This window comes from Sporichthyaceae bacterium, from assembly GCA_036269075.1.
Taxonomy (GTDB): domain Bacteria; phylum Actinomycetota; class Actinomycetes; order Sporichthyales; family Sporichthyaceae; genus DASQPJ01.
This window is the reverse complement of the sequence record DATASX010000073.1, coordinates 1-56,175: the sequence shown is the minus strand read 5'-3', so window position 1 is coordinate 56,175 and position 56,175 is coordinate 1. Positions and strand designations below refer to the sequence as shown.

57 protein-coding genes and 1 tRNA gene (1 of these 58 only partly in view) are annotated in these 56,175 nt (G+C 70.5%); 14 read left to right on the top strand and 44 right to left on the bottom strand.

Translation table 11 applies throughout. The features are described 5' to 3' along the window. The 7 genes from VHU88_12650 to VHU88_12620 all read right to left on the bottom strand — a co-directional run. On the bottom strand, positions 1-670 hold the 5' portion of the coding sequence (locus VHU88_12650; protein ID HEX3612528.1) for an isoamylase early set domain-containing protein. 26 nt of this gene lie to the left of the window's left edge; only the first 670 of its 696 coding nucleotides appear in the window; it begins with the start codon at positions 668-670; the stop codon falls past the left edge of the window. Positions 671-1,156: 486 nt separating this feature from the next. After that, complete coding sequence (locus VHU88_12645) at positions 1,157-2,470, bottom strand: hypothetical protein (protein HEX3612527.1); 1,314 nt, start codon at positions 2,468-2,470, stop codon at positions 1,157-1,159. Between the two features lie 307 nt (positions 2,471-2,777). Beyond that, positions 2,778-3,257 (bottom strand): DUF4265 domain-containing protein, encoded by a 480-nt coding sequence (locus tag VHU88_12640; protein HEX3612526.1) that lies wholly within the window; start codon positions 3,255-3,257, stop codon positions 2,778-2,780. A gap of 190 nt (positions 3,258-3,447) precedes the next feature. Beyond that, positions 3,448-3,885 carry a cupredoxin domain-containing protein gene (locus VHU88_12635; protein HEX3612525.1) on the bottom strand — a complete coding sequence of 146 codons (438 nt, stop codon included), beginning with the start codon at positions 3,883-3,885 and terminating at the stop codon, positions 3,448-3,450. Between the two features lie 164 nt (positions 3,886-4,049). After that, positions 4,050-4,883, bottom strand: coding sequence for a hypothetical protein (locus tag VHU88_12630; GenBank protein HEX3612524.1), 834 nt, complete (start codon positions 4,881-4,883; stop codon positions 4,050-4,052). Positions 4,884-4,956: 73 nt separating this feature from the next. Further along, the gene (locus VHU88_12625; protein HEX3612523.1) at positions 4,957-6,117 is read right to left on the bottom strand and encodes a multicopper oxidase domain-containing protein; all 1,161 of its coding nucleotides are present in this window, start codon (positions 6,115-6,117) and stop codon (positions 4,957-4,959) included. 134 nt (positions 6,118-6,251) lie between these two features. Further along, positions 6,252-8,600 (bottom strand): copper oxidase, encoded by a 2,349-nt coding sequence (locus VHU88_12620; GenBank protein ID HEX3612522.1) that lies wholly within the window; start codon positions 8,598-8,600, stop codon positions 6,252-6,254. A 611-nt stretch (positions 8,601-9,211) separates the two neighbouring features. Here VHU88_12620 and VHU88_12615 point away from each other — a divergent pair. After that, complete coding sequence (locus tag VHU88_12615; protein HEX3612521.1) at positions 9,212-9,682, top strand: MmpS family transport accessory protein; 471 nt, start codon at positions 9,212-9,214, stop codon at positions 9,680-9,682. Between the two features lie 111 nt (positions 9,683-9,793). Here the strand turns inward: VHU88_12615 and VHU88_12610 are convergent, their stop codons facing one another. The 7 genes from VHU88_12610 to VHU88_12580 form a co-directional block, all read right to left on the bottom strand. Next, positions 9,794-10,342, bottom strand: coding sequence for a plastocyanin/azurin family copper-binding protein (locus tag VHU88_12610; GenBank protein ID HEX3612520.1), 549 nt, complete (start codon positions 10,340-10,342; stop codon positions 9,794-9,796). Positions 10,343-10,625: 283 nt separating this feature from the next. Further along, complete coding sequence (locus VHU88_12605) at positions 10,626-12,593, bottom strand: ABC transporter transmembrane domain-containing protein (protein HEX3612519.1); 1,968 nt, start codon at positions 12,591-12,593, stop codon at positions 10,626-10,628. Positions 12,594-12,873: 280 nt separating this feature from the next. Beyond that, entirely contained in the window at positions 12,874-13,005 is a 132-nt protein-coding gene (locus VHU88_12600; protein HEX3612518.1) for a hypothetical protein, read from the bottom strand. A 210-nt stretch (positions 13,006-13,215) separates the two neighbouring features. Then, complete coding sequence (locus VHU88_12595) at positions 13,216-13,635, bottom strand: VOC family protein (protein ID HEX3612517.1); 420 nt, start codon at positions 13,633-13,635, stop codon at positions 13,216-13,218. A 69-nt stretch (positions 13,636-13,704) separates the two neighbouring features. Further along, positions 13,705-14,241, bottom strand: a complete 537-nt coding sequence (locus VHU88_12590; protein ID HEX3612516.1) for a DinB family protein — start codon at positions 14,239-14,241, stop codon at positions 13,705-13,707. A 74-nt stretch (positions 14,242-14,315) separates the two neighbouring features. Then, positions 14,316-15,065: a DsbA family protein gene (locus VHU88_12585; GenBank protein HEX3612515.1), complete on the bottom strand. Its 750-nt coding sequence runs from the start codon at positions 15,063-15,065 to the stop codon at positions 14,316-14,318. 91 nt (positions 15,066-15,156) lie between these two features. Then, on the bottom strand, positions 15,157-15,345 hold the full coding sequence (locus VHU88_12580) for a hypothetical protein (protein HEX3612514.1): 189 nt from the start codon (positions 15,343-15,345) through the stop codon (positions 15,157-15,159). A 491-nt stretch (positions 15,346-15,836) separates the two neighbouring features. On the opposite strand from VHU88_12580, the gene VHU88_12575 reads away from it, so the two are divergent. Next, positions 15,837-16,238 carry a hypothetical protein gene (locus VHU88_12575; GenBank protein HEX3612513.1) on the top strand — a complete coding sequence of 134 codons (402 nt, stop codon included), beginning with the start codon at positions 15,837-15,839 and terminating at the stop codon, positions 16,236-16,238. A gap of 3 nt (positions 16,239-16,241) precedes the next feature. Here VHU88_12575 and VHU88_12570 read toward each other — a convergent pair whose 3' ends face one another. Next, positions 16,242-17,096: a class I SAM-dependent methyltransferase gene (locus VHU88_12570; protein HEX3612512.1), complete on the bottom strand. Its 855-nt coding sequence runs from the start codon at positions 17,094-17,096 to the stop codon at positions 16,242-16,244. Positions 17,097-17,280: 184 nt separating this feature from the next. On the opposite strand from VHU88_12570, the gene VHU88_12565 reads away from it, so the two are divergent. Then, positions 17,281-17,805 (top strand): hypothetical protein, encoded by a 525-nt coding sequence (locus VHU88_12565; GenBank protein ID HEX3612511.1) that lies wholly within the window; start codon positions 17,281-17,283, stop codon positions 17,803-17,805. A 165-nt stretch (positions 17,806-17,970) separates the two neighbouring features. Next, on the top strand, positions 17,971-18,522 hold the full coding sequence (locus tag VHU88_12560) for a hypothetical protein (protein ID HEX3612510.1): 552 nt from the start codon (positions 17,971-17,973) through the stop codon (positions 18,520-18,522). Between the two features lie 18 nt (positions 18,523-18,540). Here VHU88_12560 and VHU88_12555 read toward each other — a convergent pair whose 3' ends face one another. Next, complete coding sequence (locus VHU88_12555) at positions 18,541-19,323, bottom strand: crotonase/enoyl-CoA hydratase family protein (GenBank protein ID HEX3612509.1); 783 nt, start codon at positions 19,321-19,323, stop codon at positions 18,541-18,543. A 118-nt stretch (positions 19,324-19,441) separates the two neighbouring features. On the opposite strand from VHU88_12555, the gene VHU88_12550 reads away from it, so the two are divergent. The 3 genes from VHU88_12550 to VHU88_12540 all read left to right on the top strand — a co-directional run bounded on the left by VHU88_12550 (position 19,442) and on the right by VHU88_12540 (position 23,432). Beyond that, positions 19,442-20,263 carry a hypothetical protein gene (locus VHU88_12550; protein ID HEX3612508.1) on the top strand — a complete coding sequence of 274 codons (822 nt, stop codon included), beginning with the start codon at positions 19,442-19,444 and terminating at the stop codon, positions 20,261-20,263. After that, positions 20,260-22,416, top strand: a complete 2,157-nt coding sequence (locus tag VHU88_12545; GenBank protein ID HEX3612507.1) for a DHA2 family efflux MFS transporter permease subunit — start codon at positions 20,260-20,262, stop codon at positions 22,414-22,416. The genes VHU88_12550 and VHU88_12545 overlap by 4 nt, the downstream gene beginning before the upstream one ends. 452 nt (positions 22,417-22,868) lie before the next feature. Continuing rightward, positions 22,869-23,432: a DUF4337 family protein gene (locus tag VHU88_12540; protein HEX3612506.1), complete on the top strand. Its 564-nt coding sequence runs from the start codon at positions 22,869-22,871 to the stop codon at positions 23,430-23,432. 61 nt (positions 23,433-23,493) lie between these two features. Here VHU88_12540 and VHU88_12535 read toward each other — a convergent pair whose 3' ends face one another. From VHU88_12535 to VHU88_12490, 10 genes are all read right to left on the bottom strand, one after another. Further along, complete coding sequence (locus VHU88_12535) at positions 23,494-23,664, bottom strand: hypothetical protein (protein ID HEX3612505.1); 171 nt, start codon at positions 23,662-23,664, stop codon at positions 23,494-23,496. A gap of 283 nt (positions 23,665-23,947) precedes the next feature. After that, the gene (locus tag VHU88_12530; GenBank protein HEX3612504.1) at positions 23,948-24,133 is read right to left on the bottom strand and encodes a hypothetical protein; all 186 of its coding nucleotides are present in this window, start codon (positions 24,131-24,133) and stop codon (positions 23,948-23,950) included. Positions 24,134-24,294: 161 nt separating this feature from the next. After that, positions 24,295-25,383 carry an ABC transporter ATP-binding protein gene (locus tag VHU88_12525; GenBank protein HEX3612503.1) on the bottom strand — a complete coding sequence of 363 codons (1,089 nt, stop codon included), beginning with the start codon at positions 25,381-25,383 and terminating at the stop codon, positions 24,295-24,297. An 8-nt stretch (positions 25,384-25,391) separates the two neighbouring features. After that, positions 25,392-26,900, bottom strand: coding sequence for an iron ABC transporter permease (locus VHU88_12520; protein HEX3612502.1), 1,509 nt, complete (start codon positions 26,898-26,900; stop codon positions 25,392-25,394). A gap of 101 nt (positions 26,901-27,001) precedes the next feature. Then, positions 27,002-28,120: an extracellular solute-binding protein gene (locus VHU88_12515; protein HEX3612501.1), complete on the bottom strand. Its 1,119-nt coding sequence runs from the start codon at positions 28,118-28,120 to the stop codon at positions 27,002-27,004. Between the two features lie 30 nt (positions 28,121-28,150). Beyond that, positions 28,151-29,485 (bottom strand): Dyp-type peroxidase, encoded by a 1,335-nt coding sequence (locus VHU88_12510; protein HEX3612500.1) that lies wholly within the window; start codon positions 29,483-29,485, stop codon positions 28,151-28,153. Continuing rightward, complete coding sequence (locus tag VHU88_12505) at positions 29,482-30,723, bottom strand: hypothetical protein (protein HEX3612499.1); 1,242 nt, start codon at positions 30,721-30,723, stop codon at positions 29,482-29,484. Before VHU88_12505 ends, VHU88_12510 begins: the two co-directional genes overlap by 4 nt. A 114-nt stretch (positions 30,724-30,837) precedes the next feature. Continuing rightward, positions 30,838-31,347, bottom strand: a complete 510-nt coding sequence (locus tag VHU88_12500) for an FMN-binding protein (GenBank protein HEX3612498.1) — start codon at positions 31,345-31,347, stop codon at positions 30,838-30,840. Beyond that, on the bottom strand, positions 31,341-32,735 hold the full coding sequence (locus tag VHU88_12495) for a ferredoxin reductase family protein (protein ID HEX3612497.1): 1,395 nt from the start codon (positions 32,733-32,735) through the stop codon (positions 31,341-31,343). Before VHU88_12495 ends, VHU88_12500 begins: the two co-directional genes overlap by 7 nt. Before the next feature lie 110 nt (positions 32,736-32,845). After that, entirely contained in the window at positions 32,846-33,619 is a 774-nt protein-coding gene (locus tag VHU88_12490; GenBank protein ID HEX3612496.1) for an FAD:protein FMN transferase, read from the bottom strand. 118 nt (positions 33,620-33,737) lie between these two features. Here VHU88_12490 and VHU88_12485 point away from each other — a divergent pair, with 118 nt between their 5' ends. Further along, on the top strand, positions 33,738-34,157 hold the full coding sequence (locus VHU88_12485) for an STAS domain-containing protein (GenBank protein ID HEX3612495.1): 420 nt from the start codon (positions 33,738-33,740) through the stop codon (positions 34,155-34,157). 87 nt (positions 34,158-34,244) lie between these two features. Here VHU88_12485 and VHU88_12480 read toward each other — a convergent pair whose 3' ends face one another. From VHU88_12480 to VHU88_12470, 3 genes are all read right to left on the bottom strand, one after another. Continuing rightward, positions 34,245-35,003, bottom strand: coding sequence for a SigB/SigF/SigG family RNA polymerase sigma factor (locus tag VHU88_12480; protein ID HEX3612494.1), 759 nt, complete (start codon positions 35,001-35,003; stop codon positions 34,245-34,247). Positions 35,004-35,469: 466 nt separating this feature from the next. After that, positions 35,470-35,814 carry an STAS domain-containing protein gene (locus VHU88_12475; GenBank protein ID HEX3612493.1) on the bottom strand — a complete coding sequence of 115 codons (345 nt, stop codon included), beginning with the start codon at positions 35,812-35,814 and terminating at the stop codon, positions 35,470-35,472. Further along, complete coding sequence (locus tag VHU88_12470) at positions 35,815-36,225, bottom strand: ATP-binding protein (GenBank protein HEX3612492.1); 411 nt, start codon at positions 36,223-36,225, stop codon at positions 35,815-35,817. Positions 36,226-36,441: 216 nt separating this feature from the next. On the opposite strand from VHU88_12470, the gene VHU88_12465 reads away from it, so the two are divergent. The 3 genes from VHU88_12465 to VHU88_12455 are packed head-to-tail and all read left to right on the top strand — an operon-like array spanning position 36,442 to position 39,696. Beyond that, entirely contained in the window at positions 36,442-37,659 is a 1,218-nt protein-coding gene (locus VHU88_12465) for a SpoIIE family protein phosphatase (GenBank protein ID HEX3612491.1), read from the top strand. An 11-nt stretch (positions 37,660-37,670) separates the two neighbouring features. After that, positions 37,671-39,221: an ATP-binding protein gene (locus VHU88_12460; protein HEX3612490.1), complete on the top strand. Its 1,551-nt coding sequence runs from the start codon at positions 37,671-37,673 to the stop codon at positions 39,219-39,221. A gap of 46 nt (positions 39,222-39,267) precedes the next feature. Next, on the top strand, positions 39,268-39,696 hold the full coding sequence (locus VHU88_12455; protein HEX3612489.1) for a response regulator: 429 nt from the start codon (positions 39,268-39,270) through the stop codon (positions 39,694-39,696). A 6-nt stretch (positions 39,697-39,702) separates the two neighbouring features. Here VHU88_12455 and VHU88_12450 read toward each other — a convergent pair whose 3' ends face one another. The 7 genes from VHU88_12450 to VHU88_12420 form a co-directional block, all read right to left on the bottom strand. Further along, positions 39,703-40,065 carry a hypothetical protein gene (locus tag VHU88_12450; GenBank protein ID HEX3612488.1) on the bottom strand — a complete coding sequence of 121 codons (363 nt, stop codon included), beginning with the start codon at positions 40,063-40,065 and terminating at the stop codon, positions 39,703-39,705. Continuing rightward, entirely contained in the window at positions 40,062-40,259 is a 198-nt protein-coding gene (locus VHU88_12445; protein HEX3612487.1) for a hypothetical protein, read from the bottom strand. The genes VHU88_12450 and VHU88_12445 overlap by 4 nt, the downstream gene beginning before the upstream one ends. A 411-nt stretch (positions 40,260-40,670) precedes the next feature. Next, entirely contained in the window at positions 40,671-41,036 is a 366-nt protein-coding gene (locus tag VHU88_12440; protein ID HEX3612486.1) for an STAS domain-containing protein, read from the bottom strand. A gap of 116 nt (positions 41,037-41,152) precedes the next feature. Further along, positions 41,153-42,157 carry a hypothetical protein gene (locus tag VHU88_12435; GenBank protein HEX3612485.1) on the bottom strand — a complete coding sequence of 335 codons (1,005 nt, stop codon included), beginning with the start codon at positions 42,155-42,157 and terminating at the stop codon, positions 41,153-41,155. A 213-nt stretch (positions 42,158-42,370) separates the two neighbouring features. Then, positions 42,371-43,633 carry a diaminopimelate decarboxylase gene (gene lysA / locus VHU88_12430; protein HEX3612484.1) on the bottom strand — a complete coding sequence of 421 codons (1,263 nt, stop codon included), beginning with the start codon at positions 43,631-43,633 and terminating at the stop codon, positions 42,371-42,373. 111 nt (positions 43,634-43,744) lie between these two features. After that, the gene (locus VHU88_12425; protein HEX3612483.1) at positions 43,745-44,107 is read right to left on the bottom strand and encodes an SAV_915 family protein; all 363 of its coding nucleotides are present in this window, start codon (positions 44,105-44,107) and stop codon (positions 43,745-43,747) included. A gap of 146 nt (positions 44,108-44,253) precedes the next feature. Next, a complete protein-coding gene (locus tag VHU88_12420; GenBank protein ID HEX3612482.1) occupies positions 44,254-45,087 on the bottom strand; it encodes a nuclease-related domain-containing protein in 834 nt (277 codons plus the stop codon). Between the two features lie 231 nt (positions 45,088-45,318). Here VHU88_12420 and VHU88_12415 point away from each other — a divergent pair, with 231 nt between their 5' ends. Continuing rightward, positions 45,319-47,010, top strand: a complete 1,692-nt coding sequence (locus VHU88_12415) for a hypothetical protein (GenBank protein HEX3612481.1) — start codon at positions 45,319-45,321, stop codon at positions 47,008-47,010. A 73-nt stretch (positions 47,011-47,083) separates the two neighbouring features. Here the strand turns inward: VHU88_12415 and VHU88_12410 are convergent, their stop codons facing one another. Beyond that, positions 47,084-47,614 (bottom strand): cupredoxin domain-containing protein, encoded by a 531-nt coding sequence (locus tag VHU88_12410; GenBank protein HEX3612480.1) that lies wholly within the window; start codon positions 47,612-47,614, stop codon positions 47,084-47,086. A gap of 472 nt (positions 47,615-48,086) precedes the next feature. Here VHU88_12410 and chrA point away from each other — a divergent pair, with 472 nt between their 5' ends. Continuing rightward, positions 48,087-49,256, top strand: coding sequence for a chromate efflux transporter (gene chrA, locus VHU88_12405; protein ID HEX3612479.1), 1,170 nt, complete (start codon positions 48,087-48,089; stop codon positions 49,254-49,256). Between the two features lie 8 nt (positions 49,257-49,264). Here chrA and VHU88_12400 read toward each other — a convergent pair whose 3' ends face one another. From VHU88_12400 to VHU88_12380, 5 genes are all read right to left on the bottom strand, one after another. Continuing rightward, a complete protein-coding gene (locus VHU88_12400) occupies positions 49,265-49,747 on the bottom strand; it encodes a nucleoside 2-deoxyribosyltransferase (GenBank protein HEX3612478.1) in 483 nt (160 codons plus the stop codon). Positions 49,748-49,998: 251 nt separating this feature from the next. After that, on the bottom strand, positions 49,999-51,264 hold the full coding sequence (locus VHU88_12395) for a hypothetical protein (GenBank protein HEX3612477.1): 1,266 nt from the start codon (positions 51,262-51,264) through the stop codon (positions 49,999-50,001). A 276-nt stretch (positions 51,265-51,540) separates the two neighbouring features. Continuing rightward, complete coding sequence (locus VHU88_12390) at positions 51,541-52,347, bottom strand: ABC transporter permease subunit (GenBank protein HEX3612476.1); 807 nt, start codon at positions 52,345-52,347, stop codon at positions 51,541-51,543. After that, positions 52,344-53,264: an ABC transporter ATP-binding protein gene (locus VHU88_12385; GenBank protein HEX3612475.1), complete on the bottom strand. Its 921-nt coding sequence runs from the start codon at positions 53,262-53,264 to the stop codon at positions 52,344-52,346. The genes VHU88_12390 and VHU88_12385 overlap by 4 nt, the downstream gene beginning before the upstream one ends. A 46-nt stretch (positions 53,265-53,310) precedes the next feature. Continuing rightward, positions 53,311-53,685 (bottom strand): metalloregulator ArsR/SmtB family transcription factor, encoded by a 375-nt coding sequence (locus VHU88_12380; GenBank protein ID HEX3612474.1) that lies wholly within the window; start codon positions 53,683-53,685, stop codon positions 53,311-53,313. 54 nt (positions 53,686-53,739) lie between these two features. Here VHU88_12380 and VHU88_12375 point away from each other — a divergent pair, with 54 nt between their 5' ends. Then, positions 53,740-54,765 carry a cation diffusion facilitator family transporter gene (locus VHU88_12375; protein ID HEX3612473.1) on the top strand — a complete coding sequence of 342 codons (1,026 nt, stop codon included), beginning with the start codon at positions 53,740-53,742 and terminating at the stop codon, positions 54,763-54,765. A gap of 175 nt (positions 54,766-54,940) precedes the next feature. Here VHU88_12375 and VHU88_12370 read toward each other — a convergent pair. Beyond that, positions 54,941-55,014, bottom strand: a tRNA-Pro gene (locus VHU88_12370). Positions 55,015-55,136: 122 nt separating this feature from the next. Further along, on the bottom strand, positions 55,137-56,066 hold the full coding sequence (locus VHU88_12365; GenBank protein ID HEX3612472.1) for a metallophosphoesterase: 930 nt from the start codon (positions 56,064-56,066) through the stop codon (positions 55,137-55,139). Positions 56,067-56,175: the final 109 nt, after the last annotated feature.

Sequence of the window (56,175 nt, the reverse complement as noted above, 5' to 3'; positions counted from 1 at the left end):
CCCGCGCGCCGTCCAGGCCCGAGCGCAGCTGGAAGCGGGCGGGCGCCGGGCTGTCGGCCCCGCGAGCAGGGCGTGAGTGGGCGCCGCGCCCCTCGGGCCGTTCAGCGGTCGGCGGGGCGCCCGTCGTTGCGTCGAGGGCCGCCAGCAACGTGGTGATGTCCGTGCGGGCGTGGGCCACGAACTCGGCGTCTAGGTCGGCCTGCCGGCGCTGAATCGGGTCGCCGTCGCGCCCGCGCAGCACCGGTTGGCCGGCGGCCAGCACGTCGCAGCCGTGGCGTTCCCACGGGCCGGCGGTGGCGGCCTGGACACGTGCGCGGATCGCGTTGAGGTCGAGGCCCGCGGGGCGGGGGGCGGGTTCGGTGGGGCCGGTCAGGTCGAGGATGCAGTCGGCCTGGCCGACGCCGTTGTCCTGATGGCCGTGGGCGTCGGGCTCGTCGAACCAGTGGCCGCTCTCGGTCACGTACCGGAAGGCGTAGTGACGGCCGGTGTGCAGTTCGACGTTGACCCGCCATCGGCCGTCGTCGCCGGGCGCGAACTCGTGGCGACTCGGGTCCCAACCGTTGAAGTCACCGACCACCGCGATCGCACCTCCGGAGTACTCAGGCGCGGGTTCGATGACGAAGCTGACCACCGCGGTGTCCGACCCAACGCCCTGCCGGTACGAGATCAACTCGCCGTCGCCCCCTGTGCGTCCGGCCCCGGCGGCGCCTGGGCCGGGGTCGACCTACCCGGATTGCGGTGCTCGACTCCTCCCGGGCACGGCGGGCCTGCCGGGCCCGATCTGGTAAGTGGCCGCAACTCGGCGGCGGGCCTTCGTCGGCCGTATTTCCGGTGCGGAAATTCTTCGCGAACAAATGCCGACGGAATGGCTGGGAGTCCGTGTGCCCGATCACATCAGAATGGTGGCGCGGCGATTGTTACTTACGGTTATCGTTGTTGCGGAGCGATGCACAACTCTCGTGGCGCCGGGGAGCGCCACAACATTGGCGTCGCGGTGGTTTCTTCGGTCTGGGGGAGACCATTCGCGCGGCGGGCCGGGCCCGATCCGGGTGCACAGTCGGGCGGCCTGCCGGGGTGGGAGCCGGATCCCGGGACGGTCAGGCTCCCACCCCACCACCTCCTGATCTGACGATGCGTCAGGTTGTCGCGAATCCGGTCAGCCGCTGTGCCGCTCGTACTGGTCGCGGGCGTCGGAGAACCGAACCGGCGCAGGCCGCTGCTGCGAGGCGTAGAGGTCTGCGGCATCCGAGGCGCGCACCGTCGGCGGCGCCGCGGAATTCGCCGGCTCGAAGGCCGGATCCGATGCGGCGGGCGCGATCCCCAAGGCGTTCTCGGCGTCCAACGCCACCGGGTCGACGGTGGACAGCAATGCGCCGAGCGATCCGGAGTGCAGATGACTGATCCGGTTGGTCGGATCGTCGCGGGAGTACCGTGCGGCGCCGCTCTCGAACGTCGCGAGCAGGTTCCGGTGGTGCACCGCGATCCCTTCCGGCATCGAAGGCATCCAGATACAACCGATCGGGCGCGGGTGCCCGCCGGGGCTCTCGCGGCGCACCACGACCAGTTCCCCACGGCCGGTGTTGTTGTCGGTGGAGAAGACGAAGTCGTCCGGCGTGATGACCAGGCCCTGCGCCCGGGCCGGCACTGCCCAGGGGCCTTGCTCCGCGCGCAACCAGCCGTTGTCGTCGAGGCTGTAGCGGTACATCACTCCGTCGGCCGGGTTGCCGTGGTTGCCGGCGTACATCGAATCGCCGTCGGTGGCCATGAAGTCTGTCGCGTGCACCGGTTGGCGCGGGCCGTCGCCGCGCAGATACGGCTGCGACCCGTAGGCCGCCGCCTGCAGCATCGTGTTCCGGAGTTCCGCGACGCGGTACCGGCGCACGGTCGGCGAGCCGGGATGCGGCCACGGGTTGTCGCCGGTGAACAACCAGTCGCCGAGGAAAGCCAGACCGCCGAGGTGCGACTCCTCGACCGCGACCGTCGCGACCACCCGGCTCGCGTCCGGATCGATGCCGACGAGGTAGGACGGCGAACCGGCTCGGTACATGCCCAGCAGCAGCAAATCGTGGCCGGCGCCGTCCCAGTCCGGCCAGTCCACCAACGACTGCGGGATGAACGAACTCAGGTTCGGCACCAACGTGTTCGGGCTGAACAGCCGGTCGTACAGGCCCGAGACCGACGGCCCTTGATAGGCCGCGGTGCCGCCGCGCGGTTGTGCGCCGTCGCAGTGCGGGCCGCCGGTTGCCGGTGGGGTGTGTCGGGCCGCGGGCGACAGCGAGTCCGGCGGTGCGATCGCGTCGATCACCGGATGGGCCGGACCGAGCGCACCCGGCAGTCGGCCCGGCCCGTGGGGGGCCTGCGGCCGGGCGGCGGCGTGCAGCATCCCCAGTGGGTTCAGTCCGGCGCCCGGGGCGAGTGCCCCGACCACCAGGGCGCCCACGAAGGTGAGCGCCGAAGTCCTGGCCCGCAAGTTCCGCCCGCCGTCGTGAGTGGTCCTCGACGCCGACCGGCGCCGGCGTTGATGCTGGCAGCCGAAAGTGACCCCCTCCAGGGCCGGCGGGCGAATTCGTTCCGCGGATTACCGAAAAATCGCCACCTGAATCCGTCCGATTGCTCCGGCATTGCCGGGAATGCCCGATTCGCCGGTCGGCGAATTAATTGCCCGATGACCAATATTGCGAATGCGGCACGAGAATTGTTGCGGCACCGCGCAAATGTCCATTGATGCACCAGAAATCGTCCAATACACTTCCGGACGGGGAACACCATGGTGCGGCTCAGGCGCAGGCGTCCTCGTGATGGAGCTGACCGAGCCGCTCGCGCTGGGCGAGGTGGTGGGCGATCAGCTCGGCGTGAGCGGCGTCCTCCGCGTCCACGGCGAGCACGCTGCGCGCGAACCATTCGGTGACCGCGCCGAGTCCGGTCAGCTCCCACTGGATTTCCTCGCGCAGGTGCGGGCAGCGGTCGAACCAGACCCGGAACACCCGACGTCCGCCGCGGTGCGCGACGCAGTCGAGCAGGTGGCGGTCGGCACCGCATGCCGTGGCGACGACGACGTCGCCCAGCGCCACGTTGCGGACGAAGAACGGGATCGCGCAGACCTCGAACAGATTGGTCCGCAGGTGTCGGACCGGGAGTTCCTCCCAGAGAGCCGGAAACCCGGTCGCGGGGAGCTCGGCCAGCACCGTGAGGTCGGCCCGGTCGCGCCAGGCGGGCGCGAGGTGCGCGACCCAGCTGAGGCCGGCGCGGCGCGTCATGCGCGACAGGTCCGGGTGTCGCGGGCCGGTCGGGCAGCGAGCTGGCAGGTGTGGCGCATTCGGCCATCCGGTTCGGGGCCCGGTCTTTCCGGGTCTGCTCTCATGCTGCGCCGGTTCCGGTCCGCGGTAAAGGGCGAGTTGTTCGGGCCGGTGCGGATCTGACGAGCTCTCAGATCCGCACCGGGTCGATTCAGCTGACGATCAGGGTCAGGTGCGTGGCAGAGTGCTTCGGGTCGACCAGCTTGAACGTGCCGGCCTTGTCCGGCGCGGTGAGTGTCCCGGACCCGTCAGCCTTGATGTTGCCTGTGGAGAGCTTGTTCTTGCTGTCGGCCAGTTCGTGGACGACCTTGTCGGAGTTGGTGATGTTCACCTTCTCCCCAGGGGCGACAGTCAGCTTGCCTGGCGCCACTGCGTTGGACTTGATCGTCAGCTTGGCCGCCGGTGCCGTCGTCGGTGCGGGCGTGGCAGTCGCACTGGTGTCGGACGGTGTGGTGACCGAGCTGCTGTCGTTGGATGCCCCTGCAGCGTTGTCGGACGAGCTGCCGCAGGCCGCCAACCCGAGCGCCAGCGCGGCGGCGAAGGAACCGGCGAGTGCGCCCCGCCGGGCAATGGTCGAGATGCGGTACATGGGTGGTTCCCCTCAGTCAGGAGTCCGTTGTCGGGGGCGAAACGCGAAGGCTGCCCCCGAACAGCGATCCAAACTCGGCAAGGGGCGATCCGGTGGCGTTCGGGCCGATTCCCAGCACCCTCACAGGCCCTGGGCGATTCGTCCCTCGACCGGTTCCCGAATGATCATGAAATTTCCCCGTAGGAGAACCGTTCCACCGGTACGGCGGTGATTACCAACCCGGGCCCGGGGTCGGCCTGCCAAGCGTCGAGCAGATCCGCCCGGTCCGGCGGCCAGCAGCGCACGACCAGGTGGACGTTGCGCTGCACCTGCTGGAGCAGATGCCGACCGAACAGGCGGACCGTGTCGATCTCAACCGGCGTGGTCGGGAGGCGGAAGTGACTGCCCCCGTGGCCGGACTCGGCGACCAGTGCCTGCCACGGTGCGCCGGCGACCGTCGCCGGAACGGAACTCGCCGCCGCTGCCGGAATCTCGTGCCAGCTGAACTGCAGAGTGCGCGATCCCGGCACGATCTGCTGGGGATCCGGCATCCAGGGCCGTCCCGGCTCGGGGGCGACCGCTTCGACCGTGAGCCGCCACCGAGTCAGGCAGTGCTCGATGCAGGCGGCGCCGTACTCGTGGCCGGTCTCGATCCGGATCAGGTCCGCGACGGTCCGCCGCGTCCACAGCTGACCGGTCAGGCCGAGCACGCAGGGATTTGCGGCGTGCATCGCGCTCAGCACCGAGGCCGACTGCCGGGGGGTGAGCTCCGGGACGGGGTTCGCCGGCCGGCCCCGCGGTCGCTCCTTCGCCGGGACCGCACCCGGCTGGTAGGCCCGGACCCAGATGCCCACGGTGCGCCGGGAAACGCTGTACCGGCGCGAAGCCTCCAGCCGGCTCATCCCGCCGCGCACCGCCACGACCACGTCGCGGCGCAGGTCGGCACGGGCCTGTGGGGACAGGCTGCGGGCGTCGGGTGCGCCGAACCGGTGGATCAGCACCTCGAACTGCTCGGTCATGCCGGGGCCTGGCAAGTTCGGTCCAGGCATGACCGTAGCGATGCTCTGTTTGTCGGCTCGCTCGCAAGCTCGCTCACTGGGCGGGCTCTCGCTCCCGGGTCACGTCGCCGGTACCGGGGACGGCCGGTGCGACGGCTTCGTTGGCCGGATAGACGTCGAAGAACGTGACCATCCCCATCATGCCGCGCTTGCTCTCGGAGTGTTGGAAGATGTGGCAGTGGATCATCCACGCGCCGACCCGGGTGGGCACGAAGATCAGGTCGTAGGTCTGGCCCACCCCGAGCACGACAGTGTCGGCCTCGTAGGGCGCCGGTAGCCGGTGCCCGTCCTGCGCGACCACCTGGAAGAACCCGGAGTGCAGGTGGATCGAGTGGATCAGGTCGGGCCCCGCGCCGACCACGCGGATCCGCACCCGGTCGCCGACCCGGGCGGGCATCCGCGTGGTTCCCGGGAACGACTTGCCGTTGATGACGAATCCCAGCGGGCCGTCGGCGAAGATCAACGTGTAGTCGCGGTCGGACGCGATGTCGTCGGCCAGCGGGACGACCTCGAACGCGCCGTAGACGCCGCTGCCCTCCTGGGTGCCGTGCATGTGCGAGTGGTACCAGTGGGTCCCGGCACTGATCGCCGTGTACTCGTAGGTGAACGTGGTGCCCGGGGCGATCTCCTTCTGGGTGATGCCGGGCACGCCGTCCATCGGGTTCGGCAGGTCCATGCCGTGCCAGTGGATCGAGGTCGCCTCGGGCAGGTCGTTCTGCACGATGAAGCGCACCCGCTCACCCTGGTTGACGCGGATGGTCGGGGCAGGGACGCCGCCGTTGATCGCCATCGCCTTGCGGGTGACCCCGGGGGAGACCTGCCAGTCAATCTGACTGACCTTCAGATTGAAGACCTTGACGTTGTTGATCACGCGCCAGGCCGCCAGCTTGGTGCCGTCTCCGAGGTTCTTCACGGTCGAGAAATCCGGACCGATGATCGGGCGCGGGGGCAGTTCGCCGTCTGCCATCGGGTTGGGCGTCGGTGTGGGATCGGCCATCGGGTGGTGCACGACCAGGGCGTGATCCACAATCATGGACGGGTCGGAGCCGAACTGGCCGTGCACGGCCGCGGCGGTGAGGACTACGACTGCGGTGGCGGCGGACAGGCGCCGGCCGCTCCGGGTCGCCGTGGCCCCGACGTGCCGGACCGGCTTGCCGGAGCGAGCGTGTCGGCCGGATCGTCGTGCGTGCGGCATGGAGGTTCCTTCCTGTGCGGGGACAGGGGTGGTGCGGCGGGAGATGTCTGGAAAGGGGCTCCGGGCCGGACCTGAGGGTCCGGCCCGGAGCTGATCTGATGGTTAGTCAGATTTAACCGACTTGGCGGTCGTCCTTACTTGCAGGACTTGGCGAAGGTCAGCGGGTGCCGCTGCTGGCAGGTGAGCTCGCTGTTGATCGCATTGTTCGGGGCGTGCTCGACCCAGCCCTCGTAGGCGATCGGGATCGGGATGACCCCTTGGCCGCCCATGCCGGCGTAGTCGACGACGGTGTCGTCGGTCTTGGTGTCGGAGTCCGCCTGGGTCGGGATCAGACCGACGACCTTGGCGTCGTTCGGGTGACCGGTGTGGTTCGGGTCGATGTCGATGACCCGGATCACGTTGGCGAACTTGCTGGTGACGTAGGCGTAGTAGCCGCCGCCCTTCTTGGCCCCGAAGTTGACTCCGTGGCAACCGGAGTCGCAGGGGAGAGACCCGGTGATCTTGTCGGTCTTCGGGTCGAAGACCGTGATCGTCGAGGTCAGCGTGTTGGCCTGCAGGCCACCGGAGTCGTCCGGCGAAACCGCGATCTGGATCGGCAGGCCGCCCCAGTCACCCTTCGGGCCGGTCAGCGGGTCGTAGTTGTCCCACATGTCCATGCGCTTGTAGTGCTCCATCGTGCCGTCGTCGCCCTTGCACGCCTTGCCGTTCGGCTCCAGCGAGATGCAGGAGATGGTGGCCCCGAGGAAGTCCGCCATGTAGGCCTTGGTGCTGGCCGGGTCCATGCCGGTGGCGATCGGGAACTCGCCGGTCTGGTCGTGTCGGAAGGTGCCCTTCTTGATGTCGACGATCGAGGCGTTGTAGAGGTTGACGTTCGGCGTGGCCATGTACTTGGAGTTGCCGGACATCCAGTGCGCGTGCGGGTGTGCGATCGGCTCGTCCGGGGAACCCACCATCAGACGGCGGGAGACCCCGGTCGCTCCGGGCAGCAGTTCCATGACCGCCCCGCCGCCGCCGAGCGCGACGTGCAGCATGTCGTTGTCCGGCCGGGTCATGACGTGCGTCGGCGAAGGGCCGACGTCGAAACGACGGATCAGTGCGCCGGTGTTCTTGTCGAAGACATCGAGCCAGTGGCTGAACCATTCGGTCTGGTAGATGTACTTCTCGTCCTTGTCGGTCCAGATGTTGTGCGGGTTGTTCATGTCGATGTCGGGCGCGGCGATCTTGCGCTCGATCTTCCAGGTCTCGGCGTTCATCAGCGTGGTTGCGCCGGACTTGTCCTTACCTGCGTACTTCTCCATCTGAGTGTCGAACCAGACCTGACCGACACCCGGCGTCGACGGGCGCAAGTTGGCCGCGGGCAGGGTCTTGGGCAGGTGGAACTTGCTCTTCATGTACGAGTCGAGGTCCGGGATCAGTGCCGGACCGGAGGCGTCGAAGGTCATGATCGGCGCCGGGGCGTACGACGGCGACCACTGGGTCTCGTGATCGGCGCTGTAGTGCTCCCAGTTCTCCGGGTTGGTGATGATGAAGAACTTGTTCACCAACTGGAAGATGATGTCGGCCGAGGAGGGCACGTTCAGCCCCCGGCTCTTGACCTGCAGCTTCGGGCCGAAGTCCACACCGGGCACGAGCGGATCGGTCACGACGACCGCGCCGAGCATGTACGGGTGGACCTTGCAACCGAACGCGTACAGGCCGGGCTTGCTCAGCTGAACCGTGCGGGTGCCCTTCCAGGCACCGGCCTGGTCGAAGGGCATGCCCGGCGCGCCGGCCGGCCAGATCAGCGCCGAGGCGGTGTGGGCCTGGTCGGTCATCGGCATGCCGACGTCGAAGTTCACCGTCACTGGCAAGGTCTGCGGGTAGTCGGCGCGGATCTGCTTGAGCAGTGTGTACATCGGTGCGCCGCTCGGGCTCTGGGCCAGGTGGTAAGGCTGGTCGGCCCGGACGTTCGCCATCTCCTTGGCGAACGCGTGAGTCAACTGGTCGACCTTGGCGTTACGCGGATCGTTGGCCGGCAACAGCTGATGCACGTAGCTGCGGGTACGGCTCAGGTTCAGCAACTTGTCGGGATCGACGCCCAGCTGGCCCAGCGTCTTCCCGCTCGGGTTCAACTTGGACAGCCCGGCGATCGGGTTCATCACCGCTTCGGCTTCCTTGCCAGTAAGGAATCCACCGCCGACGATCCGGCCACTGGTGGTCCGCGCACCCGAGCCGGTTACTTCACCGGGATCGGCCGTAGGCAGTTCGGCCACGGCCAACGACCGTGTGCCTGAGATGGACATCCCGGTGTCGTACCAGGAGCCCTGGGCGTCGCCGAGGTTGAAGGTGGCTGCCCGTGGTCCGAACGCGACCGGGGGGTCGAAGTCGGACGGGAGGGTTTGGTTGGTGTGACCACCGGAGTTGCCGACTGTGGCCGCGACGCCGGCGGTGGCTCCACCGACGACGCTGACGGTCAGCAGGCTGCACGCCGCAGTCAGTACCAATCCGCGGCCAATCCGGTTCCGGCAGATGGCCGGATCACTTCTGTGGCGCTTTCGCAAATCCATGTATTTCCCCGTCTACGCGACCGGGACCGTTCGCCGGGATTCCGGACGAGGGCCGTCGGCGTGGCCGAAGGTGAACTAACGGAAGCGGTCCCGGGGCGTGTTCGATCGACCCCGCAGCTGTCCAGCTAGCGGCGGGTGCGGGGCGACGAGGAAATCTCTACAGATTTTCGACGGTTCATCGATGAGCCGTCACATTTGCCGTGGGGACCGACAACGGCTTAGGTGCCTCACCCCCGCTCCGGGCCCGAATCGGGCCCTTTTGTCCGGTTTCGTCGGTTGGACGATGGGACAGTAGAACCACATGCGATTGCACTAGTTGGTCCTGTAAATTCCGGGTGTGTAAACAGGAACCGATCATGGGCCCAAATGTCGGTGATAACTGACGGCGCGTTGCCAGCTATTTTCAGGATTTCTCAGGAATATCGCGAAAGTGTGGAAACACGGGGTTCACGACTAGGTGACATCGCCGAATCGGGGCGGGGCAACAGTGTGCGTCATCGAACTCGGGGCCGTACTCGGCCCCGTTCATGACTAGGAGTCAACCGCCGATGACGCAGTCGAGAATCGCCAAGCGGAAGCCGGTGGCACCGCTGCGTCGCCCGCGCAGGTTGCGGTATGCCGCGGGCCTGACCGTGGCCGTGGTGGTGGCCGGCACCGCGTTGGCCTGGCACCCCTGGTCGAGCGGGAGCGCCGCAGACACCGTGTACACGACCTCTACGGCGAAGGTGACCTACGAGGTCCTCGGCTCAGGGACCTCCCCGCGCATCGAGTTCGTCAACGGGCCGGACAACGCCACCGACATGGCCAGGCACCAGAAGTTGCCCTGGCAGAAGACTTTGTCCATACCGGTGGGCCTGGCCGGCGCTGTCGCCGACATGACTGCGGCCTACCCCGACTCCGGCCAACCGGTCCGCTGCCGGATCCTGGTCAACGGCAAGGTGGTTCGGGAGACGCTGAGCTCCGACGGATACTCCGACGCCGCCTGTTCGACGGTGGTGCCCGCCGCGAAGAAGCGATGACGCCTCGCTCATCGATGATCTGAGCGCGCACTCTCATACGCGGGGGGCGCACTCTCATACGCGGGAAGGGGGCGGTCACGGATCCCGTGACCGCCCCCTTCCGCTTGCTGGTCAGGAAATCCGGTGGATCCGATGGTGTGCGACCGGCACTCCGGTGACGCCGGGGACGTCTCCCTGCGGCGGCGTCGGGTTGGCCGGCAGCGACGGCGTGACCGGAACCATCGGCGGCGAGGGCGGCACCTTGCCGTTCTTGTCGGCCACATCCACGGTCATGAACATGTCGGGGTGGAACCGGCAGATGATGTCCCACTGCCCGGCGCTGTCGAACTTCCACACGAAAATCTGGCCCGGTTCGATGTCCGGGGAGTTGATGTCGGTCCCGTTGCCCTGCACGACGCTGTGAGTGGTCTCGTCGGATTCCTTGTTCGTCCAGGTCACCGAGTCGCCCTGGTGGATCAGGATCTCGGTCGGGTGGAAGTTGAGGTTCTTCTGGAACACCTGGAGCATCTTCGGGGCGACCTTCGGGACCGGTTTGTCGTCGATCGCCGCGGAGGCCGACGCCTGACCGGTGGCCAGCACGGCCGCGGTCAGTGCGGCGAGCGTGGGAACGGACGGGTGTCCCGACTTGGCACGGTGCCTGCCGGTGCGGGCTGAGCGCATTCGGGAATCTCCTCGCGGAAAACCGTGGGGAGCCGTCGGGCGGAAAGCCGGCTCGCCCCGGGAGTGGTCACAGTTGTTCGACTGGTCGAAATTTACTGCGCGCCGCATTCCACGGTCGATGCCCGGCAATTGCGTGGCCGTCACGTTTTCAACGCCGGGATTATCTACATGTTTCGGGAGGTGCACCGGTGCCGGAATTGTTCCGGGTCCGCCCGCGGGTGGGGGCCTGCACGGACGGACCCGCGACAGCATGGTGCGGATGTGTGCGTGTGAGGAAGGTTTGTCACGGACCGATCTCAGCGGCCGTCCTTGCCATCGTTCGCGAGGCGGTCGAGGTGCTGCGATGCGTGGGCGACGGCGTGGCGGTGGGCGTCGCCCTCGGGGCCGCGGTCGGGGTGTTGGTGGCCGCGACGACCGGCGGCGCGACCGAGGTCGGCGGGGCGACTGTCGGGGCCGCCGGCATCGGGCTCTGCCGCATCGCGGTCAGGCTGGCGACGCCGACCAGGACGAGGCTGCCGACGCCAATCAGGGAGGCCACTCGGCGCGAGCGGGGCAGCACCCGGGTGAAACCGGAAGGCACCGGCTCCGGGACCCGCGGGGTTCGGTCGGCCCGCGGGACCACCACGGCCGGCAGGGCGAGGTCCGCATCGGCCGCAGCGGGGCGCAGAGTGCTGTCCAGGCACACCACCCGGTCGGCAAGGTAGGTCAGCCGCTGGTCGTGGGTGACCATCAGCGTGGTCCGGCCGGCCGCCAGCCGCTGCAGCGCAGGCAGCAGTTCGGTGGTGCCTTCGTGGTCCAGCCCGGTCGTGGGCTCGTCGAGGATCAGCAGCGGGGCATCGCGCAGGAAGGCCCGGGCGATCGCGACCCGCTGCCGCTGTCCGCCGGACAGCAGCCGGCCGCGCTGCCCGACCCGGGTGTCCAGGCCTTCGGGCAGGGACGCGACCAGGTCTCCCAGGCCCGCCGAGCGGGCTGCCGACTCGATCTCGGCGCGGGTCGAACCGTGGCGGGCGTAGCCGATGTTGGCGGCCAGGGTGGCGTCGAACAGCAGGGTTTCCTGGGCCAGCACGGTGATCGAGGCGCGCAACGCGTCCAGGCCGTACTCGCGTAGGTCGGAGGAGTCCAGGGTGATCCGGCCGGCCGTCGGGTCCATGTCGCGGGCAGTCAACTTGCCCACCGTGGACTTGCCGGCGCCGCTCGGACCGGTGAGCGCGACCAGTTCGCCGGGCTCGACGGCCAGCGCGAAGTTGTCCAGCACGGGCCGAGTTCGGCCGCGGTAGGCGAATGTCACGCCCTCGAACACCAACCGGCCGGGGCCTGCCGGAATCAGGGTCCCGGTGTCCGCAACCGGCGCGGCGGTCACGAGCAGTTCCTCGACCCGGGCGGCGGACGCCTGGGCGCCGACGGCCATCAGTGGCAGCCCGGCCAGCGAGTGCAGCGGTGGGTAGAGGTAGCCGAGATAGGCCGAGAAGGCCAGCAGCGCGCCGACAGTGGCCTTGCCGTGGGAGATCTGCCAGGCACCGACGCCGAGCACGCCGATCACCGCGAACATCTCCAACAGGCCGGTGCAGGCTGCGTAGGCCCCGGTCAGGCGAGCTTGCCGCAGGTTGAGCTTCAGGAAGCTGCGCCCCTCGGTGGCCAACCGGGCGGCCTCATCGGAGCCGCGGCCGCTGGAGCGGGTCAGCGCGGTGTTGGCCAGCGTCTCCTCGAGCACGCTCATCATCCGGCTGTGGTTGATCCGCTCGGCCCGGGTGACCGTGCCGACGCGGCGGCTGAACCCGCCGGTGACGGCCCACAGCAGCGGAGCGAGCACCAGCGAGAGCAGGGCGAGGGTGGGGGAGAGCCGGATCGCGGAGACGCTGAACATGACCACCGAGGCGGCCGCGGTGAAGCCCGCGATGACGGCCCCCACGACCAGTGACTCGACCTCCTCGAGATCCTCGCTGAACCGGGTCAGCAGGTCGCCCAGTCGGGCGGAGTCCAGGAAGTCCGGCGCGGCCGCGGCCAGGTGCGAGTGCAGCTTGGTCCGCAGTCGCAGCACGAAGCGCTCGCCGACGAGCGTGGTGAGCATCGAACCGCCCCAGGAGACGATCGTGCTCAACGTGGTGACGCCGGCCCAGGCCGCCGCGGGCCGCCAGAAGGCGTGCAGGCCGCCGTTGTCGGTCAGCACGTGGTCGACCACATAACCGAATAGCAGAATTGCGATCGTGTCCGCGGCGGCTGCGCAGATGAGCAACAGAGTCGCCAGGATCATCCACCGGCGATCACCCCGGGTCAACGCCCAGAATTGCCGGAAAACGGCACGGGTCTCCATGGGCGGCGTGGTCGGATCGGGCAGCCGATGCAATTCGTCGGATGTCTGGTTTGTGAGGTTTTCGGTCGTCCGACTCATCGTCGAACCCCCCTGGCTGCGGTCACGAGGCTGGTGCAGGCAACGCGAAGGCCGGGTACGCACAGGGCGTCCCGGCCTTGTTCACGCCGGGGGCCCGGTTCTCCTGAGGGCGGGGAGAACCGGGCCCGGCAGGGATTTCGACCTAGTTGTCGTGGTGGTGGTGCCGGTGGTGGTGGTGCCGACGGCGCCACCACCAGCTGCGGTTGTTGTCGTCGTCCCAGTCGTTCCGGTGCCGACGGCGTCCGTGCGACCGGACGGGGAAGTGATGACGCATTCCGTTACCCCTTATCGTGACTTCGAAAAGTCGGCGGGGGAGGATTCCCCGTCGGTTCCTTTCGTGACTAGAAGTTAGGAACCATCCCTGTGAATCGGATAAGTGGCCCATGTGCATTAGCCACGCGTGTGGGGTGGGATATACATTTGGATCACGAATTCGGGTAAGTAATTCGTCAAGGAATCGACGTGCACCGAAATAGGACGTGCCCTAGTCCACCGGCGGGGCGTCCGGGTTGGCGGCGACCTCCCAGAGGTGCCCGTCCGGGTCCACGAAGTAGCCCGAGTACACCCCGTAGGGCCGCATGTGGGCCGGCGCGGGCAGGCGGGCACCGGCCACGGCGGCCTGCGCCAGCATCTGGTCCACCTCCTCCGGTGAGAGGGCCGGGATCGCCAGGCTGACCGCCGGCGCCCCGCCCGGCCCGGGCGGCAGGCTCGCGTCGGCCAGCAGGTTGGACCGCTCGTAGAGGCACAGGGCGACGCCGCCGTCGAGCCCGAACATCGCGACCGCGCCGCCGGCACCGGTGACCGGGTCGACGTACTCGTCGCCGACGATCCCCTCGGTGGGCCAGCCCAGGCCGTCGCGGTAGAAGCGGACGGCCGCGGGCAGGTCGTCGACCGCGAGTGTCACGAAAAAGATCCGAGGGCGCACCGGCACAGTCTTCCGGTTCTCGGGCGGTGGTCGAACCTCAGCCCCGGGTCATGCGTGCGCCCCGACCACGAGGTAGCCGTCGAGCTCGCACAGCGCGTCGGAGACCGGCCGCGGCGGCAGAGCGCGGCCGAGGTCCCGGCAGCGGACCTCGGAGATCCACTGGTCGTGCTGGTACTCGTGGTTGATCACCGCGATCAGCAAAGTGGCGCCGATGAGTTGCATCTGCGCCGGCGCGGTGACCGCCCGGGAGGCGATGTTGCCGACCCGGGCATGAACCCGTTCGGCCACGGTCGCCCGGAAGCCGGCCAGCCGCGCCAGGTCCGGTAGTTCGCCGCGGACCGCCTCCGGGGTGGCCGAGTCCATGAGCGGTTCCAGGTCGGCGTCCGGGCTGGGTTCGGCGGCGGTCAGGTTGCGCACCATGAAGTGCGCGACGGTGGCCTGGTGGCCCAGGTGCCACCCGATCGCGCTGGACTGCTCGTGCGGCCGCCAGCAGACCTCGGTGGCGGGCAGGTCGCGCCACAACGAGTCGGTGTAGGCGCGGGCCCGGTCGTACTCCACGAGCAGCGCGGGGATCGTCGGGCTCACCGTGCACCTCGCTGTCGCACTCGGCGGGCGCCGCGTCGGCGCCGTCCGCCGAACCGTAGCCGGACCGGGGTCCGTCACCCGGCGGCGGCCTTTCCGCGGTCCTCCTTGCGACGGCGGCTGCCGCCGTGCCAGTCCTCGACCTTGCCCAGCTCGCCCTCGGCGAAGCCGTACACGGCCAGCTGCGGTTGCTCCCGCAGGCTGCGCTTGAGCTCGGCGAACCCACCGAAGCGGGCCAGCCCGAGCACGTGGTCCCACAGTTCGGCGGACTGCTCGTCGGACGGCATGCGGCTGATGACCGGGCCGAAGAACGCGACCCCGCCGGGCGGGTCGACGTGCAGGATCGGTGTGCCCACGTCGTCGCCGGTCATGGCCCGGGCGGCCTTGGTCTCCGACCGGATCTCGTCGTCCCAGGAGCTGTCGTCGAGGACGTCGAGCAGCGCCTCGGGCAACCTGGCGTCGGCCAACGCCGGGGCGACGTGTTCCCGGCTCCCGATCGCGGGGCGCTGTTCGCCGTCGGCGGCCGGCGGCCGCTCGAAGACGTGTGCCCCGTAGGCGGCCTGGAGACGGTCGACGGCGTCGGTCCCGTACGCGGCCCGGGCTGCCGCGGCCACTCGCAGCATCCGCAGGCCCGCGGTGTGCAAGGCCTGGTACTCCGGCGGGAAGTGCGCCTCGTAGTCGACCGATTCGTTGACGATCCGCAACGAGATCAGCCGCCACTCGACGGTGTAGTCGCGTTGGGCGATCACCTTGCGGACCCACTTGCTGGTCAGCCAGGCGAACGGGCACACGGGGTCGAAGTAAAAGTGCAGGTCTGCATCGGTCACGACAGATCCGTTCCGTCCGGGTTCAACGTCGTCCGGTCAGAACCTCGTGATGTCCGTGCTCATTCCTCCGGCACGCGTGGCGCGCCGCCGATCAGGCCTGATCGGCCTCTACGGACAGGGCAGGGACCAGCCGCAGGTGGCGCCGGGGCAGTTCGCGCGCGGCGGCGTGCGCCGTCTCCTCGGCGCGCAGGCGCGCCGAGAGGGCTCTGGCGGTCGCAGTCGCGCCCGAGGAGAGCGCGGCCGCCAGGTGTGCGCGGTCAGCTTCGGTGCAGTTGGACATTCGACCCGCCCGAGTGTCGAGGTCCGACCGGTGTGACCCGGTCCGCCGCCGGCCGCCACGATGTCCGTGTTCGGCCGCAAAGATGATCTTACGGTTCTGAAGGGCCCGCGGTAGGGGTTCAGGCCAGTGCGGGGCCTTCTCGCCAGCTTCGCCCAGTTTACCGTCCCCAAACCTTAGCTGCGGTGTGTTTCGTGCACATTAATCTTGGTCGTACTCCGGGGCTCGACCTGCGGCTTCGCGCCGATCGGGCGGATTTCAAGATCATCAAGGCGCCGGGGTGGGCCGAACGTCGGGAAAGAAACCATCCTCACGTTGGAACCGAATCATCCCTTCGGCCAGTCGAAGTGCCTGTCCGACGGCGCGTCGACCCTTGCCGGCGGACATGCGAAAGGCGCCCGGGCACCGGCATCGGGGGCCGGGGGCCTCTGTCAGGGAGGCCCGGGCACGGTGCCTGGGCGCTGTTTCTGGCCGCACGACCAACGGGGGATGAAATGACCCATGCCGATGTCTACGACCGATCGTTCACCGCGGGCGACCACGCCGCCGGTCTCGATGAGTGCGCGGACGCGCTGAACTACGCGACCCGGTGGATCCGCAATCCCGGTGAGGTCGACCGGGTGGCCGCGAACCTCTCCTCGACGGTGGCGAAGTTCCCGTTGGCGTTCGGCAGCATCAAGGACTGGCTGCAGGCCGAGTCCGCCGCCGGGCGACTGGTCGACGTGAGCGACCCGGAGACCACACTGGACGCGGTCAGCGCCGCGGGATCCGCGTTGGACGAGGCGATCCTGGCTGCCTGGGAGTTGCACAGTCGGCTGGAGCAGCTGCACGCGCTCGTGGCCGGTCTCGCGGTCGTGGGCCCGACGCTGCCGCCGATGGTCCCCGCGCAGGCCTGAGCGTCACGCCGGCCGCGAATACGCGTGCCAGGTGACAGTCGTCGACCCCAGCGCAGTGGCCGTCAGATCGCCCCATTCCTGTTCGGCCCAGGTACGGACAGCCGCGACCGCACGGTGCAACGTGCTGGGGTCGATGTCCCAGGTCCACGAGTAGCAACCCTCGCCGGTCTGCTCGAGGAACTGCGCCACCGTCCAGCGCCGCGTGTGGGAGAGCATCGGCAGTCGGCGCACGGTGATGCCGCGCCCCGCGCAGTGTTCGTCCAGTTCCGCCAGGTCGCGCAGGCCGACCCGGTCGGCCCCTTCGGCCAGGCCGGCGGCCTCGCTCAGCCTGCGCCGCAGGTCGCTCGCGCGGACGTCGCCTGCCCGTCCGCCCTGGCTGACCAGGAAAGTGCCGCCGGGCCGCAGCACCCGTAGCGCGTCCTCGACGGCCGCGGGCCAGTCCGCGACCAGGTGCAGCACGTGGCAGGCGAGCACGGCGTCGAAGGTGTTTGCCGCGAAGGGCAGGCGGCGCGCGTCGGCAACCGCCACCGGAACGGCTGTGGATTCCTTCGCCAGCAGGCGTTCCAGCATCGGGATCGACAGGTCGATTCCGGTCATGTCGACGCCGACCTGAGCCAACGGCAGCGCGATGCGCCCGGTGCCGACCCCGATCTCCAGGCAGCGCTTGGTGCCGTTGAGTTGCTCGTGAAGCAGGCGGGTCTGTGCTTCCGCCAGTTCCGTGGGTAGCTCTCTGGTGCGGTCGTAGAAGTCCGCGGCGCGGTCGAACGTGACCGAACCACTGCCGGTGTTGCCTTGTCGGACTGCAGCCGACGGCTGTGACGAAAACCCAAGATCACCTGGGCATTTGTCCGAATTCATGCGTGCAGTCTCCCGCTTGTGAGTAGTTCTACAGATCAGGCCGGTAAAGGGTTGCCCCGCGCAATGACGGGGTACCCGTCGTTGACATGGGCGCAGTTCATGAACTGCCGAATGTTCGTGAGCCCCGGGTCCACGTTGTCCCGGCAAGTGTCCTGACGCCACGACGAAGGAGTGAATTTCACTGATGAACCAACGTCGTTTCTCGAAGATTGCCTCCGCCGGCCTGCTGACCGTCGCGCTCGGCGCGAGCGGTGTCGTGCTGGCCGGTTCCGCCGGTGCTGCGACGACTCACGCGAACACCCACGCGAGTGTCGCCACGCACGCCACGCACCCGACCAAGGTGAATAAGAAGAAGAAGGGCAAGAAGTCGAAGAAGGGCGCCGGGGCAGGGACGTCCTCCTCGCCGGCCAACGAGGCCCCGACCACGGGTGGCGCGGGCGCCGCTCCGGGTGGCGCCGCGTCGCCTGGTGGCGGCACCCCGGGCAGCAGTCCGACGGCTCCCGGTGGTAGCTCCGGCGGTTCCTCGGGCAGCAGCCCGACGGCTCCGGGTGGTAGCTCCGGCGGCTCGTCCGGTGGCGGCCAGAGCGGTGGCTCGTCCGGTGGCGGCTCGGCCCCGAGCGGCCCCCTGGGTGGCGCTGCCTCCCCGGGTGGCAGCTCCGGTGGCGGCTCGTCCCCGACCGGTGGCCACCCGCCGGTCGTCCTGGGGTGACTTGATCCCCACGCCCCGACCGGACCGTCGGAGCCACTTGAATCAAGCGCTTCATGCCGGGGCGGCGGACATCTGTCCGCCGCCCCGGTCGCGTGTCCGGGGGCACCCGGCGTGCCCCGCGTGTCGTGAGCCGTACTCCGGAATCAAGGTGGGACGGTTGTTCACGTGGATGCCCCGGCCGAAACAACAGTCCCCGGTACGGAGTCGGCGCAGGCCTGGTTCCCTCGTTCGGTGCTGGCCGGCTACGGCGTGCTGCTGGGCGCCGCGGGCGGGAGCGCCGGGTACCAGACCCAACTCGCCGCCCCGGCCCGCGCGATGGGCGTCTCCGCCCTGGTGCTCGGCGGTGGATGCCTCGTCCTGGCCGCACGTCGGCGGGGCCGGCCGGCCGCACCGGTCATCGACGACGCGGCGGAGCCCGAATCCGCTGCGGCCGAGCCAGAGGTGGCGGACGAAGCTGAGGCGCAGGCCGCCGAACTCGAGACGGCCGAACCGCAGAGCGTGGCCGAAGAGGGCGAATCGCGCACCGCCATCCCGGCGCAGCCGGCGCGCGAGGAGGCGGACGCCGTAGCACCGGCCGAAGTACCGCCCGACTCGTTGCGGCTGGAGCGCCTCGAGGCCGAACTGGCCGACGAGCGCGCCCGGGTCGACCGGGTCACCGCGGAACTCGCCGCGCTGCGGCAGGTCGTGGTGGAGCAGCGCAGCGCCACCAAGTCCTGACGCGACAAGGGTTCTGCACTATCGGAACGATCCGTGCCGTCCGGCGCCCTCGGCGAACCGGGCAGCGCCGTCGCGGCTCTCCCCGCTGCGCAGCACCGCCAGGCCGCCGGCCGCCTCGGCCGCCAGGGCCGCGGCCACGTCCAGCCCGTCCTGCGCATAGGCCGAAGCCCGGTCGGCGAGCATGCAGTTCTGCGGGAACGCGGCGATCGTGCGGGCCAACTCGATTGCCTCCGACAGCGTCGTGCCCGGCACGACAACTCGGTCGGCCAGTCCGATGCGCAGTGCCTCCGCGCTGTCCACCGGCCGGCCGGTGAGGATCAGGTCCATCGCGCGCCCCAGCCCGACCAGGCGCGGCAGTCGGACTGTGCCGCCGTCGATCAGCGGCACACCCCAGCGCCGGCAGAACACCCCGAACACCGCGTCGAAGGCGGCGACCCGCAGGTCGCACCACAGCGCCAGTTCCAGGCCCCCGGCCACGGCGTGCCCCTCGACAGCGGCGATCACCGGCTTGCGCGGGATCGAGCGGGTCGGGCCCATCGGCCCCTCCCGGCCCGGGCCGAGCGTGTCCAGCACCGCGGGGTCGCGTCCGGCCGCGGCGAAGGCCGCGAGGTCGTAACCGGCGCAGAAACAGCCGCCCGCGCCGGTGAGCACCGCTGCGCGGATCGCGTCGTCGGCCCACACCTGCTCGAACGCGGCGCAGAGTTCCACAGCGGTCTGCGGGTCGACCGCGTTGCGGACCTCCGGGCGGTCGATCGTCACGACGGCCACGGGCCCGTCGAGGTACACGCGCACCCGATCCATGACCGCATCATGGCGGTCCGGCGCGGTCCTGACGAGCCGTCAGGCGGCATGCAAGGATCTGGACGACCGACGGCGTGCCTTGCAGCGGGGTGCGCCCGGTGCGGCGTGAGGTGATGCGATGGCCGCGGACGAACGGGCGGTGGTGCGGGCCGCGAGTGCGGCGGCGCGCGAACTGCGAGCGGTGCGCGACCCGAACCGGCACGCCCACGGCGACTGGAACCTCGGTGAGCTGGGTGTGCACATGCTGCATGTCCTGGATTTCGAGTTGGCCACCGTGCGCGGCGACCAACCACCGCAGATCGCGGACTTCGCTGCGCTGAGCCGCCTCACCGTCGACTACGTACGGGCCGAACCCAGCCGCGACGCGAAGGACCTGGCCGACCGCATCGAGGCGCGGGCCGCCCAGTACGCGGCGGCCACCGAGGGCCGCTCGGCCGAGGCCGAGTTCGCGTGGATGGGTGGCACCCGGCTGCCGTTGCGCACGCTGCACGCCCACGTCATCAGCGAGATGTCCGTGCACAGTTGGGACGTCGCCCACGCCGAGGGCCGCTCGTTCGTGGTACCCCCGGACGCCGCGCTGGCAGCGTTGGAGGACTTCGTCGTCCCGCTGGTGCAGGCGGTCGGGGCGGCCGGGTCGTTCGGCGGCCCCACCGCGTTCGTCGACCAGGCCCGCGGCCGGAATTTCCGGGCCCGCTATGCGGTGCAGGTGGCCGGCGGGCCGCGCCGGCACTTCGTGTTCGCCGACGGGGCTCTGCACATCACCGACCCGCAGTCGGGCCGTCCGGTCGACTGCCGCGTCTGGGCCGAACCGAGCGCGCTGCTGCTGGTGATGTGGGGCCGGGCCGGCCAGTGGCCGGCGGTTGCCCGGGGCCGGATGCGTGCCTGGGGACGCAAGCCCTGGTTGGCGATGCGACTGCCGTCGCTGCTGCACACCCCATGACGCGGACGAGCCACGGGCGCCACCGAGAGGCGCCCGGACTCGTCGAGACTCGAGCCGCCTCCCCCCGGCGGTGGGCCGTGCTGGTCGTGATGTGCCTGGCCCTGTTGGTCACCGGCATCGACGGCACGATCGTCAACGTCGCGTTGCCGTCGCTGGTGCGTGAGCTGGGGACCTCGTCCACCCAGCTGCAGTGGGTCACCGACGGCTACACGATCGTCTTTGCCGGATTCCTGCTGATCGCGGGCAACACCGGCGACCGGCTGGGCCGAAAACCCTGCCTGGTGGGCGGTCTGCTGATCTTCGGCGCCGGGTCGTTCGCCTGTTCGCAGGTCCACAGCCCGGACCCGCTGATCCTGATGCGCGGGGTCCAGGGCCTGGGCGCGGCGTTCATCATGCCCGCGACGCTGTCGATCCTGACCAACGTCTTCGTCGACGCCGGCGAACGCACGCGGGCCATCGCGATCTGGGCCGGGGTCTCCGGGCTCGGCGTGGCGACCGGCCCGCTGGCCGGCGGGTTCCTGCTGCAGCACTTCTGGTGGGGCTCGATCTTCCTGGTCAACGTCCCGGTTGTGGCCCTCGCGGTGGTGGCCGCGGTGGTGATCGTGCCGGACTCGAAGGACCCGGCCGCGCCGTCGTTGGACCTGCTCGGCACGGTGCTGTCGACGACCGGCCTGATCGCGATGCTGTTCGGCATCATCCAGGGTCCGGCCGACGGCTGGGGCGACCCGCGCATCGGTGGTTCGTTCGCCGCCGCGGTGGTGCTGCTCGGCACGTTCATCTGGTGGGAACGCCGCTGCGCGAACCCGATCCTGGAGGTGTCGTTCTTCGCCGACGCCCGGTTCACCGCGGCCTCGGTCGCGGTGACGCTGGTGTTCTTCGCGATGTTCGGATCCCTGTTCTTCGTCAGCCAGTTCCTGCAGTTCGTGCTCGGCTACAGCCCCCTGCGTTCCGGGGTCGCGCTGCTGCCGGTGGCCGGGGTGCTGATGGTTGCGGCCCCGACCAGCGCCAAGTTGGTGGCCCGGGTCGGCACCAAGGTGATGGTGGCCGGCGGGCTGACGTTGGTCGCCACCGCGCTGCTGCTGTTCTCCGGGATCTCCGCCGACAGCGGCTACGGCTACATCGCCGTCGTGCTCTGCGTCATCGGCGTCGGCATGGGTTTCGCGATGGCACCGGCCACCGACTCGATCATGGGCTCGCTGCCGCCGGACAAGGCCGGGGTCGGCTCGGCGATGAACGACACCACCCGCGAGATCGGCGGGGCGCTCGGCGTCGCGGTGATGGGCAGCGTGACCACGGCGCTGTACGGCGACCGGTTCGCGAGCAGCGGCGCCTACGAACAGCTGCACAAGGCCAACACGGTCGCGGCGGCGGCCGCCCGGGAGTCGGTCGGTGCCGCCGCGGTGGTGGCCGGGAAACTGCCGGGGGCCACCGCCCACGCGGTCAGCGGGGCCGCGAACGTCGCCTTCGTGCACGCCCTGGCGGTCAGCGTGATCGTGGCCGCCGTCGTCGCCCTGGCCGGCGCGGTGGTCGCCGCGGTGTACCTGCCGGCGCGCCCGCAGATCGCGGCCGAGCCCGAGTTGACGACGCTGATCGACGGTGCCGCGCAACGCCTGGACACCCCGGTCCGCCGGAACCTGGCCGCCGCCACTCTGGGCCTGCTCGCCGATGCGGGGATGTCCAGCATCACCTACAACGGCGTCGCGGCCCGATCGGGCGTGGCCACCACGACCCTGGCCCGCTACTGGACCTCGCGGGTCGACGCGGTCACCGACGCGTTGTCCGAGGTGTTCGCCGACCACCCCATCCCGGACACCGGCGACCTGCACCGCGACCTGCGCTCGTACCTGCTCGACCTGGGCGAGGTCGTTTCCTCGCCGACCGGACGCCAGGTGATCGGCGCGCTGATCGCCGAGGTGTCGCGCAATCCCGAACTCGAGGTGGCCTTCCGGGAGCGGGTCACCGGTCCACGGCGCGCGGCGCTGGTGGCCCGGCTGACCACCGAGCAGGACCGGTTGACCACGGACGTGGAGGATGCGGTCGACCAGCTCATCGGGCCGGTCTATTTCCGTGCACTGCTCGGCGGCGTGGCCGTCGAGGAACCGTTCGTGGAATCGGTTCTACGGCCGTTGATTCGGCCTGCTGCTACAGGGTGAACCAGTGCCCCGGTGGGTTGATCCGTTGGGGGGACATTCGGTTTCGCGGCCGTCGGCGGTGGGCAGAGGCGGTTTGTTCGGCGACGGCACCGGCGGCCAGAGCTCCCGGTGGCGCCGCCGGATTTCTCGCAGGGGGTGTTTCGGCGACACGCCCTGGGAGTTACCGGGGTGTTCCTGGTCGTCCGGGCCTGGCATCGACCTGCGACGGCCGGGAACACCTCAGGTCCGTGGTCAGGCTCGGGCGAGGACCACCGTGGGGATCTTCCGATCGGTCCGGGCTGTGGCGTCGAAGACCTCGTCGTTGACCTGGACGGTCATTACCTTCTCGAGATGTTCACAACCTGGACAGCCACAATGTGGCGTGCCGCCAGGGCATTTCCCTGGTCGGTACGATTCGCTGCCCGTGGTTCGAACGGACCGGTCGGGCCGCCCTCGGAGTCGGAGCGCGTTGCGTGGAGATCGAGAACCCCCTCGAGGCCAAGGAACAACTCGAGGAGTTGGCGCACCACCACGAGCACGGCGGCCAGGGCTGGACCAGGTACCTGGCCATCACGACCGCGCTGATCGCGGTGCTCGCCGCCGTGGCATCCCTGCTGGCCGGTAACTGGGCGAACACCGCGCTGCTACGCAAGAACGATGCCCTGCTGGACCAGACCCAGGCCTCCGACCAGTTCGCCTACTACCAGGCCAAGGGCATCAAGAAGGCGCTGGCCGAGTTCGAGTTCGCGGCGACCAAGGATCCGGCGCAGCAGGCCCAGGCCGACAAGTACGGCCAGGAGCAGCAGACGATCAAGGCCATCGCGGACGAGGACACGAAGAAGGTCACCGAGCAGAACGAGGCGGCCGAGGCACAACTGGAGAAGCATCACCACGGCGCATTGGCCGTGACCTTGTTCCAGATTGCGATCGCGTTGTCGGCCATGGCTGCCCTGCTACGCCGCAAGTCGTTCTGGGCCCTGTCGGTCGGGCTGGCGGCGGCGGGCAGCGTGTTCCTGGGGATTGGCATCCACGGCTGAGCCGGCCCGTCCGGTGGTGCTGATGTGCAGCGCCACCGGACAGGCCACGGTCAGCTGACCGTCAGATGCAACGCCGGTGGTGGTGGACGAACCGGACGTGGCAGTGGTGGTGGTAGGTCGAGACGCTGCTCTGGCTCTTGCCGACAGTGGCCGCACCGGCGGCCGGGGCGACCGTGGTGGCGATCGCCACGGCAGCAAGAGCGGTGCCGACGACTCGTGTCACGTTGCTCATCAGTCCTCCTGCATTGATAGCCCGAGGTCGGGCTGCACACTCACCCCACACCCTGAAGAGCAAAACCGGGGCATGATCCGACGCCGCGAAAGTGACGATTTCGGTTAGCAGACAGGCAAATGGCGCGTTCTGTGAACGCCCGGTGACAGCTTGTCGAATTCATGCGAAACTAGGACAGAGTTTCGAAAAGTATCTCAGGTATCGAAATTGATGCCGGCTCGGGACCAGCGGGCCGCCCGGTTCGACAGATGTCTGACCGGACGGCCCAGGCCTGCCCCCGACGTCAGTGGGTGGGCTTGTGGTGGTGCCGCAGCATGTGCAGCAGGTGGCGATGGTGGTGGTGCCGCGCGGGCGCGACGGTGTGGTGGTGGCCCGTGCTGGTGGTGGCGGCGCCGGCAGCCGGCGCGACAACGGTGGCCAGCGTGGCAGCGGCGAACACGGTGCCGAGGACTCGGGTCACGTTGGTCATGGGAGATTCCCTCCTGAATGGATCAGCCGACCCGGTACCGGGCGGCTCCCTCTCCCGTACCCCGCAACGCAAACCGAAGACAAGATCATCCGCCGCGGAGACGCCTGTTCCGGTTAGGAAACGGACAAATGGGGCGGATCGCCAGATCTTCTGATGCCGGATCAGTCGAGCGCCGGTGCGGCCGGGATCCAGACGTGCGGGGTGACGGTCGAGGACAGTCCGACCCGGGTGCCTGGGTCGGGCACCACCCCGCCGGGCAGCCGGGCCAGCAGGGGCGGGTCGTCGGGGTGATCCCCGCGCAGCCCCACCAGGGTGTCGTGACCGTGGTAGGAGACCGCGGCCACGGTCGCGCTCGGTGTCGCGGACCGGGCGTCCAGCACGAGGTTCTCCGGCCGAATCATCAACAGGCACTCGGTTCCGGCGTGCCCGGAGGCCGTCGGAACCCGGAACGCCCCGAGCCGGCAGTGCGCGAAGCCCGCATCCAGGCGGCCGGGCAGGATGTTCGCGGTCCCCAGCGCAGCGGCCACCTGCGGCGTGGGCGGATGGTCGTACAACTCGCGCGGACTGCCGTGGGCGAGCAGGCGACCGCCGTCGAGGACGGCGATCCGATCGGCGGTGGCCAATGCCTCGTCCTGGTCGTGGGTGACCAGCACCGTGGTCGCCTTCGCCTCGCGCAGGATCGCCATGACCTCGGCGCGCAAGCCGGCCCGCAGTGCCACGTCCAACGAACCGAACGGCTCGTCGAGCAGCACCACCGCCGGGTCGACGGCCAGCGCCCGGGCCAATGCCACCCGCTGCTGCTGCCCGCCGGACAACTGGTGCGGGTACCGGTGGCCCAGGCCGCCCAGCCCCACCATCGCCTCCAGGTCGGCAGCCCGCCGACGCTCCGAGCGGGACAACCCGAACGCGATGTTGGCCCGCACGGTCAGGTGCGGGAACAGCCCCGCCTCCTGCGGGACGTAACCCACCGCCCGGTGCCGCGCCCGCAGCACTCGACGCCCGTCGTCGACGACCCGCCCCGCCAGGGCGAGGCTGCCGGAGTCGGCGTGCTCGAAGCCGGCGATCACCCGCAGCAGCGTGGTCTTCCCACTGCCGGAGACCCCCAGCACCGCTGTGACGGTGCCCGGGGCGACCTCCAGGTCCAGCCCGCGCAGCACCGGCACGGAGCCGTAGGCCTTGGTCAGCCCGCGGACGACGATCGCGAGTTCCTGGGCCTGCGGGGTTGCCGCACCGACCGGCCGTCGGCCCACCCGGACAGTCACCGCGCGGCCCGCGCGGTCCGGTTGCTCTCGCGGTCGAACCACAAGGCCAGGAGGGTACCGGGCACGACCGAGAGCGCGACGATCGTCAGCGCGTACGGGGCGGCGGCGCCGTAGGCGATCTCGTTCTGGTAGGCCCAGAACTGCGTCGCCAACGTCTCGCTCCCGATCGGGGCCAGCACCAGGGTGGCGGTCAGTTCGGTCGCGGCCGTGAGGAAGACCAGGCACAGTCCGGCGGCCAGCCCAGGAGCGATCAGCGGCAGCGTCACCCGCAGGAATACCGCCGGCGCGGACCGGCCGAGCGAGGCACCGGTGTCGATCAAGGCGGCGGGCACCCGCTCGGCCGCCGCGCGCACGCAGACCAGCGCCAGCGGGAAGTGGATGATCACGTAGGCCAGGACCAGCAGGGATCCGGTCTGGTAGACGCCGCGCGCCCAGTGGATCGAGAAGAAGATCAGGCTCAGCGCGACGACCACGCCGGGCACGGCCCGGGTCACGAACGACGCACGTTCCAGCGCCGCGGCCGGGCGGGTCCGCGTTCGCAGGCTCAGCAGGGCCACCGGGATCGCCGCGAGCGCGCAGACGACCGCGGCGGCCGCGCTGTAGCGAACGGTCGTGGCGGTGGCCTGCGCCAGGGTCGCGGTGGCGGGCAGGGTCGAGTGCCGACCCTGGACGATCCAGCCGATCAGACTGCCGACCGGCAGGACCACGCCGAGGCCGACCAACCCGAGCGGCAGCAGGGCCGGCGGCAGCGCGCGCCACCACGGTCCGGTGCAACGTCGCGAGCGGACGACCCCTCGCCCCCGGGACCACCGCCGGGTCACGGCGGCCTCACCGGACAGCACCAGCAGGCCGAGCAGCACCAGCGGGATCGACAACGCACCGGCGGCGGGCGGGGAGAACCGGAACTGGAGGAACACCTCGGTTGTGAAGGTCGGATAGCGCAACACCTCGAACGCGCCGTACTCGGAGATCACGGTCAACGCGACCAGCACCGCGCCCCCGGCCACCGCCCCGACCAGTTGGGGCAGGCTGACGCGGAGGAACGTCGCCACCCGGCCGAGTCCGAGGCTGTGTGCCACGTCCTCCAGTCCGGGGTCGCAACGGCGCAGCGCCGCCGCCACCGGGAGGTAGATCAACGGGTAGGTGCCCAGCGTCATCACGAGCGTCGCGCCGAACAGCGGGTCGATGCGCGGCCACCGCGCGTGCCAGGTCCAGCCGACGACGAAGTCGGGCATGGCCAGCGGAAGCATCAGCAGCACGGTCCACACCCGGCGGAACGGCAACGCGGACCGCTCGGTGATCCACGCGGTCAGCACTCCGAGTGTGCTCGAGCAGGCCACGACCAGCCCGGTCAGCACCAGCGTGTGGCGCAGCAGCAGTACCGACCGCTCGCGGAACACGACGGCGTGGATCTGCGACCAGCCGGCCGAGCGCGCGTCGAGCACAACCAGCACCAGGGGCGAGAGCATCACCCCGGCGAGCAGCAACGCGTAGCCCAGTGCCAACCGCCGGCCGTGGATCGGCCGCCGGGCACGTCCGACGCCCGACGGCCCCTCTCCCGCCGAGCGCGGGCGAGGGGCCGTCAACTGGCCCGGGCTCGCGGGACTCAGATCAGGCCCGCCTTCATCAGCAGGTCCTTGACCTGGTCGCCGGCGCCGAGGTCGGCCGGGGTGAAGGAGTTGATCTGGTAGGTCGACCGCGGCGGGAGCGCCGGATTCGGCGCGACGCCCTGCTTCAGCGGGTACTCGAAGCTGTAGCCGCCGGCCAGGATGCTCTGGCCGAGCTCGCTGGTCAGGAACGACAGGAACTTCGCGGCGGCCGCCGCATGCTTGCTCGACGCCAACGCTGCGGCGCCGGAGATCGAGCCGATGTAGCCCACGTCCTGCGGGGCCAGGTAGGCGACCTTGGCGTCGGCGGTGGCGTTGGGCAGCTCAGCCGCCAGTCGGTAGTAGTAGTAGTGGTTGACCAGCGCGAAGTCGGTGATGCCCTGGCTGACGTCGCTGACCAGCGTCTCGTAGTCCGGGACGTTGGCGCCGTTGCCGGCGTTGTCCTTCAGCGCTTTGAGCCAGGTGACCGCGACGTCCTCGCCCTTGGACTTGGCCACCGACGCCACGACCGGCCCGAAGTCGGCCTCGCCCGGGGCCACCTCGAACTGGCCCTTGTACTGCGGGTCGGCCATGTCCATCACGGACTTCGGCAGCTTGTCCGCGGTGATCTTCGTGGGGTTGTAGACCAGCACGCTGATCCGCTCGGAGACCCCGGTCCAGGTCCCGTCCGCCGCGCTGTCGGCGGCCGGGACGTTCGCCAGCGTCGCCGGGTCGACCGTGGCGAGCAGTTTCTTGTTCGCCAGTTCCTGCAGGAAGTTGGTGTTCTCCGAGAAGAACACGTCAGCCGGAGAACTCGCGCCCTCCTGCTCGATCTGGGCGGTCAGCGCGTCCTCGTCCTTGTCGGTCTCCTGGACCGCGATGCCCGTCGCCTTGGTGAACGCGGCGACCAGCGCCGCGGTCGTCTGCTTGTGCTGGGCGTTGTAGAGCGTGATCGACTCGCCGGTCGACGGCGCTGCCGCGTCCGTCGCCGCCGGCGCGGCGGTGCCCGCCGGGGCCGCCGCGGAGGTCTGCTTCGCCGAGGAGGTCGCGCAACCGGTCAGCCCGGCTGCCAGACCGGCGAGGAGCAGGCCCACTGCCAGGCGGGGGCGCCGGCTGGGCCGCTGCGGCGATGGCGTCATGGCGGATTCCTTCGGGTGGGCGACGGTTGGTCAGGAGAGCAGGGAACTGCCGATCCAGTCCCCGGGGCGTGCGGCTCCCGGGGGAACGGCGAACACGGCACTTGCGGTGTGGGTGATGAACTGGTTCATCGCGTCCTGGCGGGCCAGGTTCTGGTTGACCGGTACGAATGCCGTCCGCGGGTCCTTCTGATAGGCGAGGAACAGCAACCCGGCGTCGTACTCCAGTGCCTGCCGCCACGGTGGCCAGCGCTCGGTGAACTGGGTCGTGCCGTTGTTGTACGAGAACGCCCGCCGGATCAGCACCGCGCCGTCGTTCGCGGCGGGGGCGGCCAACCGGACGTGCGCGGTGTCCGGGATCACGTACCGGCCGGTGGCGTCCTTGGCATCGAGGTCCAGCGGGTCGAACTCGGTCCTGGCGCCCAGCGGCGCCCCGGTGAACTTGTGCCGGCCGATGACCTGCTCCTGCAGGCTCGGGTCGAGCCGGTCCCAGTGCTCCAGGGTGATCCGGATCCGCCGGTAGACCAGGTAGCTGCCCCCGACCATCCAGGACGGGCCTTCGGCGCCGGCCCACAGGGTGCCGTCCAGGTCGGCCGGCGGATGGCCGGTCGAGTTCAACGTGCCGTCCTTGAAGCCCATCAGGTTGCGCGGCGTTCCCGCACTGGCCGGCGGCGAGAAACCCAACTGCGTCCACCGCAACGTGGCCAGGTCCGGCGCGATGCGCGCAATGCTGCGCACCGCGTGAAATGCCACCTGGGGGTCGTCGGCGCAGGCCTGCACGAACAGGTCGCCGTCCCCGTCGGCGGCCACGAGTTGATCACCGGGGAAGCGCGGCAGTTCGGCCAGCGCCGGCGGCAGCTTGGCGGCCAGGCCCATCCGGTCCGAGCCGTCCTGGTTGACGAACAACGACCGGCCGAACCCGAACGTGAGAGTCAGGCGGGCCGGGCCGAGCCCGTACGCCTCCAGTGAGTCGTCGACCGTGGAGAGCCCGGTGGTGTTCGCGTAGGCGCCGGGGTTCGCGCCGGCCATGTTCATGATCGGGACGGTGTGCGACTGGCCGGCGACCAGTACGGCGGCCAACTGGGTCCAGGCCTGCAACAGCTGCGTCAGGTTGCCCCGGTCGGCGCCGAGCAGGTCGAACGAGGCCAGCACCCCGTGGGCCTGGGTGTTGGTCAGGATGCCCGCCTGGTGCGGGCCGTGGAACGGCTCCTGCTCGGCGGCCGAGGCACGCCCGGCCAGGGCCGCGACGCCGCCACCGACCGCGGCCCCGGCGCCGAGCAGCGCGCCGCCGCGCAGGACGGCCCGCCGGGAGAAGCCGCGGGATCGCTCGTTCCCCGCGGGCCGCTCGGCGTCCCGTCGCTCGGTCATGAGCTCAGCAAGGCCAGGCTGTTCTCGTCGTCCTTGACGAAGAGGATGCCCGTGCCGGCCTGGTTGACCGCGATGCCGAACAGGTCGCCGTTGCCGGGCGGGTCCTGGCCGACATTCTCGATCGCGTAGAACTCGCCGACCTGCTGCCCGACGGTGGTGATCTCGACGATCTTGCCGTTGGTCGCGTTGGCCGCCAGCAGGTTGCCGTTCGGTGCCGTCGTCAGCCCGAGCGGATTGGCGAGTTGGCCGTCCTTGGTCAGGGTGGTTCCGGTGCCCGCCGAGTCGGTCCGGGTCAGCGCGTTCGGGACCGCCGCGATGCTGTTGTCCAGGGTGTCGGCGACGTAGAGCGTGCCGTTGCTCAGCGTCAGGCCGGTCGGGCCCTTCACGAACGCCGAGGCGTCCCCAGCCTCCGGGAACCCGTCGGCCACGACGGTGCTGCCGGTGACCTTCGGCGGGGTGTCCGCGGTCTGGGTCAGGTTCAGCCGCGTCACATTGGCCTTGTTCGCCTTCGCGGTCGCCGAGTGGTCCAGGTCCTGCAGGACGTTGGTGAAGAACAGCGTCGCGGTGCTGCCCTGGTCGTCGACCGCGGCGTCCCACGGGCCGGCGATCTGCGGGCCGCTCAGGGTCTCGACGATCTTGCCGGCGGGCGAGAGGAACAGCAGGCAGCCGTTGTCCGCCGTGGTCATCTGGCCGTCCTGGCTGGGCAGGCTGCCGACGATCACCCAGCCGGTCTTGAGCTGGACCATCGCCGTGGTCAGGCCGACGCCGCCGGGGCAGGTCGTCCTCTGCTTGGACAGGTCGGCGAACACGTCGGTCGTGCCGTCCGGGTGGACGTTGACGATCGTCGTGCCGGTGCCCTGGTTGTTGGACTTGTTGTTGAAGTTGTCGACCAGGACGTCGCCCGCCTTGACCGACCCGGCGGTGATCGTCACCGGCCAGATCGCGTACGGGTTCTCGTCGCCGTTGTCCGGGGTCGTGGAGGCGCGGTAGCTGACCTTGGTCTTGCCTGCCAGGAACGATCCCGCCGCCGGTGCCAGCGTGGTGCGGGCCGCGGCGTCCGCGTCGGTCTCCTGGTCGTGCACGAACGACCGGGCTTGGTCGGTGAGGGCCGCCGGTGTCGCGGCGACTCCGCCGGACAGGCCTTGCGGCAGGGAGGACGACGAGTGGCCGCAGGCGGCAAGCAGCGCGACGGTGCCGCCCAGAACCCCGACCTGGATCACGGACCACCGAGTTGCCATCGTCGCTCCCGATTGGATTAGGGCCACCTTACTTAGGCAAGGAGTACCTAACTCAATCGATCATTAACGCCAGGTAAAACTCACCGGGCCGCGGCCGGTTCGCGCCGGCTCTTGCTACGTCTTGATGTTCGCGGCGTCCAACGCGGACTGCAGCGACTGCACGTAGCCGATGGAGGTGTAGGTGGCCCCGGAGACCGTGTCGATCCCGGCGCTCTGGGCGCCGAGCACCGCCTGGTTCAGCTCCGGCACGGCGACCTGGTTGATCTGCCGGTCGCGGCCGCTCTCGCTGGGGTACTCGATCGCCTCGGCGGCGACGATCCTGCCGCCGCTCACGGTGATCTGCACCTGCACGGGGCCGTAGCGGGTCTGCGCTGCGGAGCCGGTGACGGTCCTGCTGCCGCCGGACGCTGCTGCGCCGGTTGTGCCGCTTCCGTCGGGGGTTGTGGCCGGGTTGGTCTCGACGACCCTGCCGGGGGCCAGGACGGCCTTCGGCGCTGCCGCGGCGACGCCCGTGGAGTGCCCGAAGCTGGTCGGGTAGAGAAACAGCAGGCCGGTGATCAAGCCGGTGGCCGCGGCCATGGCGGCGTTGCGACGACCGGCGTTCGGCCGGGCCCGGCTCACCATGCGAAGCGCTCCTCGTGCAGTCGGTGCGGGGGCAGTCCGGCGGCCGTCGCCGCGGTCCGGACGCTGTCCATCCAGGGCAGCGGGCCGCACACGTAGACGTCGGAGTCGAGCAGGTGGGGGGCCAGGTGCAGCAGGGCCTGCGGGTCCGGCCAGTGCCCGGCCTCGGCGGGCAGCCAGGAGTCGCGGTCGGGCACCCGGGGGCCGGGCAGGTAGTGGACGGTGACCCCGCGGCGGGCGGCCAACTCGTCGAGTTCGGTCTTGAGGATCAGGTCGGCCGCGCTGCCCGCGCGGTAGATCAGTGTGGCCTCGCCGGGCAGGTAGGGCAGCTCCTCGAGCAAAGCCCGCATCGGGGTGACGCCGATGCCGCAGGCCAGCAGCACCAGCCGGGCCCGGGTGCGCCGGGACCCGGTCAGCCGGCCGTACGGGCCCTCGATCAGCACTCGGGTGCCGGGCTGCAACCGGCCCAACCGGCCGCTGCCGTCGCCCAGGTCCTTGACCGTGATCCGGATGCCGGTGGCGTCCGGTGCCGCCGACAACGAGTACGGGTTGCCGCGGGTCCACCCGGGCCCGTCGAGGAAGCGGAACACGAAGAACTGCCCGGCGTCGACCGGCAGTCGGTCCAGCGCGTGGCCGGTCATCCGGACGGTGACCACGTGGGCGTTCTCCGCGACCACCTCGGCCACCCGCAGGTTGTGCCGCAGGTTGCGGGCGACCGGTAGGCCGACCCGGTAGCCGACGACTGCGCCGGCGGCGAGTGCGTAGGAACCCCACCAGTACATCCGGGCCAGGCCCGAGGAGGCGAAGTCCGAGCCGGTCCAGATCTCGTGCGGCACGCTCAGCCCGACGCCCAGGTAGGCGTAGAGGTGCAGCAGGTGCCACGACTCGTAGCGCAGTTTGCGGCGCGCGACCCGGATCGAGGTGACCGCGACCAGGATCAGCAGGGCGGTGCTCGCGGTGGCGAGCAGCATCCCCGGGTACGTCGTCAGCAATGACCAGGCCTCGGCGGGGATGCCGGAGTTGTCGGTGAGCGCGTAGCCGACGGTGATCAGCCCGACGTGCGCCAGCAGCAGGTTGACCGAGGCGAACCCGACCCATCGGTGCCGCCGGGCCAGTTCGTCCTGGCCGTAGTGACGCTCGATCGCCGGGATGCGTGCCATCAGCAGCACCTGCATCAGCAACAGGTCGGCCGCGATGAGCCCGGCCAGGCGACCCAGCGACTCCAGCACCGCCCCGTGCGTCCCGCGCAGGTCGGCCAGGTTGCCGCCGGCCAGCCACAGGCCCGCGACGATCGTGGCCCGGGCCCAGCAGATCGCGGTTACCGCGTCGGCGCGCCGCCGGACCGGCGTCCCGGCGCGCTGGGTGGGCCCGACGTCGTAGGTGGTGGTCACCCAGGAAATGTGCCGCCCCACGCCGTCGCGTTGCTTCGGGGCAGCTTCGTGTTGCCTGTGAGCCCCGCGTATGAGAGAAGCCCGCCCGCGTATGAGAGAACTCTCCCCGATCATCGATGATCTGCGGGGGGCATCGCCCAGTCGGGGGTCGAGACCAGCTCGCCGGAGGTCGTCACGGCCAGCCCGCAGTAGTCCGGTTCGCCCGCCAGCAGCTCCGCCCAGCCGGCGCCGGCCACGAACGCCGCGGTCGCCAGCACGTCGGCGACCTGCAACGACGGGCCGACGACGGTCACGGAGGCCAGGCCGCCGCCGACAGGGGCGCCGGTGCGCGGGTCGTACAGGTGGGCGCCGCGGGCAGCGGAGCCGCTCGTCGCCACCCCGCCGCGCGAGCACCGCACCACGGCGATCACGCCCTGGTGGTCGTACGGGTCGGCGATCCCGACGCCGAAGTCCGCTCCGCTGTGCGAGAGCACGACCACGTCGCCGCCGGCGTTCAGGCACCAGTCGACCGGCACGGCGGCCAGCAGCCGCGCCGCGCGCTCGGTGGCCCAGCCCTTCACCATCCCGGAGGGGTCCCAGGTGCCGTCGGGGCGGTCCGCGTCGAACAGTCCGTGCGTGCGGACCTGGGCGGCAGCGCACTCCCGGGCGACCTGCGCCACCGCGGGGCCCGCGTCGGCCAGGTCAAGCGTCCCCGCGTTGATCCGGGACACCGCGCTGTCCGCGCGATACGTGGAGAACGTCGCGTCGACCGCCCGGAGTTCTTCGTGCACCGCGGCGACGGCAGCGGCGGCGGCCGGGTCATGCGCACCCGGTCCGCGGGCCAGCACGCTGATCGGCATCCCCATGATCTGCTCGACCCAGCTGCGGCGCGGCGTCTCGGTCACGCTGCCACCCTGCCCTCATACGTCGGCGGTTTCCCACCCGGCCGCCCGCCGAACAGCCGGCCGATCCGTGCCTTACCCTTCGGCAACACGGGCTTTTCGTCTGCCGCTGGAGGTGCTGGTGGCCGAGTCGCAACCGGCGGACGTCACGGAATCATCCGACTCCGAGGCTGCCGCGACCCGGCGCGCGCGGGCGGTCCGCAACGACCGGATGAGCTTCGACATCCTCGGCCCGGGCGAGGTCGCGTTCCGCGGCGAGATCGACCTGGCCAATGCCCCCGACGTGCACCGGGTGCTCGAGGAGATCGGCGGCGGGGATTCCCTGGTCGTCGACCTCACCGGGGTCGGCTACCTGGGTAGCCCAGGGGTCGCGGAGCTGTTCGAGCACGCCGAGACCAACTCGATGACGGTTCGTGTGATGGAGGGTTCGCCGACGGCGCGCGTGCTCCAGATCTGCTCGCTGGAGATCGTCGCGACCATCGAGATCGTCCCGGCGCCGGCGAACCCGAGCCAGATCCCGGCCCGCTCCGACCGCCGGTAGGACCCCGACAAGAACACAGCGGCCGACAAAACACAGCGGCCGACCCCTGGATCGGAGTCGGCCGCCGAGTTGCACCGGGCGGGTCTGTCAGGCCGCGGCGGGAACGTCCTCGACGATCCCGGTGCGTAGCCGGTCGAGCGTGCGCGCCAGCAGCCGCGAGACATGCATCTGGGAGATGCCCAACTCGGAGCCGATCTGGGCCTGCGTCTGCTCCTGGTAGAAGCGCATGTGGAGGATGCGCCGCTCCCGCTCCGGCAGGTCGTGGATCAGGCCACGCAGGGTCTCGCACTCCAGCAGCAGGCCGATGCGCTCGTCGTCGGTGCCGAGGGTGTCGGCCACCGTGAACGACTCCTCGCCGTCGGCCGACCCGAGCGGCGCGTCCAGCGACGCGGTGGTGAAGGTGTCGTCCGCGGCCCGTGCCTCGGCGACCAGTTTCTCGGTCAGCCCGGAGTGCTCGGCGAGCTCGGCGTTCGAGGGCTCGCGTCCCAGTCGGTGGGTCAGCACCTCGGTGGACTCGCGCAGGGCGGCCTTGGCCTCCTGCAGCCGTCGCGGCAGCCGGATCCAGCGTCGCTTGTCGCGGAACCACCGACGGATCTCGCCCTGCACGGTCGGCCGGGCGAAGGTCAGGAAGTCGTGCCCACGGTCGACGTCGAAACGGTCCACGGCCAGGACCAGGCCGAGGAAGCCGACCTGCCGCAGCTCGTCGATCTCGACGCCCGGGTGCGCGTACTGCGACGCCAGCCAACGCACCAGCCCGGTGTGGCGGTGCACAAGCACGTCACGAACGCGGTCCCGCTCGACCTGGCCGACGGCCCGCATGGTCTGGAACAGCTCGGTGTCGCTCATGTCAACCAGGTCGCGCCGACGAAGTTCACGACGCGGCCGCGCACCGGCGACGCTCTCGAGTTCGGTAAGAGTGGGGCTGGTTCCGTGACTCCTCATGTCGAGTGCCTTCACAACAACCCGGTGCCTTTGGCCAGCTGTGTGACCGACCCCGGTAGCCCGGCCCAGCTTGCCGTTCGGGCCGTGCCTAGTGGGTATACCTAGGCGGCCCGACCGCAAACCGACCACTTCTGTGGGACGTCTCACAGGCCCACGCAAATCGGGTGAGGATTGTTTGTGGTGCTGGGGAGCCGGGAAGTAGTGGCGCACCCGCTGCGGGGCGATGCCTCGGGTAGCTGCGCAACGCGCTTCCGGGCCGAGATCACCAGGTCAGTCGCCCCGCCGGCGGGGCCAGCGCTTCCGGCCGTTCGGTGCCCGGCTGACCCCGAGCGGCCGGGAGTCTCCCCGAGATCCTCCAGTCGGCGTCCCGCTAAGCGGGGACGTACTCCACCTGGGCGACCAACGGCAGCGCGCAGATCTTGATCACGGTCGCGACCGCCGTGTCCGCGCGCACCAGCAGACGAAGGTCGGCGTGGGCGGCGTCGAACAGCGCCGAGACCCCGGCGCTGTCCAGGTAGCTCACCCGCTGCAGGTCCACGACCAGTTGGCCCGCGCCGCGCAGCTTGGTCAGTGACGCCCGCAGTCGGTCGACGTTGGACGGGTCGATCTCACCGCTCAGCACGACCGTGCCGTCGGCGGCCTGCTCGATCGACAACCGGTCCGGCGACTCGCTGTCGGCCGCACCAGCGCCGTGGCTGGGGGTTTCGCTCGGCATCTACGGCAACTCCTTGATCAGTTCCACCGTCGTCCCGTCCGGGCCGGTCCGGATGTCCAGGTGATCGACCAACGCGGCCATCATCATCCGCCCTCGGCCCCGGCCGCCCGAGGGCACCGACGGTTCCGACGCAGCGATCTTCCACGCACCATGATCGGCCACGACGATCTGGACGCCGCTGGTACTCCGGGTCGCCGTGACGGAGATGCCCGGCCGGCCGGTGTGCATGCGAGCTCCGGAGTGTTCCACAGCGTTGGCGCAGGCCTCGCCGCACGCGATGAGAATCTCGTGCAGAGCCGGCTCCGGAACCCCGCAACGGGACAGCCAGGCGCGCAGGTTGTCGCGTGCCCGCCCCAGGCCCGCACCCCCCGCGGAGGGGTCGATCGTCTCGGCAAACGACCCGTCCGTCATCGTGCTGGGCCTTCCCGGTGCCGCCCGCGGTGGTCGTCCGCCACTCCACCCTGGACGCGGGTTACCCGGACCACGAGAACGATAATCCCGCACACGGACGTCGCAGGCACGTCACCGACAGCGACAGGTACTGTGTCGGCTCGCGGTTGTCCCTAACGGCCGATCCGTCCGGGTGCCGGTGGACGGCCGCAGCGATTGATTCGGGGGGAATGACCGATGGCTGCGCTGGGCGGCGACCAGGCCGAACGGTCTGTGGGCCGTTGGGAGGCCGCGGTCGCCGCGACGGGTGCAGTTTCGGTCCTGCTCATCGAGGACGACGCGGGCGACGCCCTGCTGGTCCGGGAGATGCTCTCCGACGCCGCACCCGATGCCCAGCTGGTCTGGGTCCGCAGCATGGCCGAGGCGCGCGAGGTGCTGCGCTCCCGCCCGGCCTGCGTGCTGCTCGACCTGCAGTTGCCCGACTCCTTCGGACTTTCCGGGCTCGACGTCGTGCTCGCGGCCGCCCCGGACACCGCGGTAATCGTGCTGACCGGCCTGGCCGACCAGTACCTCGGCGCCCGCGCGGTCGCCCTCGGCGCCCAGGACTATCTGGCCAAGGCCCAGGTCGAACCGCAGCTGCTGGCTCGCACGATCCGGTACGCCGTGGAACGGCGCGCTGCCCAGGAGACCGCCCGGGAACTGGCCGAGGCCCGGCAGGTGGCCGCGGAGAACGCCCGGCTGGAGCGCGGCCTGCTGCCGGTCGCGATCGTCCTCGACGACGCCGTCTCGGTGCTGACCCGGTACCGGCCGGGCGGGCTGGGTCTGCTCGGCGGCGACTTCTTCGACGTCGTCCAGTGCCCGGACGGCACCGTCTACGCGGTCATCGGCGACGTGTGCGGGCACGGCCCGGACGAGGCCGCCCTCGGGGTGTGTCTGCGGGTCGCCTGGCGCACGCTGGTGCTGGCCGGCAACGAGGAGGAGCGCATCCTGCCGGTGCTGTCCGAGGTCCTCGGGCACGAGCGCGCGCAGGACCACGTGTTCGCCACGGTCTGCATGATCCGCGTCGCCGGCGACCACAGCTCGGCCCGGGTCTACCTGGCCGGCCACCCGCCGCCCGTGCTCGACGGGGAGCTGCTCGACCTGCCCACCGGTGTCCCGCTCGGCATCCGCGGCCGGCACGACTGGGCGGCCTCCGAGATCAAGCTCGGAGCCCGCTGGGAGATCGTGCTTTACACCGACGGCATCTTCGAGGGCCGGGCCGCGCCCGGGTCCCAGCCCCGCTTCGGCCTTGACGAGTTTGCCGCGTTGCTGCGGGTGACTCGGGAGATCACCCCGGACCCGGAGGTCTGGACCGACGTGGTGATCGAGGCTGTGGAGCAACGCAACGGGGGCCCGTTGACCGACGACCTGGCGCTGCTGGTCCTGGCCCACGCCCCGCCGGCGGCCGTCGGGTGAATCCGTACGGCGTGACGCTGCGGGCGCGCCTGCGGGTTGTGCTGCTGATTGTTGGCGTCGTGCTGGTCGTCGGCGGCTTCCTGTCGCTGCTGGCGCTGAACCGCGTCGACTCCGACGCCCGCGCTCTCGTCGACCACGTCTCCCCGGCGACCGTGCAGTCCGCGGCGCTGACCGAGGCGTACCTGGACGAGGAGACCGGCGTCCGCGGCTACCTGCTCTCCCACGACGAGAGCTTCCTCGAGCCGTACCAGAACGGTCTGGCGGCCTCGACCGCCGCGGTCGCGGCGATCCGGTCCTACCTGCCCGACGCGCGGGTGGGCGCCGCGCTGGGGATGGTTACCGCGGCCTCCGACGCCTGGCGCACCGAATACGCAGAACCGGCCATCGCCGCGGCCAAGGCCGCCCCGGCCGGGCAGCAGCCGAGCATCCAGGCCAACCTGGGCAAGACCCGGTTCGACACGCTGCGAGCCAAGGTCGACGCGCTGAGCATGGCGATCTCGGTGGACCGGAACACCGGCCACAGCCGGCTGGACGGGGCGTTGACCCGGCTGCGGATGGTCGGCGCGACGGCCTTCCTGCTCGTGGCCCTGGCTGCGGTCGGACTCTGGTTCGCGTTGCGTCGGCTGGTGCTGCGGCCAGTCGCCCATCTGATCGCGCTGACCCGGGGCGGCGCCGCCGGCCACTTCGAGCAGACGGTCACCGTCCGGGGGCCTGGGGAGTTCGGGGCGCTGGCCGATGACGTGGAGGCGATGCGCAGCCGGATCGTGGCCGAGCTGTACAGCTCCCGGCGCGCGGAGGCCGAGATCCGGGCGCAGGCCGAGGCGCTGGATGCCCAGTCGGCCGAACTGGCCGAGCAGGCCGGCGAGCTGCGCCGTTCCAACGAGGAGTTGGAGCAGTTCGCCTACGTCGCCTCGCACGACCTGCAGGAGCCGCTGCGGAAGGTGGCGAGCTTCTGCCAGCTGCTCCAGAAGCGCTACTCCGGACAGCTGGACGAGCGGGCCGACCAGTACATCGAGTTCGCGGTCGACGGCGCCACGCGGATGCAGCAGTTGATCATCGACCTGCTCGCGTTCTCCCGGGTGGGGCGCTCCTCCGAGTTCACCGAGGCGGTCGACACCGCCCGGTCACTGGGTCACGCGCTGTCCGCGCTGGAGCAGACGCTGGCCGAGACGCATGCGGACATCGAGGTCCGCGAGCTGCCGACCCTGCCCGGCGACGCGACGCTGCTGACCCAGCTGTTCCAGAACCTGATCGGCAACGCGGTCAAGTTCCGCACCCCGGACGCCGCGCCGCGCGTGCAGCTGGCCGCCGAGCGGGAGGGCGAGTTCTGGCACTTCACGTGCATCGACAACGGGATCGGTATCGAGGCCGACTACGCCGAGCGGGTGTTCGTCATCTTCCAGCGGTTGCACCCGAAGGATCGTTATCCCGGCACCGGGATCGGCCTGGCGCTGTGCCGCAAGATCGTGGAGCACCACGGCGGGCGGATCTGGCTGGAGACCGGCCCGCACCCGTGGGGCGGCGGCAGCGTGATCCACTGGACCCTGCCCGCTAAGGCCTGATCGGCAGAGCCTGCTAGGGCCGAGTCGCGCAACGGAACGGAGAACCATGGTGGGTGAGCTGATCGAGGTCCTGCTGGTCGAGGACGACCCGGGCGACGTCCTGATGACTCAGGAGGCCTTTACCGACCACAAGATCCGCAACAACCTGACCGTGGTCAACGACGGGGTCGAGGCCCTGGCGTACCTGCGCCGCGAGGGGCCCTACGAAGGCGCCACCCGCCCGGGCCTGATCCTGCTCGACCTGAACCTGCCCCGTAAGGACGGGCGCGAGGTGCTCGCCGAGATCAAGGCCGACCCGGACCTGAGCCTGATCCCGGTTGTGGTGCTGACCACCTCCGGCGCTCACGACGACGTCGTCGGCAGCTACCGGCTGCACGCCAACGCCTACGTCACCAAGCCGGTCGACTTCGAGCAGTTCATCAGCGTCGTGCGCCAGATCGACGACTTCTTCATCGGGGTCGTCCGCCTGCCCTGACGGTTCTCAGCCGTGCCGGCGCCGGGCCGGGAGCACCCCCTCCGCCGCCGGGGCCGGACGCGGCAACGGGCTGTGCGCGATCGCGACGTGCAGGTCCTGGAGCGTCTCGCAGGGCCGGTGCACGTGCACGCGGAGTACCTCGTCCAGCCGGTCGTGCAGACCCAGGGTCGCCCCGAAACGATCGACCTCGACGAACCAGGCCGGCTCGCCGGCCACCGCCTCGGCAATCTCCGCGTGGTCCAGGTTCAGGCGCGGGCACACCCGCGAGGAGTGGCGCAGGACCTCGTCGATCCGGGCCTGCGCGACCTCGGCCAGATCGACCGGGACGCAGGCCTGCGGCAGGTGCCACAGGGCCGTCCGAGCAATCACCTCCACAAGCGCCACTCGTGGTCGACCACGGCGTCGAGCAGTTCCTCGCGGCCCAGGTTGTCGTAGAGGGCCACCGCGGCGGGGCCCCGTCGGTCGCCCGGCAGAGGTCGCACCGCCCCTCTGATCTCCAGCAGGGCGTGGCTGCGCAAGCCCCCGTCGTCGGCGACGCAGCGGGCCAGGCCCTCCAGCAACATCTCGGTCGGTGCGCGGCGGATCGTCTCGGCGGTCGGCCCCGGCGGTACCAGCAGGATCGGTGCGGGCGAGGCACGTCATGTTGCAAAGGTAAGCCTTACCTAAACTAGACTGCAGCCGGTCGACCGCGGCCGGGCTCCGGGGGCGCAGCCGCGGTCGACCACCGCATTACAGCGCGAGCTCGTCGAGCAGATGTCCGGGATCGGCGCTGGACAGGCATGCCTGAGCCGTTTCGGGCAAGTCATCCGAACGTGCCGTGGTCGGCTCGAGCGCCGGTCGAAAAGGCGGCGGGTGGCGATGTGCCCGGGCGAGACAGCGGCCGGTCGAGCGCGCCCGGATCGGGGTGCTCTCGGGTTTCGTCGGAGGAGCGGCGTTGCCTGTCATCGATCCGGGCGCGTTCAGTTTCCCCGGGTTCAGGCCTCGCCCGCAGGCTCCGGCGGCCGATGCGTGCCGTCGCAGGCCTGCTCCGGTTCGACGAACTCGATCGACGCGACATGGATCAGGCCGGTGATCCGGATGACCGAGGCGACTGCCGAGCCAGTCCGGGTCCGCAGCACCAGGCCGTGGTCGGCCAGGTCGTGCAGCACCGCGACCCCGACGCTCTGCAGCAGTTGGACAGCGGTCAGGTCCACGACCAGCGGTCGGTGCCTGGCGGCTGCTGCCGTCAGCTCACGGCGCAGCGCGCGGGCACCGCTCAGATCCACCGAGCCCGCCACCAGTACCTCACCGGACGGGCCGTGCCGGATACGTAGACGGGTGTCCGCCGGGTCGAAGGTCATTAGTTCGGCTGCTCCTCCCTCCGGCGGGACCCGCCGGAACCGGTTTTCATGACTACCCGGTGAGGATCAGCAGAACTTACAGGTATTTCACGTTTGAACCGCAGGATGACCGGAATTCAGTCGAGGCGGATGTGCCCGATCTTGCTCCCGCCGAACTCGGTGAACCACAACGCCCGGTCCGGGCCGGCGGTGATGCCGTCCGGAGCGCTGCCGTGCGTCGGGGTCTGGAACTCCTTCAGCGCTCCGGTGGTCGGGTCGATGCGCCCGATCTGGTCGGTGCCGAACTCGGTGAACCACATCGCGCCGTCCGGCCCGACGAGGATCCCGGTGGGGTCGCTCTGCGGGGCCAACGGGTAGCGCTTCGAGTCGCCCGTCACCGGGTCGAGCCGCCAGATCGCCTGTCCGACGAAATCCGTGAACCACAACGAGCCGTCCGACGCGGGCGTGATCCCGTACGGGGTCACCGCCGCGTCCGGCAGCGCGAACGCGGTGATCTGCCGGGTCCGGGTGTCGATGCGCCCGATCTTGCCGCCGGTCTGCTGAGTGAACCAGAGGTAGTCGCCGGCCGCTGTCAGCTCGAGCGGCCCGGTGCCGCCGGCCGGCGAGACGGGAAGTTCGGTGATCACGTGCGTGGTCGGGTCGATGCGGCCGATGTGGTCGGCGAACGGCTCGGTGAACCACATCGCGCCGTCGCGGCCCGCGGCGATCGACAACGGCTTCTGTGCCCCGGCGACCGGGAACTCCGTCGCGACGTGGGTGTGCGGATCGATGCGCCCGATCGCGTTCGTACCGACGTCGGTGAACCACATGTGCTTGTCCGGGCCGGCCGTGATCTGCCGGGGCGAGGCGAACGGGATCGCCAGCGGGTACTCGTCGACCCGGTGGGTCCACGGGTCGATCGTGGCGAGCCGGCCGCCGAGTTCCTCGGTGAACCACATGGTGCGGTCGCTGCCGAAGGCGATACCGCTCGGGGCGCCGTGCGGCGAGGTCGTCGCGAACTCGACCACGGCTCGGGAGCTGGCGCTCGATGCATCGGCCGCGGCGGTCGCCGTTCCGGACCAGGCCGTGGCGACGAGCAACGCGGCAGCGCACCCGAATCGCGATACCGCTCGCAAACCCATCCCGGGACCCCCAAAACGCCAGCGGCAGGTGACGACAGTCGCACATGCCCCAGCTGATGGCCAGCGCTCGCACATGTCGGCGCGCAAAATTAGTCCGCACACAGTAAAGAACCCGGGCAAATCACCCGAATCTGAGAAGCCGCTCAGCCGCGACGGGTGCCGGAGCCAGGATTTATCGACTTCTGACCTCCCGTCAGGAAGATCGACAATTGCTCAGTCCTCGTCCTGGGCGAGCAGATCGGCCACGGTCTCGCGGCGGATCAGCACTCGATGTGCTCCGTCGCGGACGGCTATTACTGGGGGCCGGCCGACGAGGTTGTACGTCGAGGCCATCGAGCGGTGGTACGCACCGGCCACCGGGGTGCTCAGCAGGTCCCCGGGGTGCAGGTCGGCAGGCAGGTTGGCCCGGTCGTTGATCACGTCGCCCGTCTCGCAGTGCCGGCCGACGACTGCAGTCGGGAGCAGGTTCCCGCTGTCCGACCGCCCGAGGTGGCGCACTGTGTAACGCACGCCGTACAACGCCGGGCGCGGGTTGTCGCTCATGCCGCCGTCGACCGCCGCGAACCGACGTCCGCCCTTGCGAATCTTGACCGCGAGTACCCGGTACACCGCTATCGCCGACGGCCCGGCGATCGCCCGTCCCGGCTCGAGAACCAGTTGCGGAACCGGCAGGCCGAACTGCTCGCATCGCTGCGCGAGGCGTTGTGGCACCGACCTGGCGAACCGGTCCAGGTCCAGCTCCGGGTCATCGCGCCGATAGGCCACCGCGTGGCCGCCGCCGATGTTCAACTCCGGCAGGTGCACTGCGTGCCGGTCCCGCAGCACCGCGAGCACACGGGTCAATTCGTCGATCGCCTGCAGGTACGGGGTCACGCCGGTGATCTGCGAACCGAGGTGGCAATGCAGGCCCGCCAGGAGAAGTCGAGGCTGCTCGAGGACCCGACGCACGGCCTCCTCGGCAGAACCGTCGTGCGTCGAGAGGCCGAACTGCGCTGCTTGGACGCCGGTACGCACCGCGGCATGAGCGCCGGCGGACACGCCCGGCACGACGCGGATCAGCACCGCCTGCTGCTGATTGCGCGGAACCAACGCGGCGATGCGCTGGACCTCGGACAGGTCGTCGAGCACGATCCGCCCGACGCCCACGCGCACTGCCTCGGCGAGTTCCTCGGGGCTCTTGGCGTTGCCGTGCAGGATCAGGTCCCCCGGAGCGATCCCGGCGGCCAACGCGACGGTCAGCTCGCCCAGCGAGCACACATCGATCCCGAGCCCCTCGGACTGCGCCCAGCGGGCCACCTCCCGGCAGAGGAAAGCCTTTGCGGCGTAATGGATCCGGGCCTGTGGGAACAGCTGCCGGTAGCGCCGGGCGCGGGCCCGGAACTCGTTCTCGTCGAGGACGTAGATCGGTGTGCCGTAGCGCTCCACCAGTTCGGCGACGTCCACCCCGCCCAGTTGCAGTGCACCGTCGGTGCACATCGCGCCGGCAGGCCAGGGTAGGCCGAGCCGTCGTGCGCCCGGCGCCTGGTCGGTCGGCGGACTCCGATGGGTCAACGTTTTCACCGGGTTCTCCTGGTCTCCTCGCTTCGGTCAGGCCACGACCGCCGCGTCGCCGGGCACCGCAGGCACGACACAGACCTCGGCCACTGCCGCGATCGTCTTCCCCCGCCCGGGTCCGGGCGGTGCGGCGATCAGCACCGGGTCGACCATCAGTTCTGTGACGCCGATGGGTCGGGTCAGCCCGCGCACCGCGGCGTCGGTCAGTCGGACCCAGGCCTGGCCGGGTCCGAGCAGGCCGAGGAGTCGCTCCCGCGTGCTGAAGGCGACCGCGGTACGGCCGCCCATCCGGGTCGCGAACAGGCGCAGGGACAGCGATTGGCTGCGGTACCGCACCGGTACGAACAGCGGCGTGGGCGCCACGGAGCGGCCCGGAGCGGTCGGATCGTTCGGCATCGGGACTCCCGGTAGGGAAGCAGTTGCTGATCCGATGCAACCCGCCCGAGGCCCGCTGCACAGCCGTCCTGACGCGATCCGTACGCCGAATCAGCTAATCGCTACGCGGTGCCGACCCCTCGTCCCGATCCTGACGTCACGTCAGATCAATGCCCGATCCAGGTCTGTGGCCGGCGGGCCACCGAGTGGAGCAGGTCGACGGTCCGCGCCGACAGCACCGGAGGTTCGCTCTCCAGGTGCAGACGCAACTCGCGGTGCGGCACGACGAGAATCCCTTTGGGGTGCTCCTGGAAGGTCATCCGCCGGGCGCCGACCACCGCGATGATCGGCTGCACAGCGACCGTGGATCCGGATGCGGCGGACAACAACAACCCGGCCCGTTCGGCGTCCCGGCGCGACTCGTGGATCCAACCCACCGCCCGACTGTTCACCCGGACGTGGTGGCGGGCGACCGAGATCCGGCCGCCCGGGTGATGTCGGGTGTCGACGGTGTGCACGCCCGAGGGCCCGATCACCAGGTGATCGATGTCCACGCCGCCGACGCGGATCGCGTGCAGCACCCGCCAGCGGGTGTCGAGCCGGGCGAGGTCGTGCCAGACGATGTCCTCGCCGTCGGCCTGCACGCGCCAGGCGCGCTCCTGCGTCCGGACGCCGACCAGGCGGGACAGGAACGACCGCAACGGGGCCTGCGCGCGCAGTCGGCGGGAGTGCGCGCGGGCCGCGACGCCGGGCAGGTTCCCGGCCAGGTCGCCGAATTCCCTGGTGCGTTCGGCCTTCTTGCGCTGGCCAGGCAACGGTTGGCCGTTGCGCGCCTGCCATTGCGCGACGGAGGCCTCGAACCGCTCCAACAGCAGCGGGTCGTCCAGCTGTGTCTGGCCGGTCAGCAGGTCGACCCAACCGACGGTTCGCCCGTCCGAGGTGGTCACGTACAGGCGCCGTCTGCCGTGCCCGGACCCGGCGTGCGCCTCGAGTTGCTCCACGACCGAAAGGTCGGCGTTCGGGCGCCAGATCTTGAGCGTGTGGTCTTTCCCTTCCGCACGCCGACTATGCGCCGCGCCCGGGGAATTGGTTTTTTCCGCGTCGGATTCATGTGCGTCTGTCATGACCGTCCCCGGATGGGGTTCCCAACGCCGTCGCCACGATTACGTTCCATCTCGGGGTGCCGCCCGCGCGGGGGTCGGGTACCAGGTCTGGCACGGGGTGGGTTCGAGATGACTGCATTCGGGATTGGCGTGGGCCACGTGCGTGCGCGTGGCGCAGCCGGCTCCCGGGCGACCGAGGACGGCCTGCGCGTGATCCTCGACTGGATCCCGGTCGAGGTGCTCGGCGCCTACGCGGCTCTGGTCACCTCACTCGGCGCCACTGACGCCTCCCGCGGCACCTCACCCGGTTGGCTCGTGCTGTTCTGCCTGCTGGCCGCGGTTAGCACCGTGCTCGGTGCGACCAGTGCGATGCGGGCCAGGCCGGCTGCGCAACGCACGGCGTTGGGCCGTGGGGTGCTGGTGCGGGCGGCGTTCTCGGCGCTGGCGCTGTTCGACTGGAGTTGGATGCTGCCGGGCACGTCCACGAACCGGTCCGGGTCGGCCCGCAACTCCGGTGCGGCGGTCGTGGTGCTGGTCCTGCTGGGCGCCGTGGTCCTCGGGCTGGCCGCCCAGTACCTGGTCGAGATCTGCGAGATCCCCGGCGAGCAACGCCCGATCCGGCGTCGGGTACCCAAGTTGTCTCCACTGCGCAAGGCACGCCGTCGGGCGGCTGGGCTCGACCTGCCGGTCGAGGAGGTCCTCGCCGAGGTCGAGCAGGACGAGGAGGAGATCCCGGTCCGGGTCGCTGCGGTCCTGCGGTTGACCACGCCGGCGCCGCAGCCCGCACCGGCCGTCCTCGAGGAAGCGGAGGAGGAACGCGCCGCGCTGCCCCGCCTGCTCTGTGCCTGTTACGTGGCCGCCGCAGCGACCGTCGACGGCCCGTTGCCGGACTCGTCCACCACGGCGTTCCTGATCGGTTCGACCTCGCCGGGAGTGGCCGACGCCCAGATCGTCTCGGCCTGGGGCTCCGAGGTTCGCTGCCTGGTCGCGAACACCCTCGGCGGCGTGGTCGTGGCATTCGGGTCCGCGTTGCCGGAGCCGGGGTCCGACGCGCGGGCGGCGGTGACCGAGTGGATCGGTGCGGTGGACTCCGACCTGATCGTGCACCGCTGGTTCGCGGGTCGGGTGCACGCCGGGTTCGTGACCGAGCTGGACCGGTTGTGGGACCGACTCGACGACCAGATCCGCGTCCGGATGATCGCGGCCGGGCCGGAGGGGACGATTTGGCTGACCGGGCACGGAATCGGCGGCGGGTTGGCCCAGCTGGCAGCCGCGCGGGTCGCCGCCCGGTTCTTCCACCGGACCCTTAGGGTGCGCACCTTCGGTGCGGCCCGTAGCGGCGACGGCGACTTCGCCGCGGCCTACGAGAAGTTGGTCCCGGACAGCGTCCGGCTGGAGTTCGGCAACGACCTGGTCCCGCATCTGCCGCTTGGCTCGGACTTCGGCACCCGGCTGGGGAACCTCGAGTTCATCGAGCAGTTGGGCGTCTACCTGCACCGCGACTTCCACCCGGTCGGCGCGCTGCGCTACACGGCGCTGGACGGATCGGTCACCGGCGCGGACTCCGACCGGTTGCTGCTCAACCGGCACCGCGCGCTGGCCGGGATCATCACCACCGGCAACTTCGGGTCGCTGATCACCGACCACGATGGGCGTCCCGGTGGTGGCTACTTCCGCACCGTCGTGCTGCCGGCCGTGGCGCCGCCGTCCGACGACCCGGACGGTCCGGCCGACCCCGACGACCCGGGCGCGAGCTCCCGGCGTTGGCGGCGGTCGAAGCGGACTGCGCACCTGCGTTCAGTGCGGGCCGCCGGCGACTGACCCGGCTCGCGGGTGGCCCGGCCGGAGTACCGGGCCACCGGGAACCCCGCTCAGCAGGCTTTGTGACCTACCGTCACTTCACGACGAGCGTGACGTGGGTGGCGGAATGGCTCGGGTCGATCAGCCGGTAGGTGCCCGCGGACTTCGGCGCGATCAGCGCCCCGCTGCTCTCGGCCTTCATCACGCCGCTGGACAATTTGTCCTTGCCGTCGCTCAGGGCGTGGGCCACGGCGTCGGAGTTGGCGATCGCGATGTGCTCGCCGGGGCTGACCGTCAGGCTCGCCGGGGAGACCACGTTGTCCTTGATGGTCAGATCCGCACTCGCCGGCGACGCGGTCGCGGTCGGGTTGGCCGGGTCGACCGCGGCGCTGTTGCCGTCGGTGGCGGCGGAGTCCGGTGCGTTCTCCTCGCCCGACCCGGTCGAGGCCGAGCCACCTGCGGCCGGGGCGGTGCCCGCGGTGTTCGCGGCCGGGGCGCTGTTGCTGCCGGCCGGGGCCGTCGCCGAATTCCCGGTGGAGGCGGCGCAGGCGGCCAGGGCTGCGGCGAGCACGAAGAGTTCGACTCCGGCGGCTATGTGCCGGGCGGTGATCTCTCGGCGGGTCATTACGCATCCCCTCTCGGTTACCGACCTCACGGTCACGGTGGCCGTCGGCGGCACCGACGGCGTTGTCGAAAGGTGATCGAAGCCGGACTTTCGTCATCTGGATAGCTTTTCGCGTACATGCCCAGGGTCTTCACAGCCGCGCTTGCCGTCCGCTCACGGCACGTCCGGACATCCGGGGACATTCCGATCCGGCGGAAAATGCCCCCTGCCAACAAATGTTGTTCACACGAGCGGACCGCCATATTCGATCCACCCCGGGCGGCAGTGTGGCCGACCGGGCGCCCGGCGCCGAGGGGCCGCCGGGTCCGAGCCGGTGACGGTTGCGGCTGTCGGGGCCGCATCCGTCACTGACGCGCTCGGGACATCGCCGGCACGCTCCGCCATTCCCCCCGGGACGCCCGTCCCAGGCGGAGCACCGGCGATGCCGGCGCCCACGGCGCATTCCTGCCGCCGCGCCGCTAGGTTCTGTCGCGTGGTCGACCCCCCACCGCACCCGGCACCGCCGGGTCCGGGCGAGATCCTGTGCGAGTGGGGCCGGATCGGCTGCATCGGATTCGGCGGCCCACCGACCCACATTCGCCTGCTGCGTCGGCTCTGCGTCGAGCAGCGTGGCTGGTTGTCCGCGGCGGAGTTCGAGGACGCCGTCGCGGCGTGCAACCTCCTGCCGGGGCCGGCGTCGACTCAATTGGCGATCTTCTGCGCGGGTCGAGTGGCCGGTCGCCGCGGCGCGCTGCTGGGCGGTGCCGCGTTCATCGTGCCCGGCCTGGTGGTGATCCTCGCGGCGGCCGCGCTGTTCCTGGCTGACGCACCACCGCGGGCCGTGCTCGCCGCCGGCGCGGGTGCCGGGGCGGCCGTGGCCGGGGTCGCGCTGCAGGCCGGGGCGAGCCTCCTGCCGGCGAGTTGGCGTCGCGCCCGGGAGCCGTCCGGAGCTGGGCGGCTGCGCTGGATCGCTTACCTGCTCGCGGGTCTGACGGCCGCGGCGGCGGTCGGGCCGTGGTTGGTGCTGGTCCTGCTGGCCTGCGGACTGCTCGAGATCACGCTCCGGTCGCCCGGCCGGCTTGCGGTTCTGCCGTTCGGCTGGGCGTTGTCCGGCCTGGCGACGAAGGGCACCTGGTCGGCGTTGGTCTGGATGGCGCTGAAGGTCGGGGCGTTGTCCTACGGCGGAGGATTCGTGATCGTGCCGTTGATGCGTGCCGACGCGGTGGGCAGGCACCACTGGCTCAGCGGGGCGCGGTTCCTCAACGCGGTAGCCCTCGGGCAGATCACGCCGGGCCCGGTGGTCCAGACGGTCGCGGTGATCGGCTACGGCGCTGCCGGGGTGGCCGGCGGCGTGTTCGCCGCGCTCATGGCCTTCGCGCCGTCGTTCGTCTTCGTGCTGCTCGGCGGTCCTCGATTCGCCGCCCTGCGTGGCAATCTGCGGGCCCGCGCGTTCCTGGACGGCGCCGGTCCGGCCGCGATCGGGGCGATTCTCGGCTCGGCCGTCCCGCTCGCACGGGCGCTGCGGGAGCCGTGGCAGGGCGTTGTGCTCGCGGCTGCGGTGGTGCTCCTGTTCGGCTTACGGCGCGGGGTCGTTCCGACGTTGTTGGTCGCCGCGGCCGCGGGGGTGCTGCTGGTCGAGTCCGGCTTGGCGCTGCCGCACTGAGGCCGCGCTCAGCCGGCCGCGGGCAGGATGCGGCGCAACTCGCGGACGGCCTCGGCCGGCGAGTCGGTCAGCACGCCGCCGGACTCGGCGATGAACCACTCGATCTGCAGGTTGACCGTCGAGGCCGCGTTGTCGCCGGAGCAGCGGGAGTCTGTGCGAAAGCCCACCACCGGGCGGCGCAGCGCGGCCGCGTATCCGATCTCGGCAGCGGTGCCGCTGTCGACGTCGGGGCCGTCCAGGTCGGCCAGCACGCCGGTGCACTGCCGGATCATCTCGGCGTTGCGGCGGCCGATGCTCAGGTTCAGCTCGCGCAGCGCGGCGAGGTGCTCCGCGGAGCTCGCCGCGCTGGGTGGTCCGCCGATCGGGCCCTGGTCGGCCCACGGGTCCAGCACCTCGAAACCCGCGTTGCGCACTGCCGGCACGACCACCTCGCGGTGGTGGATCCGCCCCGCCTCGGTGAACCCCGCCGGACCCGCCAGGTAGATCGACACCGCGCCCCTCCCTCTGCCGTACCGACTCACGGAGAGTACCTGACGGGCCGTCAGGAACAGCCGGCCATCGGCTGCTGAACAGCTTGGTGACGCCCGAGGCGCAACACGCCACTTCGGGCGTCACGCCTGTCCCGGCCTTGTTCTGGAGCCGTCCGAGTGGATCAGTGCACGGCGTGCATGAAGCGACCCCGGCACCGTCTCCGGTGCCGGGGCCGATTCCCCAGGGATCCGCCTGCCGTGGGCGGAGGGCGCTACTTGACCAACGCCGCCTTCAGCGAGTCGATGGCGCCGGCGACGGATTCGATGTGGCCGTTCAGGTCGGCGGTGACCGCGGCGGCCGGGAGGGCACCAGCGGTGATCTTCGACAGGAACTCACCCGAGGCGGTCGCGTAACCCTGCAGGGCAGCGAGCGCCTTGCTCTTCAGCGCGGAGTCGTTGGTCGCGTCGGCCTTGGCGTAGTCGACGAAGTCGCCGATGTGGCTGCGCCACGACTGCAGGAACAGCCCGCCGTTCTTCTTCCCGGCAACCGAGGCGACGGCGTTGGAGATCTCGACGGAGTTCGCGTCGACGGTGGCCGCGGCAGCCTTGAAAGCGTTGCCGGTCAGGCCGCCCTTGTCGGTGTAGGCGATGAAGACCGCGACACCGGCGGTGTAAACGTGGTCGACGAGCATGCGGGTCAGGTCGGCGCGCAGGCCGGAGGCCTTGTCGTTGGAGTTGCCGGACATCTTGGTGGCCTTGGCGACGCCGGCTGCGATGACCTGCGCCGACATCTCCATGTGGTCGGCGGCCTTCTTCAGGTCGGCGAACACGGTGGGCTTGCCGGCGGCCAGGTCGTCCACGGCCTGCTTGGTGGTGAGGATGTGCTCGAGGGTGTCCTTCTCGATGGCCTTGGCGTTCAGCACGCCGCCGGTGACCTTGTTGAAGTAAGCGCCGACGGCGGTGGCGTAGCCCTTGAGGGACGCGACGGCCGCGGCCTGGCCCTTGGCGTCGTGCTTCTTGGTGGCGACGGCGTAGTTGACGAAATCGCCGATGTGGGAGTCGAAAGCGGCCTTGAAGATCTTGCCCTGGTCGGCGCCGACTAGTCCGGTGACCGCGTCCTCGATCGCCTGGGCGTTGGCCAACACGGCGTTCTTGGCAGCCGTGAAGGCGGCCGAGTCGGCGCCTGCGTGGTAGGCCGTGGCAACTGCGACGCCGGTGATCCACACGTGGTCGGTGAACAGGTAGGTCAGGGCGGCGCGCAGGTTGGCGGCCTTGGAGTCGGCGTTGCCGGGGATCTTGGCGGCCTTGGCGATGCCGCCGGCCAGGACGTCCGCGCTCATCGACATGTGCTCGGCAGCGGTGCGGGTGTCGACGAACGGGTTGCCGGTGCCCTTGCCCATGAGGGCGGCGGAGGCGACGCGCGGCTGGGTTGCCGTCGGTGCGGCGGAGGTGGTGCTGGTGGTGCCGCAGGCAGCGAGGCCGGCGATCAGCATGGCGGCCACCGAGGACGTGGCGGCAAGGCGAGTGGGCATTCTCATCTGGAGGCTTCCTTCACGGGATGTGCGCAGGGCAGCGCAGGACAAAGGCGGGACGGGACGCGAAATTCGGCGCGGTCCGGTCACTGCCTACGTGGTCGGCGGATCTGGGAAAAACGCTCGAGAGGTGACCGGGGCGGTGCTGCTAAGTAGTTGCTCGCCGTCGGTTTCTGAGCCCTATTCGGCCGCTCCGCGGCCCCGGACAGGTCGGATTTGCGGGAATTTTCGGGCGACGTTCGCAATGCACCCGAACGGGTGTCGCGGCCGTCCGGATGTCCGTCAGGTCAGGTCGCGAGTCTCGAGCCAATGCCGGCTCAGCATCAGCAGCAGGGTCCCGGCGCTCACGAGCAGCCCGAGGTCCGGCCAGTTGACGTGTTGGGCGGCGGCGGTCGAGTTGTAGTAACCGAACGGGTTGAGGTGCCGGACGAATCCCACCGGGCTCCACAGCAGCGCGACCAGGTTGGCCGCGTACGACCCGGCGGCGACTCCGATGGCGACCGCGAGCGCCGTTCCCCGGGTCCGCGAGCGGGCCGAGGCGGCGAACGCCGCGGCGCCCAGGAAGTACAGCAGCGCGGCGAACTGCAGCCCCACCCGGACGGGGACGAGCGGTGAGACGCCGGACATCGCGCTGGACAACCGGGAGCCGAGCACGGCCCCGGCCACCAGGCACGCCAGCACCGCGCCCTGGGCGATCAGCCAACCCAGCAGGCGCGCCGCCAGGACCGTGCTGCGCGAGACCGGCGCGGTGTAGAGCATCTCGGCCCGCCCAGTCTCCACGTCGGTGGCCACCGCGGCGACTCCGCTGGAGACCGCCACCCCGATCATCAGGAACTCCACGATCGGGTGCGAGAAGCAGTAGCCGAGCCAACCGGACGCGGTGTAGATGTCGGCGGTGGGGGAGCCGGACAACGCGGCGATGATCTTCTGGAACGAGCCGCTGGCACCGAACGCCCGCATCACGCCCTGCGCGCCGCCGAAAGCGGTGTAGGTACTGGCGAAAGCGATGAGCACCACGAAGCAGCCGATGCCGATGGCGGCCAGGCTGCGTCGGCGAGCCCGCAGGTCCGCGAGCATCAGCGCGATCACGTCGCGTCCCCGGCGTAGAGGTCGAGGAAGACGTCCTCCAGTGACGCGGGAACCACCGTCAGGTCCACCAGGCCGGGCTCACCGTCCAGCAGCGCGCGCAGGATGTCCGTCCGGTGGGCCGGGATGCGGCCCCGCACGACGCAACCGTCCACCTGCACCGCGGTCAACGCACCGAGCACCCGCCGCGGCGGGGCCGAGTAGGTCAGGGTGACCTCGCGTGAGGCCTGACGTTGCAGCTGCTCGATCCCCGCGACCTGCAGCAGCCGACCCGCCCGCATCAGGATCACGCTCTCGCAGATGTCCTCGACCTCGGTGAGCACGTGCGAGGACAGCAGCACCGTGCGCCCGGAGCGGGCGACCGAACGGACCACCGCGCAGAACTCCCGGTGGGCCAGCGGGTCGAGGCGGTTGGCCGGTTCGTCGAGCACGACCAACTCCGGCCGGTGCTGCAGCGCGGCGACGATCGCCAGCTTCTGCCGCATGCCCGACGAGTACGCCCGCACCGGCAGGTCCAGATCCCGTGGCGGCAGGGACAAGGCGTCGGCGACCTCCGCGCGATCCGGCGCCGCTGCCCCGCGCAGATCGGCCAACAGGTCCAGGTTCTCCCGACCGGTGAGCCCGGCGACGAACACCGGATCGGCGGGCATGTAGCCCAGCACGGTCCGGGCGGCGGGCAGTCGGGCGTCGCGGCCGAACAGCTCGACCCGTCCGGCACTCGGCCGGATCAGCCCGCCGATCATCCGCAGGGTTGTGGTCTTCCCGGCACCGTTCGGGCCGAGGAACCCGGTTACGGCTCCCGGTTGCAGCGCGAAGGAGATGTCCGCGACGGCGGTCCGCGTGCCGAAGGTCTTCGTCACGCCGGAGAGCTCGACCGGAGCGGTGCCCGGCGGACGGGCGATGTCCACGACTTCGATCATGGAACACGGCTCGCGTTCTGCGGACCTGACTCCGGTCAAGTCCCGGTCAGGCGGACCGGGTCTCGGCTGCCGCCGTCTCGATACCGATGACCGGACACAGGGCGACCGCGTTGCCGGTCGCTGCCAGGAGTTGCTCGGCCGCGGTCAGCAGTGCCGACAGCTCCGGGCGGACCAACCCGAACCACGACGCGCGTCCCTGCGCCCGGGACCGGACCAGCCCGCAGTCGGCCAGGCACGACAGATGCGCGGAGACGGTCGACTGGGCCAGGTCGAGGGCACGCACCAGATCGACGACGCGACGTTCCCCGCGGGCCAACTCGTGGACGATCGCCAACCGCCGCGGGTCGCCGAGGCTGCGGAACAGCGCGACCGCCGGGCCCAGGTCCAGATCACAACCAGGATCGTGCGACGGCATCGTCATTCAGCGATACTAGTGGCGGCCACCAATGACCGGCGGCATCCCGGAAGGACCCTGATGAGCGGCGAGGACCACGGGCACACCCCGATGCCGGTCCACCCGTTGCCACCGGGCTGCGACCACGACCGGCCCGACGCGATCGGACACGCCGGACACGCCCACGGCAGTCCCGGCCGTCACGGACACGGCCACGGCGTCAGCGCCGACGGCGACCGCCGCTACCTCTGGATCACCCTCGGGCTGCTGATCGCGTTCATGGCCTTCGAGGTCGTCGTCGCGGTGTTCGTGCGGTCACTGGCCCTGCTGTCCGACGCCGGGCACATGTTCACCGACGTCGGGGCGATCGGCGCCTCGCTGTGGGCGCTGCGCCTGTCCGCCCGCCCGGCGCAGGGCTCGTGGACGTTCGGTTGGAAGCGGGCCGAGATCCTCTCCGCCGCCGGCAACGGCATCACGCTGCTGGTCATCAGCGCGTTGATCAGCGTCGAGGCGGTGCGTCGCCTGGTGCACCCGGAGTCGGTGTCCGGCGGTGCGGTCCTGGTGGTCGCTCTGGTCGGAGTGGTGGTCAACCTGTTCGCGACGGTGACCCTGGCGCGTGCCAACCGGGCCTCGTTGAACGTCGAGGGCGCGTTCCAGCACATCGTCACCGACCTCTACGCGTTCATCGGCACCATGATCGCCGGCATCGTCATCCTGACCACCGGATTCCGCCGTGCGGACTCCATCGCCTCGTTGGTCGTCGTCGCCTTGATGATCAAGGCCGCGGTCGGGCTGTTGCGCGAATCCGGGCGGGTGCTCCTCGAGGCGGCACCCGCCGGGACCGACCTCGATCACATCCGCGCCCACCTGCTCGCCGTCGACCACGTCCGCGACGTTCACGACCTTCACGTGTGGACGTTGACCAGCGACCTGCCCACGCTGTCCGCGCACATCGTGCTCGACGACGGCTGCTTCCACGACGGCCACGCCCCGCAGATGCTCGATCAACTACAGGCCTGCCTCGGCGGCCACTTCGACGTCGAGCACTCCACCTTCCAACTCGAACCGGCCGGACACGCCCTCCACGAAGCCGGAACCCATCACTGAGGGGCCGCGGCCGGGGCCGGGCCGCTCCGGTGCGCCACTGGTGGGCAAGGTTGGAACGGGGGTGACGAGGCCGGCCGCGAGAATGCTCCACCGGTTTCAACTCTGCCCACGGTTGTCGTCGAGACCGAACTGGCAGAGGCCCTTCCGGTACGCCCGGAAGGGCCTCTGACTTGGGTCGGGGTGGCGGGATTCGAACCCACGACCTCTTCGTCCCGAACGAAGCGCGCTACCAAGCTGCGCTACACCCCGAATATTAAGTTTTTAGTTGCATTGCCGGACAACCGGAGAGGCTCCCCCCGCGCCGCCGGGCGAGTGTATCGGGGGCGACGTCGGGGCGAGTAATCGGTTCTCGTCAGCGTGTCGGGCCGGCCTCAGGGGGCGACGGCGGTCAGCGTGAGCAGCGTCGCCTCCGGGCGGCAGCACAGCCGGACCGGGGTGTACGGGGAGGTGCCCAGGCCGCCGGAGACGTGCAGCCACGGTGAGCCGGGCAGCCGCCAGTCCGGGTAGCGGGTCAGGCCGCGGGCGCGGCCGCGGGGCAGGTCGCAGTTGGTCACCAGCGCCCCGAAACCGGGCACCCGCAGCTGCCCACCGTGGGTGTGGCCGGCCAGGATCAGCTGGTGCCCGTCGGCGGCCATCGGATCCAGGACCCGCAGGTAGGGCGCGTGCAGCACCCCGATCGAGAGGTCGGCGGCGGGGTCTGCCGCACCGGCGACCGAGTCGTAACGGTCGCGGCGCACGTGCGGGTCGTCGACGCCGACGAGGTCGAGCACCCGGCCGTCGAGCTTGATCCGCGTCCGGGCGTTGCCGAGGTACTCCCAGCCCCGGTCGGTCAGGGAGTCGCGCAGCTCACCGGCGGGAAGGTCCATCGGCCGCGGCATGTGCTTGCCGTTCCGCTCCCACAAGTACTTCGCCGGGTTGCCGAGCCGCGGCGACCAGTAGTCGTTGGATCCGAACACGAACGCGCCCGGCCGCTCCAGCAGCGGCTCCAGTGCCTGCAGCAGGTGGGGTACGGACTCCAGGTGCGCGAGGTTGTCGCCGGTGTCGACGACGAGGTCGGGCTCGAGGGCCGCCAGCCCGCGGATCCAGTCCCTCTTGCGCTGCTGCCCCGGGGTCAGGTGGATGTCCGAGATGTGCAGCACCCGAAGCGGACGCTGCCCGGCCGGCAGCACCGGTACGGTCACCCGGCGCAGCGTGTAGGCGCGCACCTCGTACCCGGCGCCGTAGGCCAGGACGGCGGTGCCCAGGGCGACCAGACCACCGGCGACCTGCGCGGTCGCGCGACCGGAACCCGACGTGCTCATTGCTGGATTATCCCTCCGGACGGCAATACCGGTCGACCCGATGAGAACGGCGCCGCCCCGATGAGGGCGGCGCCGCTTCGCGGTGGGTCGAAGGTCTACTTGCAGGACG

Bases quoted from the DNA above. Each gene is read 5' to 3' on its own strand.
- VHU88_12640 (HEX3612526.1), bottom strand. From the start codon at position 3,257: ATGACGCGCCGCGCCGGCCTCAGCTGGGTCGCGCACCTCGCGCCCGCC.
- VHU88_12635 (HEX3612525.1), bottom strand. From the start codon at position 3,885: ATGTACCGCATCTCGACCATTGCCCGGCGGGGCGCACTCGCCGGTTCC.
- VHU88_12630 (HEX3612524.1), bottom strand. From the start codon at position 4,883: ATGACCGAGCAGTTCGAGGTGCTGATCCACCGGTTCGGCGCACCCGAC.
- VHU88_12625 (HEX3612523.1), bottom strand. From the start codon at position 6,117: ATGCCGCACGCACGACGATCCGGCCGACACGCTCGCTCCGGCAAGCCG.
- VHU88_12615 (HEX3612521.1), top strand. From the start codon at position 9,212: ATGACGCAGTCGAGAATCGCCAAGCGGAAGCCGGTGGCACCGCTGCGT.
- VHU88_12610 (HEX3612520.1), bottom strand. From the start codon at position 10,342: ATGCGCTCAGCCCGCACCGGCAGGCACCGTGCCAAGTCGGGACACCCG.
- VHU88_12605 (HEX3612519.1), bottom strand. From the start codon at position 12,593: ATGATCCTGGCGACTCTGTTGCTCATCTGCGCAGCCGCCGCGGACACG.
- VHU88_12600 (HEX3612518.1), bottom strand. From the start codon at position 13,005: ATGCGTCATCACTTCCCCGTCCGGTCGCACGGACGCCGTCGGCACCGG.
- VHU88_12580 (HEX3612514.1), bottom strand. From the start codon at position 15,345: ATGTCCAACTGCACCGAAGCTGACCGCGCACACCTGGCGGCCGCGCTC.
- VHU88_12575 (HEX3612513.1), top strand. From the start codon at position 15,837: ATGACCCATGCCGATGTCTACGACCGATCGTTCACCGCGGGCGACCAC.
- VHU88_12570 (HEX3612512.1), bottom strand. From the start codon at position 17,096: ATGAATTCGGACAAATGCCCAGGTGATCTTGGGTTTTCGTCACAGCCG.
- VHU88_12565 (HEX3612511.1), top strand. From the start codon at position 17,281: ATGAACCAACGTCGTTTCTCGAAGATTGCCTCCGCCGGCCTGCTGACC.
- VHU88_12555 (HEX3612509.1), bottom strand. From the start codon at position 19,323: ATGGATCGGGTGCGCGTGTACCTCGACGGGCCCGTGGCCGTCGTGACG.
- VHU88_12550 (HEX3612508.1), top strand. From the start codon at position 19,442: ATGGCCGCGGACGAACGGGCGGTGGTGCGGGCCGCGAGTGCGGCGGCG.
- VHU88_12545 (HEX3612507.1), top strand. From the start codon at position 20,260: ATGACGCGGACGAGCCACGGGCGCCACCGAGAGGCGCCCGGACTCGTC.
- VHU88_12535 (HEX3612505.1), bottom strand. From the start codon at position 23,664: ATGAGCAACGTGACACGAGTCGTCGGCACCGCTCTTGCTGCCGTGGCG.
- VHU88_12530 (HEX3612504.1), bottom strand. From the start codon at position 24,133: ATGACCAACGTGACCCGAGTCCTCGGCACCGTGTTCGCCGCTGCCACG.
- VHU88_12515 (HEX3612501.1), bottom strand. From the start codon at position 28,120: ATGACGCCATCGCCGCAGCGGCCCAGCCGGCGCCCCCGCCTGGCAGTG.
- VHU88_12510 (HEX3612500.1), bottom strand. From the start codon at position 29,485: ATGACCGAGCGACGGGACGCCGAGCGGCCCGCGGGGAACGAGCGATCC.
- VHU88_12505 (HEX3612499.1), bottom strand. From the start codon at position 30,723: ATGGCAACTCGGTGGTCCGTGATCCAGGTCGGGGTTCTGGGCGGCACC.
- VHU88_12500 (HEX3612498.1), bottom strand. From the start codon at position 31,347: ATGGTGAGCCGGGCCCGGCCGAACGCCGGTCGTCGCAACGCCGCCATG.
- VHU88_12480 (HEX3612494.1), bottom strand. From the start codon at position 35,003: ATGAGCGACACCGAGCTGTTCCAGACCATGCGGGCCGTCGGCCAGGTC.
- VHU88_12475 (HEX3612493.1), bottom strand. From the start codon at position 35,814: ATGCCGAGCGAAACCCCCAGCCACGGCGCTGGTGCGGCCGACAGCGAG.
- VHU88_12470 (HEX3612492.1), bottom strand. From the start codon at position 36,225: ATGACGGACGGGTCGTTTGCCGAGACGATCGACCCCTCCGCGGGGGGT.
- VHU88_12465 (HEX3612491.1), top strand. From the start codon at position 36,442: ATGGCTGCGCTGGGCGGCGACCAGGCCGAACGGTCTGTGGGCCGTTGG.
- VHU88_12455 (HEX3612489.1), top strand. From the start codon at position 39,268: ATGGTGGGTGAGCTGATCGAGGTCCTGCTGGTCGAGGACGACCCGGGC.
- VHU88_12445 (HEX3612487.1), bottom strand. From the start codon at position 40,259: ATGTTGCTGGAGGGCCTGGCCCGCTGCGTCGCCGACGACGGGGGCTTG.
- VHU88_12440 (HEX3612486.1), bottom strand. From the start codon at position 41,036: ATGACCTTCGACCCGGCGGACACCCGTCTACGTATCCGGCACGGCCCG.
- VHU88_12435 (HEX3612485.1), bottom strand. From the start codon at position 42,157: ATGGGTTTGCGAGCGGTATCGCGATTCGGGTGCGCTGCCGCGTTGCTC.
- lysA (HEX3612484.1), bottom strand. From the start codon at position 43,633: ATGTGCACCGACGGTGCACTGCAACTGGGCGGGGTGGACGTCGCCGAA.
- VHU88_12425 (HEX3612483.1), bottom strand. From the start codon at position 44,107: ATGCCGAACGATCCGACCGCTCCGGGCCGCTCCGTGGCGCCCACGCCG.
- VHU88_12415 (HEX3612481.1), top strand. From the start codon at position 45,319: ATGACTGCATTCGGGATTGGCGTGGGCCACGTGCGTGCGCGTGGCGCA.
- VHU88_12410 (HEX3612480.1), bottom strand. From the start codon at position 47,614: ATGACCCGCCGAGAGATCACCGCCCGGCACATAGCCGCCGGAGTCGAA.
- VHU88_12395 (HEX3612477.1), bottom strand. From the start codon at position 51,264: ATGAGAATGCCCACTCGCCTTGCCGCCACGTCCTCGGTGGCCGCCATG.
- VHU88_12385 (HEX3612475.1), bottom strand. From the start codon at position 53,264: ATGATCGAAGTCGTGGACATCGCCCGTCCGCCGGGCACCGCTCCGGTC.
- VHU88_12380 (HEX3612474.1), bottom strand. From the start codon at position 53,685: ATGACGATGCCGTCGCACGATCCTGGTTGTGATCTGGACCTGGGCCCG.
- VHU88_12375 (HEX3612473.1), top strand. From the start codon at position 53,740: ATGAGCGGCGAGGACCACGGGCACACCCCGATGCCGGTCCACCCGTTG.
- VHU88_12365 (HEX3612472.1), bottom strand. From the start codon at position 56,066: ATGAGCACGTCGGGTTCCGGTCGCGCGACCGCGCAGGTCGCCGGTGGT.